This window comes from Pseudomonas sp. FH4, from assembly GCF_000510915.2.
In the GTDB taxonomy this organism is placed as follows: Bacteria; Pseudomonadota; Gammaproteobacteria; order Pseudomonadales; family Pseudomonadaceae; genus Aquipseudomonas; species Aquipseudomonas brenneri.
Genome location: NZ_AOHN01000003.1, coordinates 1 through 50,093, shown reverse-complemented (window position 1 = coordinate 50,093; position 50,093 = coordinate 1). Strand labels below are relative to the sequence as shown.

Here is a 50,093-nt window from a genome sequence, read left to right as displayed (position 1 = left end):
GAGGCTGCTAGCTGAAACTGTCCAACTTTTCGGGGGCAGTCCACAATGTGGGAGCGGGCTTGCTCGCGAATGCGGTGTATCAGTCAACCTATCCATCACTGACCCACCGCATTCGCGAGCAAGTCGAATCGTCGCACCGCCGCTCCCACATTTTTTGACCGAGGCGATTTTCAGCCCGCAACCATCTCGGCCTTGACCTGCGCCTCCTTGGCCTGGGCATCCGCCAGTCGATACAGCTCGATATGCCCATCCCAGTGCTCGATCAATGCCGTGCACGACTCCACCCAATCCCCGCAGTTGAGGTAGTCCACCTCGCCCACCTTGCGAATCTCCGCGTGGTGGATATGCCCGCACACCACGCCGTGCAACTCGCGCTTGGTCACTTCATGGGCGATGGCTTCCTCGAAGTCACTGATAAAGCTCACCGCAGTTTTCACCTTGTGCTTGAGGTACGCCGACAGCGACCAGTAACCGTAGCCGTAGCGCGCCCGCCAGTGGTTCAGCCAGCGGTTGAGGGTCAGGGTGAATTCGTAGGCAGAGTCGCCAAGAAACGCCAGCCAGCGGTGGTAACGGGTGATCACGTCGAACTGGTCGCCGTGGATCACCAGCAGATGCCGGCCATCGGCGGTCACATGCACCGCTTCGTCGACCAACTGGATATTGCCCAGGATCAGCTTTGAATAGCGGCGCAGGAACTCGTCGTGGTTACCGGTGACGTAGATCACCTCGGTGCCGCGCTTGCTCATGGTCAGCAGGCGGCGGATCACATTGGTATGGGCCTGGGGCCAATACATGCCGCCGCGCATTTTCCAGCCGTCGATGATATCGCCCACCAGGTACACCTTGTCGGCGTGGTAGCCCTTGAGGAACTGCGACAGGTGTTCGGCCTGGCAATCCCGGGTGCCCAGGTGCACGTCGGAGATCCACAGGGTACGAACCCGTTGCTTGCGGCTGGGTTTGGCGAGCTCGGCGCTGGTCATGGGCATACCTCAAGGGTGTTTTCGCCAGCTTGCTCCCGGGCAATTAATAGCCCATGACAGTCTTGCGTCAGTCAGATGACAGCGCCTGCCACTCATCGCTCGGTGTAAACTGCCGGCCTGCCCGGGAGATTGCGATGAGACCGACCCTCACGCTACGCCATTACACCCATGATCTGATTGCCCATAGCCACGACCATGCGCAACTGGTGTTCGGCCTGGCCGGCTGCCTGGATTTCGAGGTGGAAGGCATCGGCGGCGAAATCCGCCCGCAAGGGGTGATGGTCCTGCCCTTCTCCACCCATCACAGCTGTGGCAGCCCCCGGGGCAGCCAATGCCTGGTGCTGGATGTGCCCGACGAACACTGGCTGGTGCAATCTTTGGGCGAACACGCGGATGCCAGCCGGCGCCTGCTGGATCAACCGCAACGGGTGACACTGGATACCCGGCAAGGCCAATTGGTCAACTGGCTGGCGGGTAGCACACTGGACGACCCATTGATCGCCCAGCAAGGCGCGGTCTTGCTGCTGGCAACCCTCAATGGCCAATCGCCCGCCCAGCAAGGGGCACGACGCCTGCCCTATGGCGCATTCAACGCCCATATCGACCGGCATGCAGCCTACCCGCTGCAAGTCGCGGATCTGGCGCGCCTGGCAGATATCTCCGTCGCCCGCCTCCATGCACGTTTTATCGCCGAATGCGGGCTGACGCCCATGGACTATATTCGCACCCGTCGCCTGCAAATGGCCCGTGGGCTGCTGCGCGACACCCTCCTGCCGATTGGCGAGATCGCTGCGCAGGTCGGCTATGGCTCGCAAAGCGCATTTGCTGCCGCTGTCTTGCGTGCGTTCGGCCACTCTCCCGGAGCCCTGCGTCGGCTCGACAACGGGCGCTAGTCCTGCGATAAAACCGGCGATTCCCACGACAGACACCCCAGCGCACGCCGCTCTAGACTGGATGCCTGCCTGTTTACTGTTTTAAGGACTGTCATGACTCCGCGCACTGCCCTCGGCGCCCTGCATATTGGTGCATTGATGTTTGGCCTCACCGGCGTCTTCGGCAAGCTCGCCGCCGCCTCGCCGAGCATTATCGTGTTTGGTCGCGCCGCTTTCGCAGTGCTCGCCCTGGCGCTGTTCGCGCGCTTTGCCAGCAGCACGCCGTGGCAAAAACTCTACAGCGCCGACCTGCGACGCCTGCTGCTCAGCGGCTTGCTGCTGGCCGGGCATTGGGTGAGTTTCTTTATTGCGGTGAAAGTGGCCGGCGTGGCGATTGCAACGTTGGGTTTTGCCACGTTCCCGGCGTTCACCGTGATTCTCGAAGGGTTGATCTTCCGCGAGCGGATCCGCGCCAATGAAATGGTGCTGGTGGTGCTGGTCAGCATCGGCCTGGTGCTGGTCACCCCGGACTTCGACCTCGCCAGCCAGGCCACCAGCGGCCTGATCTGGGCCGTGGCCTCCGGTCTGTTGTTCTCGCTGCTGTCGTTGAACAACCGGGCCAGCGGCAGCATCCCGCCGGTACAGGCCGCACTGTGCCAGAACGTGGTGGTGGCGCTGTGCCTATTGCCCGTTGCCGCACCCGGTCTCAGCGAAGTGCGCGCCCTGGACTGGCTGTGGATCGGTCTGCTGGGGGTGTTCTGTACCGGCCTGGCCCACAGCCTGTTTGTCGCCAGCCTCAAAGTGCTCAAGGCACGCACCGCGGCGGTGGTGTTCGCCATGGAGCCGGTGTACGGCATCACCGTGGCCTGGTTGCTGTTTGGCGAAAACCCGACCTTGCGCATGCTGCTCGGCGGCACGCTGATCATTGCCGCCATCGTCGTCTCCGGCCTGATGAGCCGCCCCGCCAAGGCCAAACAGCCGGCAGTCGTGGCCTGATCTATACTTTTTGTATCCGCAACAGTCAGCAGTCGTTCAACGGATACAGACTCCTCGACGACAGCCGTGGTCCTTGAAGTTGCTGCATGCGAGTGGTCACTCCCCTAACGTTACGCAGGAGTTTCACCATGGACATGTTCATCACCCTGATCATTCAGATCATCAGTGGCGCAGTCGGCGGCAATATCGCTGGCCTGAGCAAGCAAGGCCTGGGCTCCGGGCTCAATACCGTGGTCGGCGGCGTCGGCGGCCTGGTGCTGGGGCAGATCCTCGCAGCCATCACTGGCATGCCCGCCGGGGGCGCGCTGGATATTGCCGCCGTCGGCAGCAATATCGTCGGCGGGGGCGTGGGCGGCCTGGTGTTGACGTTTGTCGTCGGCTGGATCAAAAACAAGATGGCGGCCAAATAAACCGCCCGTCACTGCCGGCCCAGCGCCGGCAGTGCCTTTTACTGCACGCGATCGTTGTGGCCCAGGTCGCGCTGCGGATCAATCTGGTCGCGCACCCGTTGCTTGAGCACCTTGGCCTCCGGGAACCCGCCATCGGCCTTGCGCTCCCAGATCTGCACGCCGTCACAGGTAATCCGAAATGCCCCGCCGGTCGCCGGTTCCAGTGCCACTTTGCCGAGGTCGTCAGCAAACGTGCTCAGCAGTTCCTGGGCCAGCCACGCGGCGCGCAGCAGCCACTGGCACTGGGTGCAATAGGTGATAACAATCTCGGGCTTGGACGCAGACATAAAATGAAGAACTCCTGAGATGACGAGACAGGGGAATCGGATGGCTATAATACCGACCTTTGCCGTCCAGCCCCGAGATTGATGATGCGCCGCCTGTTGTCCTGCCTGCTGCTGTGCCTGCTCCCTCTCCTTGCCCAAGCCGTTGAAGCACCACGCCCGAAGATCGGCCTGGTGCTCTCCGGCGGCGCCGCCCGTGGCCTGGCGCACATTGGTGTGCTCAAGGCCCTGGAGGAGCAAGGTATTCACATCGACGCCATTGCCGGCACCAGCATGGGCGCGGTGATTGGCGGGCTCTATGCGTCAGGCTACAAGATCGACGAACTGGAAAAGCTCGCACTGAGCATCGACTGGCAACTGGCATTGTCCGATGCCCCGCCCAGGGAAGACGTACCGTTCCGGCGCAAGCAGGATGATCGGGACTTCCTGATCAAGCAGAAGCTGAGCTTTCGCGACGATGGCAGCCTCGGCCTGCCCCTGGGCGTGATCCAGGGCCAGAACCTGGCGCTGTTGCTCGAAAGCATGTTCGCCCACAGCAGCGACACCCGCGACTTCGACAAACTGCCAATCCCCTTTCGCGCCGTGGCCACCGATATCACCAGTGGCGAAAAAGTGGTGTTTCGCAAAGGCCACCTGCCCCAGGTGATTCGCGCCAGCATGTCGATCCCAGCGGTGTTCGCCCCGGTGGAGCTGGACGGCCGCCTGCTGGTGGACGGCGGCATGACCGACAACATCCCCCTGGATGTGGCGCGGGAGATGGGGGTCGATATCGCCATCGTGGTGGATATCGGCACGCCGCTGCGCAGCCGCAAGCAACTGGCGACGGTGGTGGACGTACTCAACCAATCCATCACCCTGATGACCCGCAAGAACTCCGAAGAACAACTCAAGGCCCTGCAGCCCGGCGACGTGCTGATCCAGCCGCCATTGGCCGCTTATGGCGTGACCGACTTTGGCCGCGCCGAGGACATGATCGACGCCGGCTACCGCGCCACCCGCGCGCTGGATACCCGCCTGGCACGCCTGCGCCCCACAGGCTCAGTGGATGCCGAACTGACCGCCGCCCGCACGCCCGGCCAACGTAACCCGATAGTGACCGCGATCAGGGTGGAGAACGACTCGAAAGTCGGCGACGACGTGATCCGCTACTACATCCGCCAGCCGATCGGCGAACCGCTGAACCTGGCCCGCCTGCAATCGGACATGGGCACCCTGTACGGCCTGGATTACTTCGAGCAGGTGCAATACCGGGTGGTGAAGAAAGGTCCGGACAACACCCTGGTCATCAGCGCGCGCGGTAAACGCAGCGGCACCGACTACCTGCGCCTGGGGCTCAACCTGTCCGATGATATGCGCGGTGACAGTGCCTTCAACCTTGGCGCCAGCTACCGCGTCAATGGCATCAACCGCCTCGGTGCCGAATGGCTGACACGGGTGCAGATCGGTGATCGCCAGGAGCTGTACAGCGAGTTCTATCAGCCGATGGATACCGGCTCACGCTATTTCGTCGCGCCCTATATCAGCGCCCAGGCGCAAAACGTCGAACTGATCCTGGATAACGATCCGATCTCCGAATACCGTCTGGAACGCTATGGTTTTGGCCTGAACGTCGGCCGACAGATTGGTAACAACGGCGAAATTCGCTTCGGCGTCGGCGAAGCCTGGGGCAAGGCCGATGTGCGCATCGGCGACCGCGACTTGCCAAGTGTGAGCTTCAGCGAGGGCTTCTATGAGCTCAAGTACTCGTTCGACTCCCTGGACAACGTGTACTTCCCCCATACGGGTGAGGATATTGGCCTGGCCTACCGTGAATTCGAACCGGGCCTGGGCTCTGACCAGCGCTACCGGCAATGGGAGCTCAAGCTGGACAAGGCCATGAGCCACGGTCCGGACACCCTGGTGCTGGGCGGGCGCTATGGGCGCACTCTGGACGATTCGGACGTGGTGATCTCCAGCTTCCTGCTGGGTGGTGCGCGACAACTGTCAGGGTTCCGCCAGGATGCGATTTCCGGGCAGAACATCAGCCTGATGCGCGCCGTCTACTACCGGCGCCTGACCCCACGTTCGTACTTGCCACTGGATTTCCCACTGTACCTGGGCGCCTCCCTGGAACGCGGGCGGGCGTGGAACAACGACAATGAATTCGACAGTGGCTACATCAATGCCGCGAGCATCTTCCTCGGGTTCGATACGCCGCTGGGGCCGTTGAATTTCAGCTATGGGTTTAATGATGACAATCAGAAGGCGGTGTACCTGAACCTCGGCCAGACCTTCTAAAACAACACATTAACCAATGTGGAGCGAACTTGTGTGGGAGCGGGCTTGCTCCCACATTTTGATCAGCGGCGTAGTCGGCTCAGGTCTTTTCCAGATTAGCCAGGATGTGCCCGTGCACCCGCATGCACACCCGCATATCCTCTTCATCAACACCGACGAACAGTTCCTGGCGCAAGGCAGTAGCAATCGTCTCGATCTGCTCGATCAATGGCCGTGCGGTATCACACAGCACAATGCGCTTGGCACGCCGGTCTTCCACCACAGCCTGGCGTTGCACCAGGCCCTGGCCTTCCAGGCTATCGAGCAAACGCGCCAATGTGGGCCCTTCCACCCCGACACTCTGTGCCAATTCGCGCTGGGTCGGCGCTTCTTCAAAGCGGGCAAGATGCAGCAGTACCAGCCAGCGTGCCTGGGACAAACCCAGCCCCGCCAGGCGGCGATCCAGTTCGGCGCGCCAGCCACGGGACATTTGCGCCAGCTGCATGCCAAAACGGTGTTGATCGGTTAACGGCATAAAAAACTCATGGGTTAGACTGAAAATAAAGTGTGGCTAATTATTAGTCAGCTAAGCATGACCCATGACAGTAGGCAAGGTTTGCAATGTACTGATTCGTTACATTGTCGTAATTGACGCATCAAATCTCGAATTCCGACTGCAAAGCGGCCCGTACGCAGTACAAAACGCCCTCGGGCACCCGGCCGGTAAACAGCGGCGCTATATCGGAAACAGGTGGTAATTCGCCTTCGCCGTCGAGAAACGCGTCCTGGATTTCACCGAGCAAGTCTTCCGGCAGGTCGAGGGCCTGCTCCAGTGACAGTTGCTGCTTGCCGATGGACTCGGCCAGCAAGGTGTAGACGTTCTTTTCCGAGCACTGCAACTGCCCCGCAATCTGGATCGGTGTCATACCGGCACGGGCCAGGCTGATCAGCTCGTGGCGGATATCGGCGACTTCCTTCGGCGCCTCGGCCTGGCCGCCAAGGACTTCCAGGAAGGCCTGGCCATAACGCTCCAGCTTGCGCGCGCCAACACCACTGACCCTGGCCATTTCGGCCATGGTGGTGGGCTGCTCGCGCAACATCTCCAGCAAGGTGGAGTCGGGGAAGATGACGTAAGGCGGCACGCTATGCTCTTGCGCCAGCTTGCGGCGCAATGCACGCAGGGCTTCCCACTGTTCGCGTTCTTCGCCACGCACCAGTTGGCTGGCCTGGCTGGTGCTGTTGGACTTGGCAGTGGTCTGCGGCTTGAGGTCGCGGCGCAGCTCCAGGCTGACCTCGCCCTTGAGCAGTGGCCGGCAACTGTCGTTCAGGCGCAAGCCGCCATAGCCTTCGAGGTCGATATCCACCAGGCCACGGGCCACCATCTGGCGGAACAGCGAGCGCCATTCGCCTTCGGCACGCGCCTTGCCCACGCCATACACCGACAGGTGCTGGTGACCAAAGCTGCGGATTTTTTCGTTGTCCTTGCCCAGCAGCACATCGACCAGATGACCAACACCATAACGCTGGCCGGTACGGAAGATCGCCGATAGGCCCTGGCGCGCCGGCTCGGTGGCATCCCAGGTCTGCACGCCGTCCACGCAGTTATCGCAATGCCCGCACGGCTGGGGCATGTCTTCGTCGAAATACGCGAGCAGGGTCTGGCGACGGCAGCGGGTCTCTTCACACAGCGACAGCATGGCATCAAGCTTGTGCTGCTCCAGGCGCTTGTGGCGCTCATCGCCTTCGGAGTTCTGCAGCATCTGCTTGAGCATCACCACATCCTGCAGGCCGTAGACCATCCAGGCATCCGCCGGCAGGCCGTCACGGCCGGCACGCCCGGTTTCCTGGTAGTACGCCTCAAGGGACTTGGGCAGGTCCATGTGCGCAACGAAGCGCACGTTGGACTTGTCGATGCCCATGCCGAACGCAATGGTCGCCACCATGATCAGGCCTTCCTCGTTGAGGAAGCGCTTCTGATGATAGGCCCGCAACTCGTTGGGCAGGCCGGCGTGATACGGCAATGCGGGATAGCCCTGCTCACAGAGGAACGCGGCCACTTCATCGACCTTCTTGCGCGACAGGCAGTAGACAATGCCGGCATCGCTGCGCCGCTCCGAAAGGAACGCCAGCAACTGCTTGCGCGGCTGCTCCTTGGGTACGATGCGATAAAAGATATTGGGACGGTCGAAGCTGGAGAGAAAACGCTCGGCATTCTGCAGGTGCAGGCGCTCGACGATTTCTTCGCGGGTGCGCTTGTCGGCCGTGGCAGTCAGGGCGATGCGCGGCACATTGGGGAACAGTTCGGCCAGTTGCCCCAGTTGCAGGTATTCACGCCGGAAATCGTGACCCCATTGGGACACGCAGTGGGCCTCGTCGATGGCGAACAGGGAGATTTCCAGGCTCTGCAAAAACGCCAGCATCCGCGGCTGCACCAGGCGCTCGGGCGCCAGGTAGAGCATCTTCACTTCACCACGGCGGATCCGCGCGGCCAGGTCGCGTTGCTGTTCGGCGCTCAGGGTCGAGTTCAATGCAGCGGCGGCGACACCCAGTTCTTCCAGGGTAGCCACTTGATCGTCCATCAGCGCGATCAACGGCGAGACCACCACTGCCAGCCCTTCGCGCAACAATGCAGGCACCTGGAAGCACAACGACTTGCCGCCACCGGTAGGCATCAGGACCAGCGCATCACCACCGCTGGCCACGCGCTCAATGATCGCACCCTGGCGGCCACGAAAGCTGTCGTAGCCGAAGATGTCCTTGAGGACGCGTTGAGCCTGTTCAAGCATGAAAAACTCCAAATTCCACCGAAATCCCTCTGTACAGGCTGGTTGAAAAAGCGCGCCCGGCCGGAAAATAATCCGTAAGCGAACTTTTCCCGCAACCACCTCCGGCCTGCAGGGGCATCACAAAACGCGGCAGTATACCCGAGCACTCTGCGGCAAAGGGCGCCACTGACGAATAGCGGCCCATCTGAAAACCTTGCAAATATGCAGTGCGGCTGGCCTGCACGCTCAAGAAAGCCTAGAATTCAGCATCGTTTATTCCCAAGGTAGTCTTTCAATGTCCTTCGCTGAGCAACTAAACCGCCTGCAAGCCTTCCTCGATGCCGATGAGCTGCATGACGAGGCGCTGGACTATGTGGCCGCCCACGGCTACCTGACCGCGCTGTCGATCTGCTCGGAGCCGGTACCTGATCGCGAATGGATCGACGCGCTGTTCGCCGAAGAACCTCATTACAAGGACGAGGCCCAGCGCACCGAAATCGAAGAAACCCTGGTCCAGCTCAAGGCCCACATCTCCCGCCAACTGGCGTCCGATGAAGAATTCGAGCTGCCATGCGACCTCGACCTCGGCGAGGAGCCGGATGACTCCGACCTGCGCGGCTGGTGCATCGGTTTCATGGAAGGCGTGTTCCTGCGCGAAGCGGCCTGGTTCGAAACCGCCGAAGAAGAAGTCAGCGAAATGCTGCTGCCGATCATGGTCGGTTCCGGTCTGTTCGACGACCAACCTGAGTTCGCCGATATCGCCAGCGATGCCAACCTGATGGACGACATGATCGTACAGATCCCGGAAGCACTGACCGCCCTGTACCTGCTGTGCAACGCCCCCGACGAAAAACCGGCGATCCTCAAGCCTCGCCACCACTGAGTCCCCCGCCCGTGGCGCCCATGGGCAACCGTTCCCCGATTGTGCGCTACGCACTGTTGGCCATTGGCTGGTTGAGCGTCACACTCGGGGTGATCGGGATCTTCCTGCCGGTCTTGCCGACCACCCCCTTCCTGTTATTGGCTGCCGGCTGCTTTGCCCGCAGCTCACCGCGTTTCTACCACTGGCTGGTCAACCATCCGCGCCTGGGCCCCTGGATTCGGGATTATCTGGATGGCAACGGCATCCCGCTCAAGGGCAAGGTGTACGCCATCGGCCTGATGTGGTTGAGCATCGGTCTGTCCTGTTACCTGGTGCCATTGCCCTGGGCACGTGGATTCATGCTGACCAGTGCGGTGCTGGTGAAAATCTACATCCTGCGCCAGAAAACCCTGCCGCCACGATTGTAGGCCCCCCCTACACGACCTTCGTCGACACTGACTAACCCCGAGCATCATGCGAGACTGTCGCCCCGGGCCTGGAATGCCTGGGTGTTCTTATGTCCGGAGTACTCATGACGCTGTCCAGCGGGCTGATCGCCGCCGTTGCCCTGGCCTATATGGCCATTATGTTTGCCATCGCCTTCTACGGTGACCGCCGCCACGCGCCGCTGCCGCCACGGGTGCGTGCGTGGGTGTATAGCCTCTCGCTGGCGGTGTACTGCACCAGTTGGACCTTCTTTGGCGCTGTGGGCCAGGCCGCAGAACAATTGTGGGCATTTTTACCGATCTACCTGGGCCCCGTACTGCTGCTGGTGCTGGCGCCCTGGGTCCTGCAAAAGATGATTCTGATCAGCAAGCAGGAGAACATTACCTCCATCGCTGACTTTATCGCTGCGCGCTATGGCAAATCCCAGTCCCTGGCGGTGGTGGTGGCGCTGATCTGCCTGGTCGGCGTGCTGCCTTATATTGCCCTGCAACTCAAAGGCATCGTGCTGGGGGTCAACCTGCTGATTGGCGCCGGCGCCGATGCCACCGGCACACGGGCCCAGGACACCGCCCTGATCGTGTCCCTGGTGCTGGCGCTGTTCACCATTGTGTTCGGCACCCGCAACCTCGACGCCACCGAGCACCACCGTGGCATGGTGCTGGCGATTGCCTTTGAATCCCTGGTCAAGCTGTTCGCATTCCTCGCCGTCGGCGCGTTTGTCACCTACGGCCTGTACGACGGTTTCAACGACCTGTTCAGCCAGGCGATGCTCGCGCCGAGGCTGGAGGAATACTGGAAAGAGACCGTCAACTGGCCGTCGATGGTGGTACAGACCGGCGTGGCGATGATGGCGATTATCTGCCTGCCCCGGCAGTTCCACGTCACCGTGGTGGAGAACATCGAGCCCCAGGACCTGCGCCTGGCCAAGTGGGTCTTCCCAGCCTACCTGGTGCTGGCCGCGCTGTTTGTGGTGCCGATTGCCCTGGGCGGCAAGATGCTGCTGCCAAGCTCAGTGCTGCCAGACTCCTACGTGATCAGCCTGCCCCTGGCCGAAGCCCATCCGGCCCTGGCGCTGCTGGCATTTATCGGCGGTGCTTCGGCAGCGACCGGTATGGTCATCGTCGCCAGTGTGGCGCTGTCGACCATGGTGTCCAACGATATGCTGCTGCCGTGGCTGCTGCGCCGCACCAACGCCGAGCGCCCATTCGAAGTCTTCCGCCACTGGATGCTCTCGGTGCGCCGGGTCAGCATCGTGATTATTCTGCTGTTGGCCTATGTCAGCTATCGCCTGCTCGGCTCCACCGCCAGCCTGGCGACCATCGGCCAGATCGCCTTTGCCGCCGTAACCCAACTGGCACCGGCGATGCTCGGCGCGCTGTACTGGAAGCAGGCCAACCGTCGCGGCGTGTTTGCCGGCCTGGCGGCGGGCACCTTCCTGTGGTTCTACACCCTGGTGTTGCCGATTGCCGCCCATAGCCTGGGCTGGTCACTGGATATCTTCCCGGGGCTGGCCTGGCTGCATGGCAACCCGCTGGGGCTGCCGATCACACCGCTGACCCAGGGCGTGGTGCTGTCCCTGGCCGGTAACTTCACCCTGTTTGCCTGGGTCTCGGTGCTGTCGCGCACACGGGTCTCGGAGCATTGGCAGGCCGGGCGGTTTATCGGCCAGGAAACCAGCCAGCGTGCCAGTGCGCGGTCCATGCTGTCGGTGCAGATCAATGACCTGTTGAGCCTGGCTGCGCGTTTTGTCGGCGAAGAACGGGCGCAGCAAAGCTTCATCCGTTTTGCCTACCGCCAAGGCAAAGGTTTTAACCCCAACCAGAATGCCGACAACGACTGGATTGCCCACACCGAGCGGCTGCTGGCGGGCGTACTGGGTGCCTCATCCACGCGGGCGGTGGTGAAAGCGGCGATTGAAGGCCGCGAAATGCAGCTGGAGGACGTAGTCCGTATCGCTGACGAAGCCTCCGAAGTGCTGCAGTTCAACCGAGCGCTGTTGCAAGGCGCAATCGAGAACATCACCCAAGGCATCAGCGTGGTGGATCAGTCCCTCAAGCTGGTGGCCTGGAACCGCCGCTACCTGGAGCTGTTCAACTACCCCGACGGCCTGATCAGCGTCGGCCGGCCGATTGCCGACATTATCCGCTACAACGCCGAGCGCGGGCTGTGCGGCCCGGGCGAAGCCGAAGTCCACGTGGCGCGGCGCCTGCACTGGATGCGCCAGGGCCGCGCGCATACCTCAGAACGGCTATTTCCCAACGGCCGGGTGATCGAACTGATCGGCAACCCGATGCCCGGTGGTGGGTTCGTCATGAGTTTCACCGACATCACCGCCTTCCGCGAGGCCGAACAGGCCCTGACCGAGGCCAATGAAGGCCTGGAACAGCGGGTCACCGAACGCACCCATGAACTGTCGCAACTCAATGTTGCCCTGACCGATGCCAAAGGCGTGGCCGAGTCGGCCAACCAGTCGAAAACCCGCTTCCTCGCCGCCGTCAGCCATGACCTGATGCAGCCCCTTAACGCGGCACGCCTGTTCTCCGCTGCCCTCTCCCACCAGAGCGAAGGCTTGTCCGGCGAGGCCCGGCAATTGGTGCAGCACCTGGACAGTTCGCTGCGCTCGGCCGAAGACCTGATCAGCGATTTGCTGGATATCTCGCGCCTGGAAAACGGCAAGATCAATCCCCAGCGTCAGCCGTTTGCCTTGAGTGAGTTGTTCGACGCACTGGGTGCGGAGTTCAAGGTGCTGGCCCAGGAGCAAGGCTTGCGCTTCCGCCTGCGTGGCAGCCGCTTGCGCGTCGACAGTGATATCAAGCTGCTGCGGCGGATTCTGCAGAATTTCCTGACCAACGCCTTCCGTTATGCCCACGGCCCGGTGCTGCTGGGTGTACGTCGGCGTCGCGGCGAACTGCGCCTGGAGGTGTGGGACCGTGGCCCGGGCATTCCGCTGGATAAACAGAAAGTGATCTTCGAAGAGTTCAAGCGCCTGGACAGCCACCAGACCCGTGCCGAGAAGGGTCTGGGGCTTGGCCTGGCCATCGCTGACGGGCTGTGCCGCGTACTCGGCCACCGCTTGCGCGTGCGCTCGTGGCCCGGCAAAGGCAGCGTGTTCAGCGTCAGCGTACCGCTGGCTAAGGCGCAGACCCACTTGCAGGTACAAGCCGCGCCGGACAAGGGCCTGCCACTGAGTGGCGCCCAGGTGCTGTGCGTGGACAATGAAGACAGCATCCTGATTGGCATGCGCAGCCTGTTGAGTCGCTGGGGCTGCCAGGTCTGGACCGCACGCGACCAGGCGCAATGCGCGGCGTTGCTGGCCGAAGGCATGCGCCCGCAACTGGCCCTGGTGGATTACCACCTGGACCATGGCGAGACGGGGACCGAGTTGATGGGCTGGCTGCGCGCACAACTGGCGGAGCCGATTCCGGGGGTGGTGATCAGCGCCGATGGCCGGCCGGAGATGGTGGCCGAGGTGCACGCAGCGGGGCTGGACTACCTGGCCAAGCCGGTGAAGCCGGCGGCGTTGCGGGCGCTGCTGAACCGGCATCTGCCTTTGTAACGTGTGGGAGCTGGCTTGCCCTAATGCCACACAAGCCTGCTCCCACATTGGGGTTCTGCGTTTAGTCAGGGAGTTGGGCGACGCCATCTTCATCAGTCATCGCTTTTTCCAGCAGCTCGGACGGCAAGCCTTTGCTGGCACGCGCCCCCAGCAGCTTCAACTGCTCGACCCGGCTGACCAGATTTCCGCGACCATCTGTAAGTTTATTACGCGCTGCACTGTAAGCCTTATCCAACTGCTGCAATCGATTGCCCACTTCATCCAGATCCTGGATAAACAGCACGAACTTGTCGTATAGCCAGCCGGCGCGCTCGGCGATTTCCCGGGCGTTCTGGCTTTGCCGCTCCTGCTTCCACAGGCTGTCGATCACCCGCAGGGTCGCCAGCAAGGTGGTCGGGCTGACGATCACGATATGGCGGTCGAAGGCTTCCTGGAACAGGTTCGGCTCGGCCTGCAACGCGGCGGAAAACGCCGCCTCGATAGGCACGAACAACAACACGAAATCCAGGCTATGCAAGCCTTCCAGCCGCTTGTAGTCCTTGCCGGCCAAGCCTTTGACATGGTTGCGCAGCGACAATACGTGCTGCTTGAGGGCAACCTGGCCGATCACCTCGTCATCGGCCGCCACGTACTGCTGATAGGCCGTCAGGCTGACCTTGGAGTCGACCACCACCTGCTTGTCGCCCGGCAACATGATCAGCACGTCCGGCTGGAAACGCTCGCCATCCGGGCCTTTGAGGCTGACTTGGGTCTGGTACTCGCGGCCTTTCTCCAGGCCCGCATGTTCCAGCACCCGCTCCAGAATCAACTCGCCCCAGTTACCCTGGGTCTTCTGCCCCTTGAGGGCGCGGGTGAGGTTAGTGGCTTCGTCCGACAGGCGCAGGTTCAATTGCTGCAGGCGCTCCAGCTCCTTGGCCAGGGAAAAACGCTCGCGCGCCTCGTTCTGATAGCTTTCTTCCACGCGTTTTTCGAACGACTGGATGCGCTCCTTCAACGGGTCGAGCAATTGCCCCAGGCGCTGCTGGCTGGTTTCGGCAAACCGCTGCTCGCGCTCGTCGAAGATTTTCCCCGCAAGCTCGGCGAACTGCGCGCGCAGTTCATCCCGCGAGCCTTGCAGGTCGTTGAGGCGCTGTTGATGACTGTCCTGCTGCTCGCGCAGTTCGGCGCGCAGGGAGGCCGACAAGGCGTCCAGGCGACGCAGTTCCCCTTCCTTGCCGGAGCGCTCGATGTTCCAGGCGTGGGCCGCATCACGTGCGTTATCGCGGTCGATCTGCAGCAACTCGACTTCCCGGCGCACCGCTGCCAGATCCGCCTGTTTCGCCGCATTGGCCTGGCTCAGGTCGCTGATTTCGTCACGACTGGCGTCCAGTTGCGCGGCCAATCCTTCCTGGGCCATCTGCGCCGTAGCCAGGCGCTCCTCCAACAGCTCCCAACCGGCGCTGCGTGCATTCAGGCGGCGCTGGATCTGCCAGCACAGGACCAACAAAGGCAACGCCGCAGCGGCGAGACCCAGCGCAACACTGGTCCAGTCAAAAGCCATAGCCATTCCTGCCATTACGGTAAAAGAGGAAGGTTAACCAAGCAGGCGCTTCGTGGACAGCTCAGTCTTTGATCTGACCCAGTTCACGCTGGGCGCCCAGGTCGCCGGCACGGGCGGCCTGGCGCAGGAGGTCGTGGCCGATGCGACGATCCCTGGCATTGCCGCACTCGCGACACATCAACAGGCCCAGGCGGCTCTGTGCCACAACCACCCCTTCACGCGCCGGTTGCTTGAGCAGACGCCCGGCAAAATGCTTGATATTGGGGTTGTCGCCAATGCGCGGGCTATCCAGCAGCCACAGGGCAACCTTCAAGGAGAAACGCTTGGGTGCGGTAACACTCGGAGGGTTGTCGGTAACAGAAGGTGATACGGAGCGAAACTTCATAAAGCACTGTAGGGCAGAACGGAAGGCGCGCCACTCTACTCCTTTTTTCGTACGCGTAAAGCTGAAAAAACCCTGCACGCCCGTTCTAGAGCAAGCGCTTGGGACAATCCACAGAAGCTGTGGATAACTCAGTGGACAACCGTGCTTTAACTCGCGCAAAGCCCCATGGAACGGGGGCCGCGCTTAAACTGACGATTTTTTCACCAATAAAAAAAAGCCAGGTTTTTCATTGACTTAAATTTTAGACGCAGGCATTCGTAAGCCAATCCTGCACGCTGCCATCCCGGTGACACACTGCGCAACCAATGTGCACAACTACCTGCCTGGCGGTTATATCCCCACCGTTTTGTGGCCCAACAGCACGGTAAAACGTTACGGGTGACATCTAAACGCCACTTTTCAAACGACCCTGGTCTAGCCACACTGTTGGCCCTACAGCAAGGAGGCGCCGCTTCATGAAAGGGATCCTGGTGTTCGCATTACTGCTACTCGCCGTTTGTGTGATGTCCCTGGGGATCAATGCCGCACTGCCCTCCCCTGACGGCGCGCTGTTTGCCATCGCAATCCTGTTGTCGGCGGCCTTCACGGCAATCAGCCTGTGCATCGAGTTGGGGGATGGGCGGATCAATGCCATGCAGGATGTAATGAGAGTCATAGAAACCGGCCAATCCCTACGCCTGACCCTGGCGGCCTACGCGCTGGGCTGTTCGTTGGCGGCGGCGGCAACAGTGCTGGTTTATCGCGCTCTGATGGGCGGCTGATTGAAGTATTTTTGCTAACACACTTGCTTTACCCGTTTCAAGCCATTACTATCTGCGGCGTTAGTACCAAGCTGAAAGTCAATTCTGGTCGAACAAATCCCCGCGACGTAGCTTCCCTAAAGAGAAGTTCTGTCAATCTTGATGGGATCGACCACCTCGATGGTTTCCAGGTATCACTTGCGACGACACTGCCTTTGAACAATGCAAAGGGTGTCGCGAAGTCTCCATACTCTGACCGAACCAACCTGCAAATTGATCAGGATCTTCACCCTGGGCCCAGAACCTTTGCCCCTGTTGTGTTGCCTGCCCTCCTAAGTACCTACCTGCCAGCCCAAGCGCGCCAAACTATTTAGCGCTTCAAACTGGCTGCTTTGTTCCAGTCGGGTTCTTCGCATGATCAATGGTGATCAGCGTCACTGGAACGTTTTAACGTTGCACGGTTCTTATCCGTGTCATTTGTAGGAACACCCATAATATGTCCACTCAAATCCATACTCAGGATGCCATTCGCACCCTCACCAATGCTTTTGCCCCAATGAACTGCCTGATCATGGCCGCTCGCAAAGGCTGCTTCAGCTTCACCCTGGTCAACGAACACGGCATCGCTCGTCACAGCGAACGCCTGTACCCCGATCAATACTCCAGCGCAGAGCCGCTGCAGGCCGTGATCGAGCGTACCCGTCAGGCCCTGGTTGCCTGATTGACCCGACGCTGAACATCGAAAACCCTGCCCACAAGGCAGGGTTTTTTATTGCCTGCGATTCGCGGTTTTTGCCGAGGTCCTTTAGGCCAAACAGATATAACGCTTATAACCACCAGCCAGAAATATTTTAAAAACAGTCCTTTACGTCGCGAATCTGACACTACACTTCAACTCAGGCGGCATGTTCCGCCTCCGGCGAGCCTGAGATCCGATCCACCGCTGCCAAGCCCCCCCTTCTCAGGCCTCGTCGACCATTTATAGGGTTTCGAGGGTTTTATGGGCATTGCCGCCAGCGAATTGTGTCGCTATGTGATCCGCCCCACGCTGATTTACCTGGGTCGCCACAGCCAGACCGCAGAAACCCTGCTGCTGGGGGTCGCCGCCAGCCAATCGGAACTGGGCTCAGCCTTGCACGACCGACGCGGCCACGGTTTGTATCGCATTACCGAAACCCGCCACAGAGCCCTGTGGGATGACTACCTGGCCCTCGACCCGGAACGTGCCAGCCTGGTGCGCGGCCTCGCCAGCCAGCATGCCTTCCTCAGCGGGCCGCAGTTGGAGCTGACCGTCAACCTGCGTTACGCCACCGCTATCGCCTGGTTGCTGGTGGAACAACACCGCCCCGAACTGCCTCGATCCGACGATGTGCTGGCCATGGCCCGTATCTGGAAAGAAATATTTCATCCTCAGGGCCGCCTGCGCGATTACACCCATGCCTGGCAAACCTGTGTATCACCCGTGAATCAGGTCGCCTGCTGATCGGGCACTTTGCAAGATTCGGCAAAATTCGGTAATTTTGGTCGGATTGTCCTACAAAACCGCTCTATCTCCTACATTACAGCCTATAGCGCTAAGTGAATTTTATTGTTACTTTCCGCAGCGGTGATCACCTAGGAGTTCTAATAATGAAAAAAGTAATGCTCAAGACCACACTTAGCCTCGCCGTTGCCATGGCCTCATCCCAACTGTTCGCAAGCGGCTTTGCCCTCAACGAACAAAGTGTCAGCGGGATGGGTACCGGTTTTGCGGGTCGTTCTTCTTCTGCCGATGATGCAAGTACTGTTTATGGCAACCCTGCCGGTATGGCTCGCCTGCAAGGCCAGCAAGTCACTGGCGGTGTTGCGGTGATTGACGCATCTACCGATATCAAAGATGTCAGCGGTCGTTCCCGCGGCACCAACAAAGGCGACATGGTCCCCTTCACGGCGGTACCGTTCGGTTTCTACACCAATAAACTCAATGACCAGTGGGCTGTCGGCTTTGGTGTGTATGCACCGTTCGGCCTGATTACCGACTACGAAAGCAAATATCAGGGCCGTGGCTTCGGCAGCAAGAGTGAAGTTCAAGTCATCACTTTCCAGCCGACTGTCAGCTACGCCTTCAACGATCGGGTTTCCGTCGGTTTTGGCCCAACTTTCAACCGCATTGCCGGCACCCTGGAATCTGAGCTGACCCTTAACCCGGCCGTTCCAGATACCAGGATCAAGATCAAGGGTGACGATACTGCCATTGGTTTCAACGCAGGCGTATTGGTCCAGGCGACCGACACCACCCGTGTTGGCCTGACGTACCACTCGAAGGTCAAGTACAAGCTTGAAGGCCACACCGAAGTCAACGCGCCTGCTGCGACCTCCGGCGCCCTGGCGACCGGTCGTTATGACGCTTCGCTGAAAATCGACACGCCTGAATCCTGGGATCTGTCGGTTACCCAGGACATGAACGATGCCTGGAAGCTGTATGCCGGTGCAACCTGGACGCGCTGGAGCCGTCTGAAGGACATCACCGTCAACAACAAAGGCGTGAGCACAGCCGGTGGCGGCCTCGCCCCAGGTCTTGTGGGCACCATCAAGGAAGACCAGAACTGGCACGACACCTGGGCTTATGCCGTGGGCACCTCGTACCAGTTGACCAAGCAGGTTGTATTGCGCACCGGCCTGACCTTCGACCAGTCGCCAACCAACAACACTGATCGTTCGCCACGTATCCCTACCGGCGACCGGACCATCTTCAGTGTTGGCCTGGGCTACGCGGTGATGGATAACATGACCATCGACCTGGCCTACTCCTACCTCAAGGAAGAAGAAGTCAGCGTCAACCGCTCCAACGCTCTGGCTAGCTACAACGCCAAGTACAAAAACAGCGCCAACGGTTTCGGCCTGGGCATGACGTACAAGTTCTGATTCAACGCTGCATGAAAAAGCCCCGCTCTCCTGCAAAGGAGGCGGGGCTTTTTAGTGGCTGATAGTCAGGGCTTGGAAGCCAGCGCCTGCTCCACAGCCTCGATCAGTTCCGGGCTGTCGGGTTTGGTCATACTGGAGAAGCTGGCAATCACCTTGCCCTGGCGATCTACCACGTACTTGTAGAAATTCCATTTCGGCGCGCTGCTCTGCTCGGCCAGCACCTTGAACAGGTGCACGGCATCCGCGCCCCTGACTTTCTGTGGCTCGGTCATGGTGAAGGTCACGCCGTAGTTCACATAACAGACCTTGGCCGTCTCTTCGCCCGTCTTGGCTTCCTGCTTGAAGTCATCGGAAGGCACGCCAATCACTTCCAGGCCGTCGCCTTTGTAGCGCTGATACAGCGCCTCCAGGCCTTTGAACTGTGGGGCGAACCCACAAAAGCTGGCGGTGTTGACGATCACCAGAGGCTTGCCGGCAAAGCGCTGGCACAGGTCGATGGATTCCTTGGCGCGCAACTTCGGCAATTGGCCTTCGAGCAACGACGGGCAATCGGCGGCCATGGCCACACCGCCAAAAGCCACCATCAGGGCAGGTACTGCAAGCCAGCGCATCAACATGTTGGGTGTCCTTGGACAAAGTCAGACAAGCAACTTAACAGATCGCCATGCCCAGTTGCATCAACGCCAGCCCGCTGCGCTGCCAACCCCACCAGGCCAGCAGCAACAGCGTCAGCAGCCCCGCTGCGCCAATCCAGCCCCACGTCGAATTCATGCTACCCCCATCTGCGCCTGCAACCTTGCCACAGGCCGCTCACGCACTGGCCAGTTCAGGGCGGCCGCGACCAGGCTCAAGACGATCGCCACCTGCCAGATCAAATCGTAGTTGCCCGTTCGATCATAGACCACGCCCCCCAGCCAACCGCCGAGGAACGAACCCAACTGATGGAACAGGAACACAATCCCACCCAGCATCGACAGGTTTCTCACGCCAAACAAGGTTGCCACCGTACCGTTGGTCAGCGGTACCGTCGACAACCACAAAAAGCCCATGGCCATGCCAAACAGGTAGGCACTGGTCTGCGTCACTGGCGCCCACAGAAACAACACAATCACCACCGCCCGCAGCAAGTACAGTGCGGTGAGCAGACGCGGCTTGGACATCCGCCCGCCGAGCCAGCCTGCGGTGTAGGTACCGAAGATGTTGAACAGGCCGATCAGGGCCAGCACCGTGGTGCCAACGGTCGCCGGCAGATGCTGGTCCACCAGGTACGCCGGCAGGTGCACGCCGATAAAGACCACCTGGAATCCGCAGACAAAAAAGCCGAAGGCCAGCAACCAGAAACCGGAATGGGAACAGGCTTCATGCAGGGCCTCGCGCAAGGTTTGCTGGCCGGCCATCACTGGCAGCGGGCGGTCCTTGATCATCGTCACCAACGGCACGATCAACGCCACCAGCAGGCCCAGCACCAGCAAGGCGGCGGACCAGCCCAGCCAGCCAATCAGGCCCAGGGTGCCTGGCAACATGGCGAACTGGCCGAAAGAGCCGGCGGCACTGGCAATGCCCATGGCCATGCTGCGTTTTTCCGGGGCCACGGCACGCCCGACCACGCCAAGGATCACCGAGAACGAGGTGCCGGACAGGCCGATACCAATCAGCAAGCCCGCACTCAGGGACAGCGACCACGCCGAATCGGACAGGCCCATGAACACCAGGCCCAAGGCATACAGCACGCCACCGATCATCACTACTCTTGCCGCGCCAAACCGATCGGCCAGGGCCCCGGTAAACGGCTGTGCCAGGCCCCAGATCAGGTTTTGCAAGGCGATGGCAAAGGCAAAGGTTTCACGACCCCAACCGAACTCGCTGCTCATGGGCGACAGGAACAGGCCAAAGCCATGCCGCACACCCAGGGAAAGGGCCAGGATCAGCGCACTCCCGACAAGAATCCAGCCACTGGTACGCCACATCGAGGTCATTATTATTCTCCGCTTACGGGTATATACCCGCTTATAGTCGAACCAGCTCGCGTTTAAGCGAGTTCGTCCAGCAAGGCCAACAGGGTTTCGCGTTTTTGCGCCCCCAATTTATCGATCAACTTCTGCTGCGCCGCTTCCCAGGCCGGCAACGCCGCTGCCAGGCGCTCCTTACCCATGTTGGTCAACACCACCAGGCGATTGCGCAGATCATTACCTTCGACCAACCGCACCAGGCCTTCACCCTCCAGCACCCGCAAGTTACGCCCCAGGGTGCTGCGATCCAGGCCCATGGCATCGGCCAGGCTGGAAATGCTCGGCTGATCCAGGCGTTGCAGGTTACACAACAAGGAATACTGGGCGACGTTGATCCCGAAGCCATCGAGGGCGCCGTCATAGTGCCTGCTGACGCCACGGGCGGCACGACGCAGGTTGGTGCATAAACATTGGGAGGCAAGCATAGAACGTGTATATACCCGCGATTAAGGAAATGCAAGAAAGTGTTACAGGGCCAGGCCGATCAACACCGCCACTTCGAGCAGCTCCAGCAACGCGCCGGCCGTGTCGCCGGTGGTGCCGCCCAGCCGATTGATCATCACCTGGCGCAGCCCCATAAAGCAGATGGCTGCGAGCAGTACGGCGATCCCACCGCTGAAACCACCGATCAACACACAGGCCAGACCGGTAAGGATCAGTACTTGTTGCCCGACAATCCGCGGCAAATGGTCGGCCAACGACTGGCCCAGCCCCCCGGCGCGCACATAGCGAGTCGTGAGGAACAACGCCAGCAGCGAACCACGGCCGATCAAGGGCGCAAGAATCAATGCCGCGCCGTTGTGCTGCTCGATCAAGGCTACCAGGGCCGTGAACTTGAGCAGCAGCACCAAGCCAAGGGTGACCACGGCAATCGGGCCGCTGCGCGGGTCCTTCATGATGGTCAGGGTGCGCTCACGGTCGCCAAAGCCACCCAGCCAGGCGTCGGCGCTGTCCGCCAGGCCATCCAGGTGCAGGCCGCCACTGAGCAGCACCCACGCCGTCAGCAGCAGCGCCGCGTGCAACAGCAACGGCGCGCCCATCAGTACGCTGTTCAAGCCCCACAGCAGTAGCCCGAACAGCAACCCTACCAGCGGATAAAACAGCAGCGAGCGCCCCAACTCCTGGGGTTGCGGCATGCCCGGCAGGCGAATCGGCAGGCTGCTGAGGAACTGCAAGGCGATCCAGAATGGCAGCATTCAGGCGCCCTCGCTCAATACGCCATCAGCCTCGACCCGCAGGCTGAACAGGCCACCGTGCCCCACCTCGACATTCAACAACTGCTCACGGGGCAAGCCACGGGCCTGGGCCAACAATAAACGCATGACACCACCATGGCTGATCAACAGCACCCGTTGCCCGGCATACCGCTGGTGCAGGCGTAGGACAGCGCCGCGCACGCGCAGGGAAAACGCTTCGACAGGCTCGCCATCTGGCGGCGTAAAGCTATACGGGTCAGCCCAGAACAGCCCCAGCGCCTCGGCGTCGGTTTCCATCAACTTCGCCGCGCTCTGCCCTTCCCAGGCACCGAAATGCAGCTCCTGCAGATCCGGCTCCAGGCTCACCGGCAAATCCAGCCGTGCGCCCAACGCTTCAGCGAAGCGCGCGCAGCGTTGCAGCGGCGAGCTGACCAGGCGATCCCACGGCCCTTGCGCCAGCACAGCCTGGCGCATCTGCTCCCAGCCGTTATCCGTCAGGGCATCATCCAGGCTGCCGCGCAAGCCGCCGCCCAGTTCGGTTTCGCCATGGCGCAGCAGGTCCAGGTGCAAGGTCATGCCGGGCGATCCGCCACAGCCGCCTCAGCAAACGTCGCCATCTGCCCGTGCAACGCACAGGCCAGGCGCAACAGCGGTACCGCCAACGCCGCACCACTGCCCTCGCCCAGACGCAGGCCCAGTTCCAACAGCGGCTCGGCGCCAAGGCTTTGCAGCACGTGGCGATGGCCCGGCTCAGCCCCGCGGTGGCCGAACAACAGCCATGGCCGGCAAGATGGATTCAGGCGTGTAGCGACCAGGGCCGCGACAGTGCAGATAAACCCATCGACCAGCACCACCACACCCGCCTGGGCGCAGGCCAGATAAGCCCCCACCAGGCTGGCGATCTCCAGGCCACCAAGATTGAACAGGGTCTGCAACGGGTCACCGCGCTGCCCGGCATGCAAGGCCAATGCGCGCTCGATCACCGCTACTTTATGGCTCACGCCCTGGGCATTCAGGCCGGTGCCCGGGCCGGTCAGGTCGCTGACCGGGCAATCGAGCAATGCACAGGCCAAAGCGCTGGCGGCGGTGGTGTTGCCGATGCCCATCTCGCCGCCAATAAACAGTTGCGCGCCAGCACTGATCGCCCGCTGCACGCTGTCACGCCCCGCCGCCAGGGCCAGACGGCCCTGCGCCTCGGTCATGGCCGCGCCCAGCACGAAGTTGGCCGTGCCTGGGGCGATATTCAGGTGACGCACGCCCGGCAGGTCCAGCGACGGTGTGACAGTGCCCAGATCCACCACTTCCAGACGTGCATCCAGTTGGCGCGCCAACACACTGATCGCCGCGCCGCCGCTGACGAAGTTGTGCAACATCTGCCCGGTGACTTCCTGGGGATAGGCCGAGACACCCTCTGCGACCACACCGTGATCACCGGCAAAGATGGCGATCCACACCTGCTCGACCGTCGGTTTGACCTGGCCCTGCAAGCCGGCCAGTTGCACCGCCAGCGCCTCCAGTTGCCCCAGGGAACCGGCGGGTTTGGTCAGTTGCTGCTGGCGGGCCAAGGCTTGTTCATGGGCCACGGCATCCAGCGCCTTGCAGGGTTCCAGCCACCAGGATTGGCTCATAACGCAGTACCTTTCAAAGTCAGGGGCAGGCCCGCAACGGTCAGCACCACACGCTGACACCGTTCGGCCAAGGCTTGATGCAGCCAACCGGCTTCATCCACATAACGGCGAGTCAATTCGCCCAGCGGCACGACACCCAGACCGGTCTCGTTGCTGACAAAAATGATTTCACCCGGCAGCGACGCCAGGCAGTCCAGCAGTTGTTCGCGCTCCATGCCCAGGCGCTGCGGATCGTCCAGCATCAGCAGGTTGGTGAGCCACAGGGTCAGGCAATCGACCAGCAGGCACTGGCCAGGGGCGGCGTGTTCGCGCAGGACCCGGGCCAGCTCAAGCGGTTCTTCGACCAGCCCCCAATGGCTCGGGCGACGCTCCCGGTGCAGGGCGACCCGCTGGTTCATTTCACCATCCAGGGGTTGGCTGGTGGCGATGTAGGTGACAGGCAGGGCGCTGTCGCTGGCGAGCTTTTCAGCCAGGCGACTCTTGCCGGAACGGGCACCGCCGAGGATCAATTGCAACATGGTCAATCCCTCAAATCCCACATAACTGGCGCAATAACCGGGTATCCAGATGCTGCTCCACCAGGTCCGCCAGACGCTCGATATCGCGCTCGCGCAAGCCGTGGTAATCGACTTCCTGCACATCCTGCAAACCGGCCCAGCGCAACAATGCACTGCACGCCGCTGGGGTTTCGAACAGACCGTGCAGATACGTGCCGAGGATTTGTCCGTCGTCACTCTGCGCGCCGTCACTGCGACCGTCATCCAATAGCACCGCCGGACGCTCCAGGGCCGTGCCACGGGTCACGCCCGCATGGATCTCATAACCACTGACCGGCGCCTCTTCCAGCGCCAGTCGGCCGCGCACATTGCGCAATTGCTTTTCGGCTTCCAGGGTGGTGCTGAAGGCCAGCAGGCCCAGGCCATCACTGGAGCCCTCGGGCCCTTCCAGGCCCAACGGGTCATGAACCTGCTCGCCGAGCATTTGCAGGCCACCGCAAATGCCCAGGACCTTGCCGCTATAGCGCAGGTGCCGGGCAATCGCGCTGTCCCAGCCGTTGGCGCGCAGGTAGGCCAAGTCGCTGCGCACGCTTTTCGAGCCGGGCAGGATAATCAGGTCTGCGGCAGGAATCGCCTGCCCCGGCCCGACAAATTGCAAGTCCACCTGGGGATGCAGGCGCAGCGGGTCGAAGTCGGTGTGATTGCTGATGCGCGGCAACACCGGCACCACCACCTTGAGCACCTGCGCCGCCTTGTCAGTCTGGCGCTGGTCGATGCCGTCCTCGGCCTCCAGGTGCAGGTCCATCACGTAGGGCAACACGCCGATTACCGGTTTGCCGGTGCGCGCCTCAAGCCAGTCGAGACCGGGTTGCAACAGCGCGATATCGCCGCGAAAGCGGTTGATCACAAAGCCCTTGACCCGCGCCTGCTCCGACGGCGACAGCAACTCCAACGTGCCCACCAGATGAGCGAACACCCCGCCGCGATTGATATCGGCAATCAGCAGCACCGGGCAATCCACCGCTTCGGCGAAGCCCATGTTGGCAATGTCATTGGCCCGCAGATTGATCTCGGCCGGCGAGCCCGCGCCTTCGACCATCACCACCGGGTAAGCGGCGCTCAAACGTGCATGGGAAGCGAGTACCGCTTGCATGGCGATGGCTTTGTAGTCGTGATAGGCCACGGCATTCATGCTGGTCACGGCACGGCCATGGATGATGACTTGTGAACCGGTGTCACTGTTGGGCTTGAGCAGCACCGGGTTCATATCCGTGTGCGGCGCCAGGTTGGCGGCCTGGGCCTGCACGGCCTGGGCGCGGCCAATCTCGCCACCTTCTGCCGTGACTGCGCTGTTGAGCGCCATGTTCTGCGGCTTGAAGGGCACCACGGGCACGCCCTGGCGCACCACCCAACGGCACAGCGCGGTCACCAGGGTGCTTTTGCCCGCATCGGAGGTGGTGCCTTGCACCATCAACGTACTCATGAGGCTTGCTTCCAGGCAGCCAGGGCTTGTTCAAGGCGCTGCCAATCGGCGTCAGTCCCGGGCAGGCCAAAACGCAGGCTGCTGTCGTGGACAAACAGGCGCAGCAGGATGCCGCGCTGGGCCATGAACTCATGCAACTGCTCGGCGCGATCGGCGATCAGCCACTGGAACAGCGCGCAGCCGCCCTGGGGGCGCAGGCCATACTGTTCCAGCAGGCTGAACAGCCGCTGGCTGGCTTCTTCGCAGCGCTGGCGCTGGTGGGTGTGGCCGGCGCTGTCGCGCAGGCAAACCTGGCCCAACTCCCGGGTCGGCCCGCTCACCGCCCATGGCCCGACCTGTTCGGCCAACAGCTTGAGCAGCTTGCGCTCGGCCAACACAAAGCCCAGGCGCACCCCCGCCAGGCCGAAAAACTTGCCGAACGAGCGCAACACAATCAACCCCACCTGATGGGCCTGGTTCGCCAGGCTCAACTGCGGGGTGTTGTCCATAAAGGCTTCATCCACCACCAGCCAGCCACCGCGCTGGGCCAGCCGTGCATGCCAGTCCAACAGGCGCTGGGGCGCAATACTCAAGCCCGTAGGGTTGTTGGGGTTGACCACCACCAACACGTCGAGGCTGTCAAGGAAGAAATCCACTTCCTGCTCCAGCACTTCGCGCACGATGTAACCGGCGCGACGCCAGGCTTCGGCATGCTCGGCATAGCACGGCGACAACACGCCGACCTTGCCCGCCCGACGCAAGCGCGGCAGCAACTGGATGGCCGCCTGGGAGCCCGGCACCGGCAACACCTGGGCTGCACCGTAGTAATCGCAGGCCGCCTGTTCCAGGCCGTCATCGGTTTCTGGCAAACGTGCCCAGGCCCGCAGTGAGATAGGCGGGATTGGCCAGGGCCAGGGCGCGAGGCCACTGGACAGGTCCAACCAGTCTTCCTGAGCGATGCCGTACTGCATCGCGGCTTTGCGCAGCCGCCCACCGTGTTCAAGCATAGAATTGCGCCCCTGCACACAGGATCAACACCCACAACCACACACCGCGCTGCACCAATTGCCAACCACGCTCGATGGAGTCGGCATCGGCCGGCGGCCCTTCGCCAAGGGGTGGACGCTGGTGCAACTCACCGTGATAAATCGCCGCCCCGCCCAACTCGACACCCAGCGCGCCAGCGCCCGCAGCCATCACCGGGCCGGCATTCGGGCTATCCCAGGTCGGGCCCTGGCGGCGCCAGCATTTGAGTGCCAGGCGTGTCTTGCCCAGCAGCGCGTAGGTCAGGGCGACCAGGCGCGCAGGAATGTAATTAAGCACGTCGTCAATCTTCGCCGCCGCCCAGCCGAAGCGTTCAAAGCGTTCGTTGCGATAGCCCCACATGGCATCCAGGGTATTGCTCAGACGGTACAGCACCACGCCGGGCACCCCGGCCACGACAAACCAGAACAGCGCGGCGAACACCGCGTCACTGCCGTTTTCCAGCACCGACTCAGTGGCGGCGCGCGCCACTTCAGTACTGTCCAGTTCGCTGGTCTGGCGGCTGACCAGGTAACTGACGCGCGTGCGCGCTTCGTCCAGGTCACCACTGCGCAGGGCCTGGGCCACCGGCAACACGTGTTCACCCAGGCTGCGCATGCCCAGGGCCAGGTACAACGCGAGGATCTCGATTACCCAACCGAAGTAAGGCGCCCAGGACAACGCCGTGGCCAGCAACGTCAGCGGTATCACGGTGATAAACCAGGCGGTCACGCCATGGCTGCGCCAGCCACGCCCAGCGGAGTTGAAACGTTGCTCGATGCGCCCGGCAAAGTTGCCGAACGCCACCAGCGGATGCCAGCGCCTGGGTTCGCCCAGCAGCGCATCCAGCGCCACTGCAGCGACACTCAGCAAGGCCACACTCATTGATTCACTCCCCAATAATTCTCATACAGCATGTCACTCAGCGGACGCGGTTCGGTCCAGCCTTCGAGTTGCAACATCGGTGCCGGGTAGAACTGCGCTACCGGGCCCAGGCACAGCACGGCCAGTGGCTTGGCGCCGGGCGGCAGGCCCAGCAGGTCGGCCAGCTCCTGGGGTTCGAACAGCGACACCCAGCCCATGCCCAGGCCTTCGGCGCGGGAGGCCAGCCACAGATTCTGGATCGCGCAGGACAGCGAGGCCAGGTCCATTTCCGGCAAGGTGCGACGGCCAAAGATATGCCGCTCGCGATCATCCATCAGCGCCGCGACCAGCACCTCGGCGCAGTCGTTGATGCCTTCGACCTTGAGCTGCATGAAGTCGTCCGAGCGCTCGCCCAGGGCCGCCGCGGTGCGTATGCGCTCGGCTTCCACCAACTGCTGGATCTGGCCGCGCAGGGTGCGGTCGCTGATGCGGATAAAGCGCCAGGGCTGCATCAGGCCGACACTGGGGGCCTGGTGCGCAGCCTGCAGCAGGCGCTGGAGCAGTTCGGGGGCCACCGTGCCGCCGCTGAAGTGGCGCATGTCGCGGCGCTCGGCGATGGCGCGGTAGATGGCCTGGCGTTCAGCCTGGGGGAAGGCGTTGTCGGTCATGGCCCTATCGCGGGCAAGCCCGCTCCTACAGTTGCAATGCAATCGCCTGCGATGGAGGCCTCAGGGTCTGGCGCAAAAAGCGCAGCCACCGCAGCCGGGTTCGACGGGAAATAAAAGTGCACATAGGAGGCCGTCATCCGCCCCTGGCGATACACCGCCTCGGCACCGCGCCCGCCATTGGGGCTCAGGCCACGGGCAATCGGCTGCCATTGCGTGCTGGTCAGGGAATGATGATAGGTGTGGCCGCGCAGCACGCCTTCCGGCAATTCGACTGTTTGCAGGGCCAGGGCCGCCAGGCGTTTCTGCATGACTGCATCGCCCTGGAGCAACCCCAGCAGTTCAGCGCGGCACCCCTCGACATCGGTCAATGAGTCGAGCAGATAGAGCATGCCGCCGCATTCGGCCAGCAACGGCTTGCCGGCGGCGTGATGGGCACGGATCGCCTGCAACATCGCGGTGTTTTGCGACAACGCCTGGTGATGCAGTTCCGGGTAGCCACCCGGCAGATAGAGGCTGTCGGCGTCGGGTAACGCCTGGTCGTGGATCGGCGAGAAGAAGCGCAACTCAGCGCCCATCGCCCGCAGCACGTCGAGACTGGCACCATAGGTGAACGCGAAGGCTTCATCACGGGCCACGGCAATCCGCACCCCATCCAGCAAAGGTTCGGCCTCGATCAGCTCGGGGGCGGCGAACGCCACCGGTGGTGGCAGCGCTACCTCGCAACTGCTGGCCAGGGCCTCGGCGGCCGCATCCAGGCGCAGATCCAGATCATTCAACTCGCTGGCCTGCACCAGGCCCAGGTGGCGGCTGGGCAGCTCGATACCGGTCTCTCGGGACAACGCACCGTACCAGCGCAGGCCTTCGGTCAGGCTGCCTTCAAGCAATTGCGCGTGGCGCACGGTACCGACGCGGTTGGCCAATACCCCGGCGAACGGCAAGTCCACCTGATAACGCGCCAGCCCCAACGCCAGGGCGCCAAAGGTCTGGGCCATGGCGGTGCCGTCGATCACCGCCAGCACCGGCACACCAAAATGGCGGGCCAGGTCGGCGCTGGACGGCGTGCCGTCGAACAACCCCATCACGCCCTCGATCAGGATCAGGTCCGCCTCCCCCGCCGCTTCCCACAGCAGGCGGCGACTTTCCTGCTCGCCGACCATCCACATGTCCAATTGATAGACCGGCGCGCCGCTGGCGCGCTCATGAATCATCGGGTCGAGAAAGTCCGGGCCGCATTTGAATACCCGGACCTTACGCCCCAGGTTGCGGTGCAAACGGGCCAGGGCGGCGGTGACGGTGGTCTTGCCCTGGCCCGACGCCGGCGCGGCGATCAGGACGGCAGGGCAATGGCGCGGCTGATTCAAAGCTCGATGCCCTTCTGTGCCTTGATCCCGGCCTGGAACGCGTGCTTGAGCATGCCCATTTCGGTGACGGTGTCGGCCATTTCAATCAGTTCCGGCTTGGCGCCACGACCGGTGACCAGCACATGCTGCATCGGTGGGCGGGCTTGCAGGTCGCCCAGGACCTGGTCCAGGTCGAGATAACCATGCTTGAGTGCGATGTTCAGCTCATCCAGCACCACCAGGCCAATGGACGGATCCTGCAACATTTCCCGGGAGACTTTCCAGGCTGCTTCGGCGGCAGCGATATCGCGCTGGCGGTCCTGGGTTTCCCAGGTAAAGCCCTCGCCCATCACATGGAAACGTACCTGCTCGGGGAAACGCCGGAAGAACAGCTCTTCACCGGTGCTGTTACGGCCCTTGATGAACTGCACCACGCCGCATTGCATACCGTGCCCCATGGCACGGGCCAGCATGCCAAACGCCGAACTGCTCTTGCCTTTGCCATTGCCGGTCAATACCAGCAGCAATCCGCATTCATTCGGTGAATTGGCAATGCGCTCATCAATCACCGCTTTTTTGCGCAGCATGCGCGCCAGGTGGCGTTCGTCACGATCAGGGGAATCAGTCATGGCAGCTCTCCGTTGGGGCTGGACAAAAACGGCGGGCAGGAAAAGACAATCTACATGAAGCCAAGCATCGCCCACCGTGATGCTGTTGGATGAATCAGGCCGGTCTCCGGGCTCATGAGTGGTGCCCTGTTGAACAGGGCAGTCCGACGATGCGCCTTCCCATATCGCAGGCGATACAGTGGCAAAAGCAGCGTCTTGACTCATTTACCGTTGCGGGGGCAGCGCCGGGATCGTGGCCGCACTGTAGAAAAGTGCGCGCACTCACCGGCTTCCCTGTTTCACTCGGTCGACGCGCACGCCACAGAGCACCTGAAACAAGCGGCGAAGGTTAGTGGGTTGGGGGTACAGCGTCAATTAAAGCCGGCCACACACTTGAACCATCGCCACGCGCTGTACCTCTATGACTACAGGCATTGAGGAGAAAAACATGCACAAGACCCGACTCGCCCTACTGATCATGGTTGCAGGCGTACTCGCCGCCTGCGGGGAAAGCTCAACCTTGCAGGTCTCGGATGGCACCGGGCCTTCACCGAAACTGCCGGAACCGAACAAAACCCTGATCCCCACCGTCAACATCGCCCCGGCGGTTGGCTGGCCCGCAGGCGCCAAGCCAACCGCCGCAGCCGGCACCCAGGTCGCAGCCTTTGCAGAAGACCTGGATCACCCGCGCTGGCTGTATGTATTGCCCAATGGCGATGTACTGGTCGCCGAGACCAATGCACCGCCCAAGCCGGAGGATGGCAAGGGTATTCGCGGCTGGGTCATGGAGAAGGTCATGGGCCGCGCTGGCGCGGGTGTGCCCAGCCCGAACCGCATCACCCTGCTGCGCGATGCCGACCATGATGGCGTGGCAGAAACCCGCACGGTGTTCCTGGAAAACCTCAACTCGCCGTTTGGCATGACTCTGGTCGGCAACGATTTGTATGTCGCCGATTCGGACAAGCTACTGCGTTTTCCCTATCAACCAGGAGAAACCGCAATCAAGGCCCCAGGCACCAAGGTCGTGGACTTGCCGGGCGGCCCGCTCAACCACCACTGGACAAAAAATGTCATCGCCAGCAAAGACGGGAGCAAGTTGTATGTGAGCGTCGGCTCCAACAGCAACGTCGGCGAAAACGGCCTGGAGGCCGAACAGGGACGCGCCGCCATCTGGGAAGTCGACCGGGCCAGCGGCCAGCAGCGGATCTTCGCCTCCGGCCTGCGCAACCCCAATGGCATGGCCTGGGAGCCGCAAAGCGGCAAGCTGTGGACGGCGGTCAACGAGCGCGATGAAATCGGCAGCGACCTGGTGCCGGACTACATCACCTCGGTCAAGGATGGCGGCTTCTATGGCTGGCCGTTCAGCTACTACGGCCAGCATGTCGATGTGCGGGTCACACCACAGGACCCGGACCTGGTGGCCAAGGCGATTGCGCCAGACTATGCCGTCGGGCCGCATACCGCATCATTGGGCCTGACCTTCGCACAAGGCAACACGCTACCCGCGCAGTTCAGCAACGGCGCGTTCATCGGCCAGCATGGCTCGTGGAATCGCAAACCGCACAGTGGCTACAAGGTGATCTTTGTGCCATTCGAAGGCGGCAAGCCGAAGGGGCAACCGGTGGATGTGCTGACTGGGTTTCTCAACAGTGATGAGAAAGCCATGGGGCGGCCGGTGGGTGTGGTGATCGACCCGCAAGGTGGGTTGCTAGTGGCGGATGATGTGGGGAATAAGGTGTGGCGGGTGTGGGCCGCTAAATAGCAGGCCCCGACAACACCACAAAACCAATGTGGGAGCGGGCTTGCTCGCTCCCACATTTTTTTGATCGATGCAGGTCTTAAGGATTACGCGCCAGATGCTCGGCCGGCAGCACGCGCTTGGCGCTCAAATAGGCATTCTGCCAATAGGCCTTGGACAAGGTATCAAGCTTCACCGTGCCGCCGGTTTGTGGTGCATGGACGAAACGCCCTTCGCCCACATAGATGCCGGCATGGCTGACTTGCGAGCCGCCGCCCGTGGCAAAGAACAGCAGGTCGCCGGTTTGCAGCGCATCTTCACGCACGTCCTGGGCACGCATCACGATCAGCTCGCGAGTGGTGCGCGGCAGCGAGATGCCCGCCGCATCGCGGTAGACAAAACCAATCAGGCCACTGCAATCAAACCCTGAGTCCGGTGTATTGCCGCCCCAGCGATAAGGCGTGCCGACCAGGCCCAGGGCGCGAAACAGCACGTCTTCGGCAACCGGCGAAAAGTTCTGGGTGGTGTAGTTGAACACCGGCTTGGACTTGACGGCCACAGGCGCGGGTGGAGGACGACTTGCGCAGGCACTGAGCAGTGCGGCGCAAACGAGAAGAATTAGGCGGGCCGAGGTCGACATGGGCAGAACAATCCTGATCTGGATGCGGCTTTCGCTGCCGAACGCTGAAAACTAGACCGCGCAAGCAAAGCTTGCGCGGTCAGGTTCGCAACAATATCTCAGGATTCTAGCGCTTATGCGTCAAACTTCAAGTATCACTTTAACTTTACTTGCGAGCGGTAACGCTAGTAGGGGCCATGGCCAGGGCGCGCTTGGCTTCGATGAAGGTTTTGCTCCAGTAGCTGTCGCCCAATTTATCGACCCGTACCCCACCGCTGCGGCGGCTGCTGGAGTGGATGAACTGGTCATCACCCAGGTAGATACCGGCGTGGCTGACACGACCACGGCCATTGGTACTGAAGAAAAGCAGATCGCCAGGCTTGAGGTTGTTCCGTGCGACCAACGGTGCATCCACGTTGATCATTTCGCGAGTGGAACGCGGCAGGTTCATGCCAGCTTCTTCACGAAACAGGTAACCGATAAAGCCACTGCAGTCGAAACCGGCTTCAGAGGTACCGCCGAAACGGTAACGGGTACCGATCAGGGACATGCCGCGTTCGAGGATGCTATCAGCCAGCAAAGGCAGCTGATAAGGCTTGCTATCGGAGAGTTCGGCCAGTTCTTTTTCGGTTGCCACCTCTTCCTCATAAACAGAAGAAGACTGTGTTGCAACGAATTTGGCTTGGTGCTGTTGTTGTGGTTTTTGCTGCTCAGCCACTTGTTGAGGGTGGGTGGCGCAACCAAACAACAGGGTAACGAGTGCGAGAGGCACGAGGGGTGCGAAGCGATTTAGCATGGGCACGACCGTGGCTGATGTGTAAAGAAGCCGAGACTATGCCTTCTATGACATCGATTTGCAAATTCAATCGTGATCTATGTGACTTCTTGTTTGACCTATGTCATCTAAGCCCTTACACCCCATTTAAACCCTTTTGCGTGGCAAAACCGGCCAAAACGCAGGTTTTCTGGCGCCTGTAATTTGCCAGAGGCCCCGATTTCAAAGGGCTGGCTACCAGCCGAGGGTTTCTTTGAGGAAGGGAATGGTCAGCTTGCGCTGGGCCTGCAAGGAGGCCTGGTCGAGTTGTTCGAGCAAGTCGAACAGCGCGCTCATGCTGCGGGTACCACGGGTGAGGATGAAATGCCCGACTTCATCGGTCAAGTGCAAGCCACGGCGCGATGCTCGCAATTGCAAGGCGCGCAATTTGTCTTCGTCGGACAGTGGGCGCATCTGGAAAATCAGCGCCAGGGTCAGCCGCGACTTGAGGTCGGCCAGCTTGACCGGCAACTCCCGAGGCGAGGTTGATGCAGCAATCAGCAGGCGTCGGCCGCTGTCGCGCAGGCGGTTGAACAGATGGAACAGCGCCTCTTCCCAGTCCGCCCGACCGGCAACCGCTTGCAGGTCATCCAGGCACACCAGTTCGTATTGCTCAAGGTTGTCGAGGATACCGATGCCACGGTCCAGCAGTTCGGCCAATGGCAGGTAGACCGCCGGCTCGCCCATCTGCTCAAAGCGCAGGCAGGCAGCCTGCAACAGGTGGGTACGCCCCACGCCGTCCTTGCCCCAGAGGTAGATCAGGCTTTCCGTCCACCCGGCGTCGGCTTCGCAGAGCCGCTCGACATAGCCGAGTGCAGCGGCATTGGCGCCTGGGTAGTAATTGATGAAGGTAGCGTCGTCACGCAGACGCACACCTAGGGGCAGCTGAATCGGTTTCATGCTGACTGAACGGCTCCAATCGAACCGTTAGTGGCCTCTGTGAAAAGTTTGCAAAGTTTATACCCGTGACGCCGGGCGCACAATGCAACAGACCATAAGCAAAATCAAAGGTTTGCGTTAACTCATTGGATTTTTTGGAGATTGTTTGACGCGATGGCCAAATGCCAAGCCCCACAGACAACAAACCCGGCGTTTAGCCGGGTTTGTGTCGAGCCTTACAGCTGGGGGTCATCGGCGCCGGTATAGACGTCCGAATCCTTGTACACATCATGTACATGGCGCACCAACACCATGATCACTGCCGCCACCGGCAATGCCAGCAGGATGCCGGTAAAGCCGAACAGCTCGCCGCCAGCCAGGATCGCAAAGATCACAGCCACCGGATGTAGGCCAATACGGTCACCCACCAACAAAGGCGTCAGCACCATGCCTTCCAGGGCCTGACCGACCATGAATACCGCAACAATCCCCAGCATCGGGTACAAGTCGCCGCCAAACTGGAACAGGCCGGCCACCAGCGCTGCGCCAATACCGATGACGAAGCCCATGTACGGCACAATCGCCGCCAGGCCGGCAATCATGCCGATCAACAGGCCCAGCTCCAGGCCAATCGCCATCAGCCCGCCAGAATAGATAATGCCCAGCGCCACCATCACCAGCAATTGCCCACGGACAAAGGCGCCCAGCACCTCATGGCACTCTTCGGCCAAAGACACGATGCGTTCCTCGCTATCACGGGGCAGCAGGCTGCGGATCTTGGCGATCATGATGTCCCAGTCGCGCAGTAGGTAGAACGCCACCACCGGGATCAGCACGAGGTTGGTCAACCAGCCAATCAACGCCAGGCTCGACGCCGTGGCCTGACTGAGGATCACCCCGACAATATCGGTGGTCTGGCCCATATGCTCGCTGATCGCAGCCTTGACCTTGTCGAACTTCCAGAAGCCATCGGCAAGGCCCAGCTTGGACTGCGCCCACGGCATCGCCGTGTGTTGCAGCCAGTCGAGCATCTGCGGCGCCAGTTCGTACAGGCGGATCAGTTGCTTGGCCAGCATCGGCACCAGCACCAACAGCAGCGCCATGACGATCAGGGTAAACAGCGCAAACACCGCCACCACGCCCCAGGTACGCGACAGGCCGGCCTTCTCCAGGCGATCCACTACCGGATCGAACAGATAGGCCAGCAGCAAGGCGACCAGGAACGGCGTCAGGATCGAATGCAGCAGGAACACAAAAACGCACAGCAGGACAATCCCGCCAAGCCACACCCAACGACGCGTATCCGCCATAAACCACTCCATCTTTCAGTTGCTTCTATATAAGGAAGATCATTTACCAACGAAAACGCAGTTGCGGCTCGGGCTCGGCCTGCGGCACGGGCGCAGGTTGTGCGCCTTCGGCCACGGGTTGCTGCACAGGGGGTGGCGCAAGCGCTTCACCCGCTGGTACTTCCTGCAAATTCGCCAGGCTCAGTTGGCTGCGCAATTGCTCGCTGCTGCCATTGACCCGATAGACAATTCGGTCGCCATCCACCCGCTGCAACTGCGCACCAAACGGCTCCAGCAGATGGCCGAGGGCGGCGTAGCGCTCCAGGGTCATGCCTTGCACTTGCAGCAACTGCTCGCTGGAAACCCCGGCTTTTACGGCGAAACGCGGCGCAAGACGCTCACTGACCGCCAGCAGAACGGCATCGGCCAATGCCGCAGTGTCCGCGCCTTGTACGGTGCCGTTCTCGGCCTTGTCGCCCAGCCACAGGCGCCATTTGGCTTGCCATTGGCCCGCCTCTTCACGGGCATGCACCGCCAGCAGCGCGTCGGCGCCGTAACGCTCGGAGGCCGAGCGCAGGGGCGCCGGATCTGCGCTTTCAAGATTAGGCGCGGTGGCAACGATCTGCTCATCGAGGTCGCCCAGCGGCAGGCGCAACGGCAAGCCACGGTGTTGCGCCGCACGACGCAGTGGCTCGGCAGCCGACTGGCCATCACCAACCAGGCTGCTGCCTTCAGTGGAATCGTTCAGCCACCAGCCGAGGATTGACGGGCGATTGCTGCCCCACAACGCCAGGCCGGCATCGCGCAACGCACGGTCGGTGCTGACCGGGTCAAAATCCACTTGCAGGCTTTCCGGTGGGCCGGCGTCGTAGCCGTACTGGCTGATGATCTGTTGCGGATCCTTGCGGATCGCCGCCAGGCCCGGGCCCTGGGCGGCCTTGGCGTCGCCGGTCAGGCGCATCACCAGGGTCTGCAAGGCGCGCTGGGTGGCTTGCTCGCGCTCCTGTGGCGCCTGGCTGCTGACCGGCTCCAGCACTTGATAGAGGCCATTGAGGGTTTCGGCATGACTCGCCAGGCTGACCAACGACAAACAGCCGACAAAAATGTATCTACTCAGACCCATGAACAAAGATTCCCGAACGACAAAAAAGCGGCTGGAACAGACCGCGTGAAGAAGGTTAAGCAAGGCTGTGACCACAGCGACCGGCAAAACATTCACAAGGCCCCGGTAAGTTTTCGTACTGTCATAACGATAGCGGGTTAAAGGCTATACCTTAATACAGGCGATCGCGGTGCCGATTAAGGTTTTTTTAGCACCATATGCCTCTGCCCGTCGGCCCGAGGATGGCCGCTGCCCCTCAAGCCTGATAAAATCGCGCGCCTTCGCAGACCGTCAACGGTTGGGCGTCCTGAAGTGTTCAACTTCCGTACCCCCACCGCATCGGTCGTTACCCCTGAATCCCCCCCTAAAGGCCTGGATCATGAGCAAGCAACCCTCCCTGAGCTACAAGGACGCCGGTGTAGACATCGACGCCGGTGAAGCATTGGTCGAACGCATCAAGAGCGTCGCCAAGCGCACTGCGCGCCCCGAAGTCATGGGCGGCCTGGGCGGTTTCGGCGCCCTCTGCGAGATCCCGGCCGGCTACAAGCAGCCTGTCCTGGTCTCCGGCACCGACGGCGTGGGCACCAAGCTGCGCCTGGCGCTGAACCTGAACAAGCATGACACCATCGGCATCGACCTGGTCGCCATGTGCGTCAACGACCTGGTGGTGTGCGGCGCCGAGCCGTTGTTTTTCCTCGACTACTACGCCACCGGCAAACTGAACGTGGAGACCGCGGCACAAGTGGTCACCGGTATCGGCGCTGGCTGCGAACTGTCGGGTTGCTCCCTGGTCGGCGGCGAAACCGCTGAAATGCCAGGCATGTACGAAGGCGAAGACTACGACCTGGCCGGCTTCTGCGTCGGCGTTGTAGAAAAAGCCGAGATCATCGACGGTTCCAAGGTTGCCGCTGGCGACGCCCTGCTGGCCCTGCCATCGTCCGGCCCGCATTCCAACGGCTACTCGCTGATCCGCAAGATCATCGAAGTGTCCGGCGCCGACATCGAGAACACTCAACTCGACGGCAAGCCTTTGACCGACCTGCTGATGGCCCCGACCCGCATCTACGTCAAGCCATTGCTCAAGCTGATCAAGGACACTGGCGCAGTCAAGGCCATGGCCCACATCACCGGTGGCGGCCTGCTGGACAACATCCCGCGCGTACTGCCAAAAGGCGCACAGGCCATTGTCGACGTGGCCAGCTGGCAGCGCCCGGCAGTCTTCGACTGGCTGCAAGAGAAAGGCAACGTCAACGAGACCGAGATGCACCGCGTGCTGAACTGCGGCGTGGGCATGGTCATCTGCGTGGCTCAAGAGCACGTGGAAACCGCGCTGAACGTACTGCGTGAAGCCGGCGAGCAGCCATGGGTGATCGGCCAGATCGCCACCGCTGCCGAAGGTGCTGCCCAGGTTGAACTGAAGAACCTCAAGGCTCACTGATGCCAGCAACCTGTGATGTCGTGGTGCTGCTCTCCGGCACCGGCAGTAACTTGCAGGCCCTGATCGACAGCACGCGCGCCGGCGACAGCCCGGTGCGCATCGCTGCGGTGATCTCCAACCGCAGCGACGCCTACGGCCTGCAACGCGCCCAGGACGCGGGTATCGATACCCGCTCCCTGGATCACAAGGCGTTCGAAGGTCGCGAGGCCTTCGATGCAGCCTTGATCGAACTGATCGACGCCTTCAAGCCCAAGCTCGTGGTCCTCGCCGGCTTCATGCGCATTCTCAGCGCTGATTTCGTGCGTCATTACCAGGGGCGCCTGCTGAATATCCACCCTTCCCTGCTGCCCAAATACAAAGGGTTACACACCCACCAACGGGCCCTTGAGGCCGGCGATACGGAGCACGGCTGCAGCGTGCACTTTGTCACCGAGGAACTCGATGGCGGGCCACTGGTCGTACAGGCAGTAGTTCCGGTAGAGTCTGCGGACTCGGCGCAGAGCCTTGCGCAACGGGTTCACACCCAGGAACACAGGATTTACCCGCTGGCGGTTCGCTGGTTTGCCGAAGGACGCTTGGTGCTCGGTGAACAAGGTGCATTGTTGGACGGCCAGTTACTTGCGGCCAGCGGCCACTTGATTCGTACCTAGGAGATTTTATGCGTCGCGCCCTGCTCTTCGCTTTTGCTCTGCTTGCCCTGCCTACCGTGCACGCGGCAGATCTTCAGCCTTTCTCCGCCAGCTACACCGCCGACTGGAAGCAGTTGCCCATGAGCGGCCAGGCCTCCCGCAGCCTGGAAAGCACCGGCAACGGCGTCTGGAAGCTCAGTTTCAAGGCTTCGATGATGATCGCCAGCCTGACGGAAGAAAGCACCCTGACCCTGGACAAGGACACCCTGCTGCCCCAGTCCTACCACTTTGAACGCGGTGGCCTGGGCAAGGCCAAGAAGGCCGACCTGGACTTCGACTGGACCGCCAAGATGGTCACCGGCACTGATCGCGGCGACGCGGTCAAGATCCCGCTGAACCGTGGCATGGTCGATAAATCCACTTACCAGTTGGCCCTGCAACATGACGTGGCCGCTGGCAAGAAAACCATGAGCTACCAGGTGGTGGACGACGGCGAAGTCGAGACCTATGACTTCCGCGTACTGGGTACCGAGAAAGTCGATACCAAGGCCGGCAAGATCGACGCCATCAAGGTTGAGCGCGTGCGCGACCCGACGCAAAGCAAGCGCACCACCGTGATGTGGTTTGCCAAGGATTGGGACTACTTGCTGGTTCGCCTGCAACAAGTCGAAACCGACGGCAAGGAATACAACATCATGCTGTTGGACGGCACGGTCAATGGCAAGGTTGTGAAAGGCAGCTGATCGTTGGCTGATTGAAAGAGCCTCGCTGAACGCGGGGCTTTTTTTCGCCTGGCGTTTGTAGTGAGGCGACTAGTACAAGGCCAAAGCCTTACTCAAACATGAAACTTTTGTCATAAAACCCAGCCCCCTGCGACGTGATGTCGCGGTTTACGTGGCCTGGAGCATTGTTGCTTTTACTGCAATGAATTGTTGCACGCAAAGTCAGTTTACTTAGCAAGCTAACAAAATATATAACAAAAGCCTGCGACGCCTTGCCGCAGATCAACCAGAGACTGGAGCAAGCAGATGACTGTAAAAGTAACTGAACGCGACGATGCCCATATGTCCCATGAAGCCCTGGCCCACGGGATTCACATCTGGGATGTGCACCAACAAGACCTGCTGGTCGGCATGTTTCACAACGAGTGCGATGCTCATAATTATAAAAACGAGCTCGAAACCCTTGAGATGAGACGCCAGGCATCCAGCTCCTGAACAGCTGAAATCCTGTAGGAGCGAGCTTGCTCGCGAAAAACGCTAACGAAAACGCAGGCTACCTGGATAAACGCGTTGTCCTTGAGTTTCTCGCGAGCAAGCTCGCTCCTACAGTGAAGCCTTGTTACAGCCTTACCACATCAGATCGTCAGGGATCTGGTAGGCGGCGTATGGATCGTCCTCATCCGGCACTTGGGCCTCAGTGAGGATATTGAGCTGGACGATACGCTCAGGCGCGCGTTCCTGGATTTTCAGCGCAGCTTCGCGCGGGATCACTTCGTAACTACCGCCGTGATGGACAATCGCCAACGAGCCGTTACTCAGCTTGTTGCGCATCAAGGTATTGACCGACAGGCGTTTGACCTTCTTGTCATCGACGAAGTTGTAGTAGTCCTCGGTGGTCAACTTGGGCAGGCGCGAGGTCTCGATCAATTGCTTGACCTGCGCGGCACGGGCCTTGGCCTCGGCCTTTTCCTGCTGTTGACGGTTGAGTTCCTGGTCACGCTTGACCTTCTCGGCCTGCGCTTCCTGGGCCAGGCGTGCCTGGGTGTCGTCAGCCTCGGCCTGCCCCTTGTGGACCAGGCGCTGTTGTTTCTGCTTCTCTTTGCCGACCTGCTTGGCCTGCTTCTGGTTGACCAGACCTGCTTTAAGCAACTGGTCGCGAAGGGAAATGCTCATGGTGCTTACTCACTTAGGCAGCTATTCAACCGCAGCTGGACACATTCTTTTCCTGACGTTTGGCTTCGCCCCAGAGGGCGTCCAACTCTTCGAGGGTGCAATCTTCCATGGGACGGTGGGTGTCGCGCAATGCCTGTTCGATAAATCGGAATCGCCTTTCGAATTTGGCATTGGCACCGCGCAGGGCAGTTTCCGGGTCGACCTTGAGGTGCCGGGCCAGGTTGACCGCGGCAAACAGCAGGTCACCGACTTCATCGGCAATGGCTACTGGGTCGTTATCGGCCATGGCTTCGAGTACTTCATCGAGCTCTTCACGCACGTTATCCACCACGGGCAATGCCGCTGGCCAGTCGAAACCGACCTGGCTGGCGCGCTTTTGCAATTTGGCGGCACGGGACAGGGACGGCAAGGCACTGGGCACGTCATCGAGTAGGGACAGTTGCTCGGGGGCATCAGACTTTTCTGCGCGCTCCTCTGCCTTGATGGCTTCCCAGCGCTCCTTGACCTGCTCTTCGCTCAGCTTCGGGATATCCAGCGGCGCATACAGGTCGCCGCTAGGAAACACATGGGGATGCCGGCGAATCAGCTTGCGAGTGATGCTGTCGACAACCCCGGCGAATTCGAAGCGCCCTTCTTCCCGGGCCAGTTGGCTGTAATACACCACTTGGAACAACAGGTCGCCCAACTCGCCTTGCAGATGATCAAAATCCCCGCGCTCGATGGCATCGGCGACTTCGTAGGCTTCTTCCAGGGTGTGGGGCACGATGGTGGCGTAGGTTTGCTTGATGTCCCACGGGCAACCGTATTGCGGGTCGCGCAGGCGGTTCATCAGGTGTAGCAGGTCTTCAAGTGAATACATAGATCGCTCTATCCGCTCCCTGTAGGAGCGAGCTTGCTCGCGAGAAACTCAAGGACAACGCGTTTATCCAGATAGCCTGCGTTTTCGTTAACGTTTTTCGCGAGCAAGCTCGCTCCTACAGTCAAGCGCTCCGTCTCATGGCGTGCGGTTGCGCCGCGTCTCGATGATGTTCGGCAACTGGGAGATGCGCCCCAGCAGCCGCCCCAACGCGTCCAGCCCCGGAATCTCGATGGTCAGGGACATCAACGCCGTGTTGTCCTCCTTGTTCGAGCGGGTATTGACCGCCAGCACGTTGATCCGCTCGTTGAGCAGCACTTGCGAGACGTCGCGCAGCAACCCCGAACGGTCGTAGGCGCGGATGATGATGTCCACCGGATAGGTGAGCACCGGCACCGGCCCCCAACTGACCTGGATGATCCGCTCTGGCTCACGCCCGCCCAACTGCAGCACCGAGGCGCAGTCCTGGCGGTGAATGCTCACCCCACGGCCCTGGGTGATGTAGCCGACGATGGCATCGCCCGGCAACGGCTGGCAGCAGCCGGCCATCTGGGTCATCAGGTTGCCCACGCCCTGGATCTGGATATCGCCGCGCTTGCCCGGCTTGTAGCCGGTGGCCTTGCGTGGGATCAGTTCCAGTTGCTCGCTGCCACGCTCCGGCTCCACCAGTTGCTGGGCCAGGTTGACCAATTGCGCCAGGCGCAAGTCGCCGGCACCGAGAGCGGCGAACATGTCTTCGGCAATCTTCATGTTGGCTTTTTCGGCCAACTTGTCGAAATCCACCTGGGGCAGGCCCAGGCGACCCAGTTCACGTTCGAGCAGGGTCTTGCCGGCGGCGACGTTCTGGTCCCGCGCCTGCAGCTTGAACCAGTGGACAATCTTTGCCCGCGCCCGCGACGTGGTGATGTAGCCCAGGTTCGGGTTCAGCCAGTCACGGCTCGGCGTGCCGTGCTTGCTGGTGATGATCTCGACCTGTTCACCGGTCTGCAGGCTGTAGTTGAGCGGCACGATGCGCCCGTTGATCTTGGCGCCACGGCAGTTGTGGCCGATCTCGGTGTGTACGCGGTAGGCAAAGTCCAGCGGCGTCGCGCCCTTGGGCAAGTCGATGGCGTGGCCGTCGGGGGTGAAGATGTAGACCCGGTCGGGCTCGATATCCACCCGCAACTGTTCGGCCAGGCCGCCGATATCGCCCAATTCCTCGTGCCATTCCAGCACTTGGCGCAACCAGGAGATTTTCTCTTCGTACTGGTTGGAACCCGACTTGACGTCGGTGCCCTTGTAGCGCCAGTGCGCGCACACGCCCAGTTCCGCTTCTTCGTGCATGGCGTGGGTGCGGATCTGCACTTCCAGCACCTTGCCCTCGGGGCCGATCACCGCAGTGTGCAGCGAGCGGTAGCCGTTCTCCTTGGGGTTGGCGATGTAGTCGTCGAACTCTTTGGGGATATGCCGCCACAGCGTATGGACGATACCCAGCGCGGTGTAGCAGTCGCGCATTTCCGGCACCAGCACGCGTACGGCGCGTACGTCGTAGATCTGGCTGAAGGCCAGGCCCTTGCGCTGCATTTTGCGCCAGATCGAATAGATGTGCTTGGCCCGGCCGCTGATATCGGCCTCGACACCGGTGGCCTGCAACTCCGAGCGCAACTGGCCCATCACATCGCTGATGAAACGCTCACGGTCCAGCCGCCGCTCATGCAGCAGGGTCGCGATCTGTTTGTATTGATCAGGCTCCAGGTAGCGGAAGGACAAGTCCTCCAGCTCCCACTTGATATGACCGATCCCCAGGCGATGAGCCAGGGGCGCGTAGATGTCGAAGACCTCACGGGCGACGCGGTTGCGCTTTTCGTCATCGGCGGTTTTCACCGCACGGATCGCGCAGGTGCGTTCCGCCAGTTTGATCAGCGCGACGCGTACGTCGTCGACCATCGCCACCAACATCTTGCGCAGGTTTTCCACCTGGCCCTGGGTGCCCAGTACCATCGACTGGCGCGGGCTGAGGCTGGCGCTGATCGCCGCCATGCGCAGCACGCCATCGATCAGTTTGGCCACCACCGCGCCGAAACGCTGGCTGACCAGCGGCAACGCAATGTGCCCTTCGCGCACACCGCGATAGAGCACCGCGGCGATCAGCGAATCCTGGTCCAGCTTGAGGTCGGCGAGGATCTCGGCGATTTCAAGCCCGGTACGAAAACTCGATGTTCCTTCGGCCCAAAGATTCTTGGCCGCATTGTCTTGCTGTTCTGCCTCGCGAGCGAACTCGCAGGCGGCTTTCAAGGCTTCACGGTCCAGTGCCGGATCGACACTGACGGCATGATCCAGCCATGCCTCGAGATTGATACTGCCGTCGGTGTTGATCGGCTGGTGTGCTCTCACCTGTACCATCTTGCTTACCTTCCCTACGACGCGCCTTGAGCGCGTCAAAATCGCTGACCCTTGTAACGCGAACTCCCTGGCAGGTCACAGGCCCTGGAGAACGCAGGCCAGTCGGACTAAGCGAGCATCCTAGCTCGCTTCAAATAACGCCATCGCCTCGACATGCGCCGTTTGCGGAAACATATCGAGGATCCCGGCACGTTTTAGCCGGTAGCCTTGCTTGACCAACTCGACAGTGTCCCGCGCCAGCGTGGCTGGGTTGCAGGACACATACACCAGGCGATCAGCCCCCAGAGTGGCGAGCTTGCGCACAACCTCCAGGGCACCATCGCGGGGTGGGTCCAAGAGTACCGCAGAAAAGCCTGCTTTGGCCCATTCGGCATCAGCCAACGGCTGGGACAAATCGGCCTGAAAAAACTGCACATTATGCAAATTATTACTGACGGCATTCGCGGCCGCGCGGTCCACCATGGTCTGCACGCCTTCTACCGCCACCACTTCACGCACTTTGCCAGCAAGGGGCAAGGCAAAGTTGCCCAGGCCACAGAACAGGTCCAGAACCCGTTCGTCAGGTTGCGGTGCCAGCCAGTCCAGCGCCTGGGCCACCATCGCCTCGTTGACCCCGGCATTGACCTGCACAAAATCCCCCGGCCGGTAAGCCAGCTCCAGGCCCCACTGCTCCAGATGATAGCCCAGCGCCTGCCCAGTCTCGAACGGCTGCGGCTCGCCTTCACCGTGCAACCACAACTGCGCGTGATGGAATGCACAAAACTCTTGCAGCACCACCAGGTCAGCGTCCGACAGTGGCGCCATGTGCCGCAGCAACACGGCGATGGACGAGCCACTGAACAGCTCCACATGCCCCAGGGCCTGAGGTTTGCTCAGGCGCCGCAACATGTTGGGCAGACGCTGCATGATCGGTTGCAAGGCCTGTACCAGCACCGGGCAATCATCAATGGCAACGATGTCCTGGCTGGCCACGGCGCGAAAGCCAACGTCCAGGCGCTTGGCCTTGACGTCATAGCGCACGGCCACGCGGGCCCGGCGGCGATAGCCGAACTCGGGCCCGCTCAACGGCGCCGCCCACTCCTGGGGCTCGACCCCGGCAACACGGGACAGTTGCTCGGCGAGCATGCGCTGTTTCAGGGCAAGCTGTTCGTCATGAGGCAAATGTTGCAGGCTGCAACCGCCACAACGACCGGCCTGGGCACACGGTGCCGGACGGCGCAGTTCGCTGGCCTTGAACACCCGCTCGGTACGGGCCTCGACCACTTTGCCATGAGCCCCCAGCACCCGCGCCTCGACCTCTTCGCCGGCCAGTGCACCCACGACAAACCAGGTGCGGCCCTCGAAAAACACGATCCCCCGGCCATCGTTGGCCAGGCGCTCGATGGTCAGGCGCTGTTTTTTGCCAACCGGGATTTGTGGCGCTCGATTACCGCCCGTTGGCTGGAAACGCAGGCCTCGCTCTTGCTTGGCCATCAGTTGGGCGCGTCGAAAATGCCGGTCGACAGGTAGCGGTCGCCTCGGTCACAGATGATCGCGACGATCACCGCGTTTTCCAGTTCTGCGGACAAGCGCAACATGCCGGCCACTGCCCCCCCGGAGGACACGCCGCAGAAGATGCCTTCTTCACGGGCCAGGCGACGGGTGGTGTCTTCGGCTTCACGCTGGGCCATGTCGATGATGCGGTCGACGCGGGCGGCGTTGTAGATCTTTGGCAGATACTCTTCGGGCCAGCGGCGGATCCCCGGGATCGCCGCGCCTTCCATCGGTTGCAGGCCAACGATCTGGATCGCCGGATTCTGCTCCTTGAGGTAGCGCGAGTTGCCCATGATGGTGCCGGTGGTGCCCATGGAGCTGACGAAATGGGTGATGGTGCCCTGGGTCTGGCGCCAGATTTCCGGGCCGGTGCTGGTGTAGTGCGCCTCGGGGTTGTCACCGTTGGCGAACTGGTCCAGGACCTGGCCACGGCCTTCGGCGGCCATGCGCTCGGCGAGATCACGCGCGCCTTCCATGCCTTCTTCCGGAGTGACCAGCAGCAGTTCGGCACCATAGGCGGTCATCGCCGCCTTGCGCTCGGCGCTGCCGTTGTCGGGCATGATCAGGATCATCTTGTAGCCCTTGATCGCCGCGGCCATGGCCAGGGCAATCCCGGTATTGCCGGAGGTGGCTTCGATCAGGGTGTCGCCGGGCTTGATCTGCCCACGCAACTCGGCGCGGGTGATCATCGACAACGCCGGGCGGTCCTTGACCGAACCTGCCGGGTTATTACCCTCAAGCTTGAGCAACAAGGTATTGCTGGTGTTACCCGCCATGCGCTGCAAGCGGACCAGGGGGGTGTTGCCGACGCAATCGGCGATGGTTGGGTACTGCAAGGTCATGGCGTATTCGCAATCCAGACTGCGGGGGCGCCTATCATACCGGCAAACGCTGGCAGGCCATATCACGCAATTCGCGGTGCTTATAGCTGCGAGTTATAAGCCACAAGCTGCAAGCGTGGCGCTAACAGCTTGCAGCTTGTCACTGTCTTCAGACCGTATCGACCTTCAATGAATGGTCATTCAACATCCCATTGATGATCGTCGCCGTATCCGCACCGCTCGCAATCAAGCCTCCGGCCCCCGGCGTCACGCCGTATTGGGTCGCCAGGTTGACGCCGGCCAGGTCGATGGTCTGGGTCGGCGTGGCACCTGCAACGGCGCTGATATCAATGGTGGTCGTACCACTCACCACCTTGAAGTGCAGGTAGTCATCCAGGGACGCCGTCGTCGCGTTCTCTCCTTGCAACAGTTGTGACAAGTCCAGTTTGTCGGTGCCCACGGCAAAGTCGGTGATGACGTCGTGCCCACTACCGCCGACCAGGTATTGGAAGGTATCGGCACCCGCGCCGCCGGTCAGGGTGTTGTTGCCCGGACCACCAATCAGGATGTCATCACCGCCCTCGCCCTTGAGGGTGTCATTGCCCAGTCCGCCCGAGATCAGGTTGTTGTTGCCGTTGCCGGTGAGGAAGTCGTTGAAGTTGGAGCCGATCAGGTTCTCCAGGGCCGTCAATGTATCGGTCCCGGCCCCACCTGTGATTTGCCCCCCTGCCAAGCCAAGGTTGACGGTCACCCCTGACGTGGCATTGGCGTAACTCAGTGTATCGATGCCTGCTCCGCCATCGAGCAGGTCGTTGCCGATGCCGCTGAACAACAGGTCATTGCCGTTGCCGCCATGCATCTCGTTGTTGCCGTTGCCAGCGCTCAGTACATCGTTGCCATCGCCGCCATTGAGGATATTGTTGCCGGGGCCGGCCATGATGATGTCATCCCCGCTGGTACCGGTGAGGGTGGTGCCGGCCTGGTAGGTGATGTCTACGGCGGCGCTGTCACTGCCGCCGTGGTTATCACTGACCGAATAATTACCGTGGTAGTCCGGCGTGTAGTCCTGAGCGCCGGCATAGTTGATGGTCATGTCCAACTGGTAGTTTTCTGCGCCGTTGGCGTTGCCGCCTGATGGATTGGTGGTGTTGGCAATGTGAATCTCATAGGTAGCGTTCGCTAACGCAGTCAGCGTCGTGCCATCTGCGAGGGGGAGCTCGCTGCCCCCATTGATCGAATAGGTCATGAGGACGTTACCGAACGGCCGATTGTGATCCAGGTTAAGGGTTTCCCCCGCCTTGAGGCTGACCGTTATGCGATCGTCGGCCGTACTGCCGCTGACATTGCCGAGACTGCCAGTGATCACAAGGACTGCGGTCATGGCCCCGATATCGGCAAACGAGGTGCGTACATCCGCCAGGGTTGTACCGCTGAGCGTTCTGGCTCCCGTCCCGGTAAAAGCAGCGCCCTTGGCCACCCAACCGGTTGGAAAACTGGTTGGGATAGCCGTCAGGTTGTCATGGTTGGCATCGCTGTCATTGGCCAGCAGCAACTGCGCAGGCACCACGATATTGCTCGACAGGATATTGGTGATCACATGGTCATCACCGGCCACCGGCGCCGCGTTCGGGTTGACCTTGACCACCAGGCTGGAAGTCGCGAGATCGCCGTCGTTATCACTGATGGTGACCCCGAAGTTCTCGGTAATCAGCGCGTCCGTCAGCTTCGGCGGCGTGTAGCGGAACTCGCCGTTGTCCATGTCTACCACCAGCGTGCCACCCTGGCTGGTGGTGATGCTGATGCTGTTGCTCACTGTATCGAACGTGCCCTGGCCACCCGGCAGGTTGGCGCTCATCGAACCTCCTGCCGCCGGGTTGTAGGTGTAGGTAATGCCATCCACCGTAAGGGACTTGATAAAACCACCATCGGCGCCAAACGTCCCGTCGGTCATCAGGCTACCCGTCACCGGAGCGCCTTGTATCGTGCCGGCCAGCACCGCGTCCAGGCCCGCCAGGTTGGCCACTACCACCGCGTTGGTATTGGTGTGGGTGCTGCCGTCGTAGGCCACCGGGTCCAGGTAAATACTGTTGACCCCTGCCCCCAGGCCAATGGCATAGGCCTTGATGCCGTTGGCGTCGAGGAATGCCCTCCATACCCCTTCTTCGGTGACATCAATACCATCGCCGTATTCCGGGTTGACCGCGTTGCCGGGGTTGTTCGGGTTATTGGTATTGGACGTGGTGGGGTTACCGTCCGAGAAGAAATACGCCACGTTCTGCGCGCCGTCCAGCTTGCCGGCGGTGCCATAGGCGGTCTGCGCGGTGCCCAGGGCCGAATCGTAGTTGGTGCCGTTGAAGGCCGTGAGGCCGTTGACCAGGGTCTTGGCCGTGGCAACGCTGACCCACTGGCTGCTCAACTGTTGAGAGCTGTCGTTGAAGGTCACGATCTGCACCTTCACATCGCCCATCTCGTCATAGCGGTTGAGCAACTCGGTGATGGATGCCTTGGCCAGGTCCAGCCGCGTACCGCCGGCCCCCGATGCATCGTTCATGCTGCCGGAGATATCGATGATCAGCAGCAGGTTGGAGTCCACCTCGGTTGCCGTGACCATGCGCTCACTGGACACGGCATTGGGCACGTCGTCGATGATATTGATATCGATCACACCCGTTGCGGTGCTGGTGTCATTGTCGCTGGCCGTGACGGTGACCTGCTCGACGAGGCTGTTGGTTCCGGCCCCCGTGGCATGGGCCTCGTTGTCGAGCAAGGTGTAGCGATAGCTGACCACCCCCGTGGTGGCGTTGTAGCCCGTCACGGTAAAGGTGTTGCCCAGACCTGTGGCCTCAGATTGCGGGAAGGTTGCGGTGACACCGTTGGTGACCACACTGATGCCGCCCACTGTCAGGTTTTTCAAGCCATCCAGGGCAGTGACCGTGAAGGTGCCGGTCTGGGTCAGTGCGGGACTGTTCGGGCTGGTGCCGTCGAACAGGTTTTTTTCGTAGACGGTCAACTCGCCGCCGTTCAATTGAAGACCGGTGAGTACAACAGGATCGTTGTTGTTATGTACCTGCAGGACCAGGTTGGCGGGGCTGGTATCACCGTCGCTATCGTTGAGTTGATAGGTGAAGGTTTCAGTCCCATTGCCACCACCGTTCAGGGCCAGGAATTGTGTATCGGTCTTGTCCAGGGTGTAGGTGTAGCTGCCATCAGCCAGCAAGTTCAGGGTGCCGTAGGTGCCGACGATGGTCGCGGGTGTCACCGGGCCAGTAGGGATACGGTCAGCACCTTGCACATCATTGCCCAGCACGCTGCCGGTCAGGATCAGTTGGCTTTCCGACGCAACCTGTCCATTGGTGTCGTCGTTGGCCTTGGGCACATCGTCGACCACGTTGACATCCAGCGAGCCAGTGGCGCTGCTGTTGTTGCTGTCGGTCGCAGTTACCGTGAACGACTCGCTGATGCTGTTGGCATTGGCGCCGGTTGGGTGGGTATCGGTGCCGTTCAGGGTGTAGCTGTAGCTGATCACGCCAGTGATGGCGTCGTAGTTGGTGATGGCCAGGGTGTTGCCAAAACCGGTGGGTTGCGATTGCGGGAACGTCGCGGCGATGCCGTTGCTGACAACGCTGATACCACCCACGGTGAGGTTTTTCAGGCCGTCCAACGCCGTCACGGTGAAGGTGCCAGATTGGGTCAACGCAGAGCCATCATTGGCACTGCCCAGCGGCAGGTTTTTCTCGTAGACGGTGACTTCGCCGCCATTTACCTCA

At 61.3% G+C, this 50,093-nt stretch carries 46 protein-coding genes and 1 riboswitch; of the genes, 16 read left to right on the top strand and 30 right to left on the bottom strand.

Annotated elements, in window-relative coordinates; genetic code table 11:
• Window positions 1-170: 170 nt before the first annotated feature.
• The gene (locus tag H097_RS02600; RefSeq protein WP_032857082.1) at window positions 171-980 is read right to left on the bottom strand and encodes a UDP-2,3-diacylglucosamine diphosphatase; all 810 of its coding nucleotides are present in this window, start codon (window positions 978-980) and stop codon (window positions 171-173) included.
• A 134-nt stretch (window positions 981-1,114) separates the two neighbouring features.
• On the opposite strand from H097_RS02600, the gene H097_RS02595 reads away from it, so the two are divergent.
• The 3 genes from H097_RS02595 to H097_RS02585 all read left to right on the top strand — a co-directional run bounded on the left by H097_RS02595 (window position 1,115) and on the right by H097_RS02585 (window position 3,258).
• The gene (locus tag H097_RS02595; protein WP_032857081.1) at window positions 1,115-1,873 is read left to right on the top strand and encodes an AraC family transcriptional regulator; all 759 of its coding nucleotides are present in this window, start codon (window positions 1,115-1,117) and stop codon (window positions 1,871-1,873) included.
• A gap of 93 nt (window positions 1,874-1,966) precedes the next feature.
• On the top strand, window positions 1,967-2,848 hold the full coding sequence (locus tag H097_RS02590; RefSeq protein WP_032857080.1) for an EamA family transporter: 882 nt from the start codon (window positions 1,967-1,969) through the stop codon (window positions 2,846-2,848).
• Window positions 2,849-2,976: 128 nt separating this feature from the next.
• Entirely contained in the window at window positions 2,977-3,258 is a 282-nt protein-coding gene (locus H097_RS02585; RefSeq protein WP_032857078.1) for a hypothetical protein, read from the top strand.
• 38 nt (window positions 3,259-3,296) lie between these two features.
• On the opposite strand, the gene H097_RS02580 is transcribed toward H097_RS02585, so the two are convergent.
• A complete protein-coding gene (locus H097_RS02580) occupies window positions 3,297-3,584 on the bottom strand; it encodes a SelT/SelW/SelH family protein (RefSeq protein WP_032857076.1) in 288 nt (95 codons plus the stop codon).
• Between the two features lie 84 nt (window positions 3,585-3,668).
• Between H097_RS02580 and H097_RS02575 the strand changes: the two genes are divergently transcribed.
• Window positions 3,669-5,858, top strand: coding sequence for a patatin-like phospholipase family protein (locus H097_RS02575; protein WP_032857075.1), 2,190 nt, complete (start codon window positions 3,669-3,671; stop codon window positions 5,856-5,858).
• A 79-nt stretch (window positions 5,859-5,937) separates the two neighbouring features.
• Here H097_RS02575 and H097_RS02570 read toward each other — a convergent pair whose 3' ends face one another.
• Window positions 5,938-6,372 (bottom strand): MarR family transcriptional regulator, encoded by a 435-nt coding sequence (locus tag H097_RS02570; RefSeq protein ID WP_032857073.1) that lies wholly within the window; start codon window positions 6,370-6,372, stop codon window positions 5,938-5,940.
• A 121-nt stretch (window positions 6,373-6,493) separates the two neighbouring features.
• Window positions 6,494-8,623, bottom strand: a complete 2,130-nt coding sequence (gene recQ, locus H097_RS02565) for a DNA helicase RecQ (protein WP_032857071.1) — start codon at window positions 8,621-8,623, stop codon at window positions 6,494-6,496.
• Window positions 8,624-8,897: 274 nt separating this feature from the next.
• Here recQ and H097_RS02560 point away from each other — a divergent pair, with 274 nt between their 5' ends.
• The 3 genes from H097_RS02560 (at window position 8,898) to H097_RS02550 (ending at window position 13,467) form a co-directional block, all read left to right on the top strand.
• Window positions 8,898-9,485 (top strand): YecA family protein, encoded by a 588-nt coding sequence (locus tag H097_RS02560; protein ID WP_032857069.1) that lies wholly within the window; start codon window positions 8,898-8,900, stop codon window positions 9,483-9,485.
• 20 nt (window positions 9,486-9,505) lie between these two features.
• The gene (locus H097_RS02555; RefSeq protein WP_032857067.1) at window positions 9,506-9,892 is read left to right on the top strand and encodes a YbaN family protein; all 387 of its coding nucleotides are present in this window, start codon (window positions 9,506-9,508) and stop codon (window positions 9,890-9,892) included.
• A gap of 104 nt (window positions 9,893-9,996) precedes the next feature.
• Window positions 9,997-13,467 (top strand): PAS domain-containing hybrid sensor histidine kinase/response regulator, encoded by a 3,471-nt coding sequence (locus tag H097_RS02550; protein WP_032857066.1) that lies wholly within the window; start codon window positions 9,997-9,999, stop codon window positions 13,465-13,467.
• 61 nt (window positions 13,468-13,528) lie between these two features.
• Here the strand turns inward: H097_RS02550 and rmuC are convergent, their stop codons facing one another.
• Together rmuC and H097_RS02540 are read right to left on the bottom strand one after the other, a co-directional pair.
• The gene (gene rmuC, locus H097_RS02545) at window positions 13,529-14,893 is read right to left on the bottom strand and encodes a DNA recombination protein RmuC (RefSeq protein ID WP_167360828.1); all 1,365 of its coding nucleotides are present in this window, start codon (window positions 14,891-14,893) and stop codon (window positions 13,529-13,531) included.
• 175 nt (window positions 14,894-15,068) lie between these two features.
• Window positions 15,069-15,392, bottom strand: coding sequence for a sel1 repeat family protein (locus H097_RS02540; protein ID WP_032857064.1), 324 nt, complete (start codon window positions 15,390-15,392; stop codon window positions 15,069-15,071).
• 455 nt (window positions 15,393-15,847) lie between these two features.
• On the opposite strand from H097_RS02540, the gene H097_RS02535 reads away from it, so the two are divergent.
• The 4 genes from H097_RS02535 to H097_RS02520 all read left to right on the top strand — a co-directional run bounded on the left by H097_RS02535 (window position 15,848) and on the right by H097_RS02520 (window position 19,036).
• Window positions 15,848-16,153 (top strand): hypothetical protein, encoded by a 306-nt coding sequence (locus H097_RS02535; protein ID WP_032857063.1) that lies wholly within the window; start codon window positions 15,848-15,850, stop codon window positions 16,151-16,153.
• A 475-nt stretch (window positions 16,154-16,628) separates the two neighbouring features.
• Window positions 16,629-16,853 carry a hypothetical protein gene (locus H097_RS02530; protein WP_007898912.1) on the top strand — a complete coding sequence of 75 codons (225 nt, stop codon included), beginning with the start codon at window positions 16,629-16,631 and terminating at the stop codon, window positions 16,851-16,853.
• Window positions 16,854-17,132: 279 nt separating this feature from the next.
• Window positions 17,133-17,615 carry a hypothetical protein gene (locus H097_RS02525; RefSeq protein WP_032857062.1) on the top strand — a complete coding sequence of 161 codons (483 nt, stop codon included), beginning with the start codon at window positions 17,133-17,135 and terminating at the stop codon, window positions 17,613-17,615.
• Between the two features lie 146 nt (window positions 17,616-17,761).
• Complete coding sequence (locus H097_RS02520; RefSeq protein ID WP_032857061.1) at window positions 17,762-19,036, top strand: outer membrane protein transport protein; 1,275 nt, start codon at window positions 17,762-17,764, stop codon at window positions 19,034-19,036.
• Between the two features lie 65 nt (window positions 19,037-19,101).
• Here the strand turns inward: H097_RS02520 and H097_RS02515 are convergent, their stop codons facing one another.
• The 13 genes from H097_RS02515 to cobO all read right to left on the bottom strand — a co-directional run bounded on the left by H097_RS02515 (window position 19,102) and on the right by cobO (window position 30,352).
• Entirely contained in the window at window positions 19,102-19,653 is a 552-nt protein-coding gene (locus tag H097_RS02515) for a redoxin domain-containing protein (protein WP_032857060.1), read from the bottom strand.
• A 150-nt stretch (window positions 19,654-19,803) separates the two neighbouring features.
• A complete protein-coding gene (locus H097_RS02510) occupies window positions 19,804-21,003 on the bottom strand; it encodes an MFS transporter (RefSeq protein ID WP_162237630.1) in 1,200 nt (399 codons plus the stop codon).
• A 62-nt stretch (window positions 21,004-21,065) separates the two neighbouring features.
• Window positions 21,066-21,470, bottom strand: a complete 405-nt coding sequence (locus H097_RS02505; RefSeq protein ID WP_032857058.1) for a MarR family winged helix-turn-helix transcriptional regulator — start codon at window positions 21,468-21,470, stop codon at window positions 21,066-21,068.
• Between the two features lie 42 nt (window positions 21,471-21,512).
• Window positions 21,513-22,241 carry an adenosylcobinamide-GDP ribazoletransferase gene (locus H097_RS02500; protein ID WP_032857057.1) on the bottom strand — a complete coding sequence of 243 codons (729 nt, stop codon included), beginning with the start codon at window positions 22,239-22,241 and terminating at the stop codon, window positions 21,513-21,515.
• Window positions 22,242-22,817, bottom strand: coding sequence for an alpha-ribazole phosphatase family protein (gene cobC, locus H097_RS02495; RefSeq protein WP_032857056.1), 576 nt, complete (start codon window positions 22,815-22,817; stop codon window positions 22,242-22,244).
• The gene (cobT, locus tag H097_RS02490) at window positions 22,814-23,869 is read right to left on the bottom strand and encodes a nicotinate-nucleotide--dimethylbenzimidazole phosphoribosyltransferase (RefSeq protein WP_032857055.1); all 1,056 of its coding nucleotides are present in this window, start codon (window positions 23,867-23,869) and stop codon (window positions 22,814-22,816) included. The genes cobC and cobT overlap by 4 nt, the downstream gene beginning before the upstream one ends.
• On the bottom strand, window positions 23,866-24,387 hold the full coding sequence (gene cobU, locus H097_RS02485; RefSeq protein ID WP_032857054.1) for a bifunctional adenosylcobinamide kinase/adenosylcobinamide-phosphate guanylyltransferase: 522 nt from the start codon (window positions 24,385-24,387) through the stop codon (window positions 23,866-23,868). Before cobU ends, cobT begins: the two co-directional genes overlap by 4 nt.
• A 10-nt stretch (window positions 24,388-24,397) precedes the next feature.
• Window positions 24,398-25,849, bottom strand: a complete 1,452-nt coding sequence (locus H097_RS02480) for a cobyric acid synthase (RefSeq protein ID WP_032857053.1) — start codon at window positions 25,847-25,849, stop codon at window positions 24,398-24,400.
• The gene (cobD, locus tag H097_RS02475) at window positions 25,846-26,835 is read right to left on the bottom strand and encodes a threonine-phosphate decarboxylase CobD (RefSeq protein WP_032857052.1); all 990 of its coding nucleotides are present in this window, start codon (window positions 26,833-26,835) and stop codon (window positions 25,846-25,848) included. The genes H097_RS02480 and cobD overlap by 4 nt, the downstream gene beginning before the upstream one ends.
• Window positions 26,828-27,736 (bottom strand): adenosylcobinamide-phosphate synthase CbiB, encoded by a 909-nt coding sequence (cbiB, locus tag H097_RS02470; protein WP_032857051.1) that lies wholly within the window; start codon window positions 27,734-27,736, stop codon window positions 26,828-26,830. The genes cobD and cbiB overlap by 8 nt, the downstream gene beginning before the upstream one ends.
• Complete coding sequence (bluB, locus tag H097_RS02465; RefSeq protein ID WP_032857049.1) at window positions 27,733-28,383, bottom strand: 5,6-dimethylbenzimidazole synthase; 651 nt, start codon at window positions 28,381-28,383, stop codon at window positions 27,733-27,735. The genes cbiB and bluB overlap by 4 nt, the downstream gene beginning before the upstream one ends.
• On the bottom strand, window positions 28,380-29,744 hold the full coding sequence (locus H097_RS02460) for a cobyrinate a,c-diamide synthase (protein ID WP_032857047.1): 1,365 nt from the start codon (window positions 29,742-29,744) through the stop codon (window positions 28,380-28,382). Before H097_RS02460 ends, bluB begins: the two co-directional genes overlap by 4 nt.
• Complete coding sequence (gene cobO / locus H097_RS02455; protein WP_032857045.1) at window positions 29,741-30,352, bottom strand: cob(I)yrinic acid a,c-diamide adenosyltransferase; 612 nt, start codon at window positions 30,350-30,352, stop codon at window positions 29,741-29,743. Before cobO ends, H097_RS02460 begins: the two co-directional genes overlap by 4 nt.
• 79 nt (window positions 30,353-30,431) lie before the next feature.
• A riboswitch (cobalamin riboswitch) is annotated at window positions 30,432-30,680 on the bottom strand.
• 99 nt (window positions 30,681-30,779) lie between these two features.
• On the opposite strand from cobO, the gene H097_RS02450 reads away from it, so the two are divergent.
• Window positions 30,780-32,093, top strand: a complete 1,314-nt coding sequence (locus H097_RS02450; RefSeq protein WP_032857044.1) for a sorbosone dehydrogenase family protein — start codon at window positions 30,780-30,782, stop codon at window positions 32,091-32,093.
• A 76-nt stretch (window positions 32,094-32,169) separates the two neighbouring features.
• Here the strand turns inward: H097_RS02450 and H097_RS02445 are convergent, their stop codons facing one another.
• The 5 genes from H097_RS02445 to H097_RS02425 all read right to left on the bottom strand — a co-directional run bounded on the left by H097_RS02445 (window position 32,170) and on the right by H097_RS02425 (window position 36,793).
• Entirely contained in the window at window positions 32,170-32,709 is a 540-nt protein-coding gene (locus tag H097_RS02445; RefSeq protein WP_032857043.1) for a C40 family peptidase, read from the bottom strand.
• A 145-nt stretch (window positions 32,710-32,854) separates the two neighbouring features.
• Window positions 32,855-33,484 (bottom strand): NlpC/P60 family protein, encoded by a 630-nt coding sequence (locus H097_RS02440; RefSeq protein ID WP_032857042.1) that lies wholly within the window; start codon window positions 33,482-33,484, stop codon window positions 32,855-32,857.
• Between the two features lie 213 nt (window positions 33,485-33,697).
• Complete coding sequence (gene hda, locus H097_RS02435; protein WP_032857040.1) at window positions 33,698-34,402, bottom strand: DnaA regulatory inactivator Hda; 705 nt, start codon at window positions 34,400-34,402, stop codon at window positions 33,698-33,700.
• A 215-nt stretch (window positions 34,403-34,617) separates the two neighbouring features.
• The gene (locus H097_RS02430) at window positions 34,618-35,691 is read right to left on the bottom strand and encodes an AI-2E family transporter (RefSeq protein WP_032857038.1); all 1,074 of its coding nucleotides are present in this window, start codon (window positions 35,689-35,691) and stop codon (window positions 34,618-34,620) included.
• A 43-nt stretch (window positions 35,692-35,734) separates the two neighbouring features.
• Window positions 35,735-36,793, bottom strand: a complete 1,059-nt coding sequence (locus tag H097_RS02425; RefSeq protein ID WP_032857037.1) for a DUF2066 domain-containing protein — start codon at window positions 36,791-36,793, stop codon at window positions 35,735-35,737.
• A gap of 358 nt (window positions 36,794-37,151) precedes the next feature.
• On the opposite strand from H097_RS02425, the gene purM reads away from it, so the two are divergent.
• From purM to H097_RS02405, 4 genes are all read left to right on the top strand, one after another.
• Entirely contained in the window at window positions 37,152-38,210 is a 1,059-nt protein-coding gene (gene purM / locus H097_RS02420) for a phosphoribosylformylglycinamidine cyclo-ligase (RefSeq protein ID WP_032857036.1), read from the top strand.
• Window positions 38,210-38,860, top strand: coding sequence for a phosphoribosylglycinamide formyltransferase (gene purN / locus H097_RS02415; protein WP_032857034.1), 651 nt, complete (start codon window positions 38,210-38,212; stop codon window positions 38,858-38,860). Before purM ends, purN begins: the two co-directional genes overlap by 1 nt.
• An 8-nt stretch (window positions 38,861-38,868) precedes the next feature.
• Window positions 38,869-39,582: a DUF3108 domain-containing protein gene (locus H097_RS02410; RefSeq protein WP_032857033.1), complete on the top strand. Its 714-nt coding sequence runs from the start codon at window positions 38,869-38,871 to the stop codon at window positions 39,580-39,582.
• A gap of 285 nt (window positions 39,583-39,867) precedes the next feature.
• Window positions 39,868-40,056, top strand: a complete 189-nt coding sequence (locus tag H097_RS02405) for a hypothetical protein (RefSeq protein ID WP_032857031.1) — start codon at window positions 39,868-39,870, stop codon at window positions 40,054-40,056.
• Between the two features lie 132 nt (window positions 40,057-40,188).
• Here H097_RS02405 and H097_RS02400 read toward each other — a convergent pair whose 3' ends face one another.
• From H097_RS02400 to H097_RS02375, 6 genes are all read right to left on the bottom strand, one after another.
• Window positions 40,189-40,734 carry a DUF2058 domain-containing protein gene (locus H097_RS02400; RefSeq protein WP_032857030.1) on the bottom strand — a complete coding sequence of 182 codons (546 nt, stop codon included), beginning with the start codon at window positions 40,732-40,734 and terminating at the stop codon, window positions 40,189-40,191.
• Between the two features lie 25 nt (window positions 40,735-40,759).
• On the bottom strand, window positions 40,760-41,593 hold the full coding sequence (gene mazG / locus H097_RS02395; protein WP_032857029.1) for a nucleoside triphosphate pyrophosphohydrolase: 834 nt from the start codon (window positions 41,591-41,593) through the stop codon (window positions 40,760-40,762).
• 135 nt (window positions 41,594-41,728) lie between these two features.
• Window positions 41,729-43,972 carry a GTP diphosphokinase gene (relA, locus tag H097_RS02390; protein ID WP_032857027.1) on the bottom strand — a complete coding sequence of 748 codons (2,244 nt, stop codon included), beginning with the start codon at window positions 43,970-43,972 and terminating at the stop codon, window positions 41,729-41,731.
• A 120-nt stretch (window positions 43,973-44,092) separates the two neighbouring features.
• Window positions 44,093-45,445: a 23S rRNA (uracil(1939)-C(5))-methyltransferase RlmD gene (rlmD, locus tag H097_RS02385; RefSeq protein WP_032857026.1), complete on the bottom strand. Its 1,353-nt coding sequence runs from the start codon at window positions 45,443-45,445 to the stop codon at window positions 44,093-44,095.
• On the bottom strand, window positions 45,445-46,347 hold the full coding sequence (gene cysM / locus H097_RS02380) for a cysteine synthase CysM (protein ID WP_032857024.1): 903 nt from the start codon (window positions 46,345-46,347) through the stop codon (window positions 45,445-45,447). The genes rlmD and cysM overlap by 1 nt, the downstream gene beginning before the upstream one ends.
• A 148-nt stretch (window positions 46,348-46,495) precedes the next feature.
• On the bottom strand, window positions 46,496-50,093 hold a 3,598-nt coding region (locus H097_RS02375), incomplete at its 5' end, for a type I secretion C-terminal target domain-containing protein (protein ID WP_032857022.1).

Coding starts and splice junctions, on each gene's coding strand:
- H097_RS02480 (WP_032857053.1), bottom strand. CDS start 25,849: ATGAGTACGTTGATGGTGCAAGGCACCACCTCCGATGCGGGCAAAAGC.
- H097_RS02535 (WP_032857063.1), top strand. CDS start 15,848: ATGAAAGGGATCCTGGTGTTCGCATTACTGCTACTCGCCGTTTGTGTG.
- H097_RS02550 (WP_032857066.1), top strand. CDS start 9,997: ATGACGCTGTCCAGCGGGCTGATCGCCGCCGTTGCCCTGGCCTATATG.
- H097_RS02425 (WP_032857037.1), bottom strand. CDS start 36,793: ATGGGTCTGAGTAGATACATTTTTGTCGGCTGTTTGTCGTTGGTCAGC.
- H097_RS02440 (WP_032857042.1), bottom strand. CDS start 33,484: ATGCTAAATCGCTTCGCACCCCTCGTGCCTCTCGCACTCGTTACCCTG.
- cobC (WP_032857056.1), bottom strand. CDS start 22,817: ATGACCTTGCACCTGGACCTGCTGCGCCATGGCGAAACCGAACTGGGC.
- H097_RS02540 (WP_032857064.1), bottom strand. CDS start 15,392: ATGAAGTTTCGCTCCGTATCACCTTCTGTTACCGACAACCCTCCGAGT.
- purM (WP_032857036.1), top strand. CDS start 37,152: ATGAGCAAGCAACCCTCCCTGAGCTACAAGGACGCCGGTGTAGACATC.
- H097_RS02585 (WP_032857078.1), top strand. CDS start 2,977: ATGGACATGTTCATCACCCTGATCATTCAGATCATCAGTGGCGCAGTC.
- H097_RS02530 (WP_007898912.1), top strand. CDS start 16,629: ATGTCCACTCAAATCCATACTCAGGATGCCATTCGCACCCTCACCAAT.
- H097_RS02600 (WP_032857082.1), bottom strand. CDS start 980: ATGACCAGCGCCGAGCTCGCCAAACCCAGCCGCAAGCAACGGGTTCGT.
- rlmD (WP_032857026.1), bottom strand. CDS start 45,445: ATGGCCAAGCAAGAGCGAGGCCTGCGTTTCCAGCCAACGGGCGGTAAT.
- cobT (WP_032857055.1), bottom strand. CDS start 23,869: ATGAGCCAATCCTGGTGGCTGGAACCCTGCAAGGCGCTGGATGCCGTG.
- bluB (WP_032857049.1), bottom strand. CDS start 28,383: ATGACCGACAACGCCTTCCCCCAGGCTGAACGCCAGGCCATCTACCGC.
- cobU (WP_032857054.1), bottom strand. CDS start 24,387: ATGTTGCAATTGATCCTCGGCGGTGCCCGTTCCGGCAAGAGTCGCCTG.
- H097_RS02510 (WP_162237630.1), bottom strand. CDS start 21,003: ATGTGGCGTACCAGTGGCTGGATTCTTGTCGGGAGTGCGCTGATCCTG.
- H097_RS02520 (WP_032857061.1), top strand. CDS start 17,762: ATGAAAAAAGTAATGCTCAAGACCACACTTAGCCTCGCCGTTGCCATG.
- H097_RS02450 (WP_032857044.1), top strand. CDS start 30,780: ATGCACAAGACCCGACTCGCCCTACTGATCATGGTTGCAGGCGTACTC.
- H097_RS02400 (WP_032857030.1), bottom strand. CDS start 40,734: ATGAGCATTTCCCTTCGCGACCAGTTGCTTAAAGCAGGTCTGGTCAAC.
- mazG (WP_032857029.1), bottom strand. CDS start 41,593: ATGTATTCACTTGAAGACCTGCTACACCTGATGAACCGCCTGCGCGAC.
- H097_RS02505 (WP_032857058.1), bottom strand. CDS start 21,470: ATGCTTGCCTCCCAATGTTTATGCACCAACCTGCGTCGTGCCGCCCGT.
- H097_RS02575 (WP_032857075.1), top strand. CDS start 3,669: ATGCGCCGCCTGTTGTCCTGCCTGCTGCTGTGCCTGCTCCCTCTCCTT.
- H097_RS02560 (WP_032857069.1), top strand. CDS start 8,898: ATGTCCTTCGCTGAGCAACTAAACCGCCTGCAAGCCTTCCTCGATGCC.
- cobO (WP_032857045.1), bottom strand. CDS start 30,352: ATGACTGATTCCCCTGATCGTGACGAACGCCACCTGGCGCGCATGCTG.
- H097_RS02515 (WP_032857060.1), bottom strand. CDS start 19,653: ATGTTGATGCGCTGGCTTGCAGTACCTGCCCTGATGGTGGCTTTTGGC.
- H097_RS02410 (WP_032857033.1), top strand. CDS start 38,869: ATGCGTCGCGCCCTGCTCTTCGCTTTTGCTCTGCTTGCCCTGCCTACC.
- hda (WP_032857040.1), bottom strand. CDS start 34,402: ATGAAACCGATTCAGCTGCCCCTAGGTGTGCGTCTGCGTGACGACGCT.
- H097_RS02595 (WP_032857081.1), top strand. CDS start 1,115: ATGAGACCGACCCTCACGCTACGCCATTACACCCATGATCTGATTGCC.
- H097_RS02570 (WP_032857073.1), bottom strand. CDS start 6,372: ATGCCGTTAACCGATCAACACCGTTTTGGCATGCAGCTGGCGCAAATG.
- H097_RS02405 (WP_032857031.1), top strand. CDS start 39,868: ATGACTGTAAAAGTAACTGAACGCGACGATGCCCATATGTCCCATGAA.
- H097_RS02430 (WP_032857038.1), bottom strand. CDS start 35,691: ATGGCGGATACGCGTCGTTGGGTGTGGCTTGGCGGGATTGTCCTGCTG.
- cysM (WP_032857024.1), bottom strand. CDS start 46,347: ATGACCTTGCAGTACCCAACCATCGCCGATTGCGTCGGCAACACCCCC.
- H097_RS02555 (WP_032857067.1), top strand. CDS start 9,506: ATGGGCAACCGTTCCCCGATTGTGCGCTACGCACTGTTGGCCATTGGC.
- purN (WP_032857034.1), top strand. CDS start 38,210: ATGCCAGCAACCTGTGATGTCGTGGTGCTGCTCTCCGGCACCGGCAGT.
- H097_RS02500 (WP_032857057.1), bottom strand. CDS start 22,241: ATGCTGCCATTCTGGATCGCCTTGCAGTTCCTCAGCAGCCTGCCGATT.
- cobD (WP_032857052.1), bottom strand. CDS start 26,835: ATGCTTGAACACGGTGGGCGGCTGCGCAAAGCCGCGATGCAGTACGGC.
- H097_RS02445 (WP_032857043.1), bottom strand. CDS start 32,709: ATGTCGACCTCGGCCCGCCTAATTCTTCTCGTTTGCGCCGCACTGCTC.
- relA (WP_032857027.1), bottom strand. CDS start 43,972: ATGGTACAGGTGAGAGCACACCAGCCGATCAACACCGACGGCAGTATC.
- H097_RS02525 (WP_032857062.1), top strand. CDS start 17,133: ATGGGCATTGCCGCCAGCGAATTGTGTCGCTATGTGATCCGCCCCACG.
- H097_RS02580 (WP_032857076.1), bottom strand. CDS start 3,584: ATGTCTGCGTCCAAGCCCGAGATTGTTATCACCTATTGCACCCAGTGC.
- cbiB (WP_032857051.1), bottom strand. CDS start 27,736: ATGAGTGTGGCCTTGCTGAGTGTCGCTGCAGTGGCGCTGGATGCGCTG.
- recQ (WP_032857071.1), bottom strand. CDS start 8,623: ATGCTTGAACAGGCTCAACGCGTCCTCAAGGACATCTTCGGCTACGAC.
- H097_RS02590 (WP_032857080.1), top strand. CDS start 1,967: ATGACTCCGCGCACTGCCCTCGGCGCCCTGCATATTGGTGCATTGATG.